Annotated in this window: 36 protein-coding genes, 1 tRNA gene and 4 pseudogenes; 23 read left to right on the plus strand and 18 right to left on the minus strand. The window is 41.7% G+C overall.

The genetic code is table 11. From position 1 onward, the window contains the following. Window positions 1-407 (plus strand): RNA-binding S4 domain-containing protein (locus ACT8YW_RS09000; RefSeq protein WP_444104678.1); only part of this gene is annotated, 407 nt, incomplete at its 5' end. Between the two features lie 134 nt (window positions 408-541). Here ACT8YW_RS09000 and ACT8YW_RS09005 read toward each other — a convergent pair. From ACT8YW_RS09005 to ACT8YW_RS09030, 6 genes are all read right to left on the minus strand, one after another. Then, on the minus strand, window positions 542-967 hold the full coding sequence (locus ACT8YW_RS09005; RefSeq protein WP_004302057.1) for an HIT family protein: 426 nt from the start codon (window positions 965-967) through the stop codon (window positions 542-544). Window positions 968-1,016: 49 nt separating this feature from the next. Beyond that, window positions 1,017-3,290, minus strand: coding sequence for a cation:proton antiporter domain-containing protein (locus ACT8YW_RS09010; RefSeq protein WP_444104679.1), 2,274 nt, complete (start codon window positions 3,288-3,290; stop codon window positions 1,017-1,019). A 151-nt stretch (window positions 3,291-3,441) separates the two neighbouring features. Next, window positions 3,442-4,527: a glycine cleavage system aminomethyltransferase GcvT gene (gene gcvT, locus ACT8YW_RS09015; protein ID WP_004302054.1), complete on the minus strand. Its 1,086-nt coding sequence runs from the start codon at window positions 4,525-4,527 to the stop codon at window positions 3,442-3,444. Window positions 4,528-4,588: 61 nt separating this feature from the next. Further along, a complete protein-coding gene (pepT, locus tag ACT8YW_RS09020) occupies window positions 4,589-5,812 on the minus strand; it encodes a peptidase T (protein WP_444104680.1) in 1,224 nt (407 codons plus the stop codon). A gap of 152 nt (window positions 5,813-5,964) precedes the next feature. Continuing rightward, window positions 5,965-7,374 carry an amidophosphoribosyltransferase gene (locus tag ACT8YW_RS09025; protein WP_444104681.1) on the minus strand — a complete coding sequence of 470 codons (1,410 nt, stop codon included), beginning with the start codon at window positions 7,372-7,374 and terminating at the stop codon, window positions 5,965-5,967. Window positions 7,375-7,538: 164 nt separating this feature from the next. Beyond that, window positions 7,539-9,698, minus strand: coding sequence for a glycoside hydrolase family 97 protein (locus tag ACT8YW_RS09030; protein WP_444104682.1), 2,160 nt, complete (start codon window positions 9,696-9,698; stop codon window positions 7,539-7,541). A gap of 268 nt (window positions 9,699-9,966) precedes the next feature. On the opposite strand from ACT8YW_RS09030, the gene ACT8YW_RS09035 reads away from it, so the two are divergent. From ACT8YW_RS09035 to ACT8YW_RS09060, 6 genes and pseudogenes are all read left to right on the plus strand, one after another. Next, window positions 9,967-10,800 (plus strand): M23 family metallopeptidase, encoded by an 834-nt coding sequence (locus ACT8YW_RS09035; RefSeq protein WP_074635639.1) that lies wholly within the window; start codon window positions 9,967-9,969, stop codon window positions 10,798-10,800. 10 nt (window positions 10,801-10,810) lie between these two features. Next, window positions 10,811-11,587 (plus strand): hypothetical protein, encoded by a 777-nt coding sequence (locus ACT8YW_RS09040; protein ID WP_444104683.1) that lies wholly within the window; start codon window positions 10,811-10,813, stop codon window positions 11,585-11,587. 18 nt (window positions 11,588-11,605) lie between these two features. Then, complete coding sequence (gene crcB / locus ACT8YW_RS09045; protein ID WP_004302048.1) at window positions 11,606-11,983, plus strand: fluoride efflux transporter CrcB; 378 nt, start codon at window positions 11,606-11,608, stop codon at window positions 11,981-11,983. Window positions 11,984-12,013: 30 nt separating this feature from the next. After that, window positions 12,014-12,676 carry a pentapeptide repeat-containing protein gene (locus ACT8YW_RS09050; protein ID WP_444104684.1) on the plus strand — a complete coding sequence of 221 codons (663 nt, stop codon included), beginning with the start codon at window positions 12,014-12,016 and terminating at the stop codon, window positions 12,674-12,676. A 179-nt stretch (window positions 12,677-12,855) separates the two neighbouring features. After that, window positions 12,856-14,136, plus strand: coding sequence for a phosphopyruvate hydratase (gene eno, locus ACT8YW_RS09055; RefSeq protein ID WP_444104685.1), 1,281 nt, complete (start codon window positions 12,856-12,858; stop codon window positions 14,134-14,136). 168 nt (window positions 14,137-14,304) lie between these two features. Continuing rightward, a pseudogene (locus ACT8YW_RS09060) lies at window positions 14,305-14,523 on the plus strand (hypothetical protein); the annotation flags it as partial. A gap of 101 nt (window positions 14,524-14,624) precedes the next feature. Here the strand turns inward: ACT8YW_RS09060 and ACT8YW_RS09065 are convergent. Next, window positions 14,625-14,698, minus strand: a tRNA-Thr gene (locus ACT8YW_RS09065). 308 nt (window positions 14,699-15,006) lie between these two features. Here ACT8YW_RS09065 and ACT8YW_RS09070 point away from each other — a divergent pair. The 6 genes from ACT8YW_RS09070 to ACT8YW_RS09095 are packed head-to-tail and all read left to right on the plus strand — an operon-like array spanning window position 15,007 to window position 19,518. Beyond that, window positions 15,007-15,564, plus strand: coding sequence for a DUF4199 domain-containing protein (locus ACT8YW_RS09070; RefSeq protein WP_032853840.1), 558 nt, complete (start codon window positions 15,007-15,009; stop codon window positions 15,562-15,564). Window positions 15,565-15,596: 32 nt separating this feature from the next. Continuing rightward, complete coding sequence (locus ACT8YW_RS09075; RefSeq protein ID WP_444104686.1) at window positions 15,597-16,547, plus strand: glycosyltransferase family 2 protein; 951 nt, start codon at window positions 15,597-15,599, stop codon at window positions 16,545-16,547. Window positions 16,548-16,568: 21 nt separating this feature from the next. Then, window positions 16,569-17,153 (plus strand): DUF6452 family protein, encoded by a 585-nt coding sequence (locus tag ACT8YW_RS09080; protein WP_444104687.1) that lies wholly within the window; start codon window positions 16,569-16,571, stop codon window positions 17,151-17,153. Then, on the plus strand, window positions 17,137-17,886 hold the full coding sequence (locus tag ACT8YW_RS09085) for a DUF6048 family protein (RefSeq protein ID WP_004302039.1): 750 nt from the start codon (window positions 17,137-17,139) through the stop codon (window positions 17,884-17,886). Before ACT8YW_RS09080 ends, ACT8YW_RS09085 begins: the two co-directional genes overlap by 17 nt. A gap of 6 nt (window positions 17,887-17,892) precedes the next feature. Next, window positions 17,893-18,474 (plus strand): manganese efflux pump MntP, encoded by a 582-nt coding sequence (locus tag ACT8YW_RS09090; protein WP_444104688.1) that lies wholly within the window; start codon window positions 17,893-17,895, stop codon window positions 18,472-18,474. 30 nt (window positions 18,475-18,504) lie between these two features. Then, window positions 18,505-19,518 carry an FAD:protein FMN transferase gene (locus ACT8YW_RS09095; RefSeq protein WP_444104689.1) on the plus strand — a complete coding sequence of 338 codons (1,014 nt, stop codon included), beginning with the start codon at window positions 18,505-18,507 and terminating at the stop codon, window positions 19,516-19,518. Between the two features lie 68 nt (window positions 19,519-19,586). On the opposite strand, the gene ACT8YW_RS09100 is transcribed toward ACT8YW_RS09095, so the two are convergent. Both ACT8YW_RS09100 and ACT8YW_RS09105 read right to left on the minus strand, forming a co-directional pair. After that, complete coding sequence (locus ACT8YW_RS09100; RefSeq protein WP_117513466.1) at window positions 19,587-19,958, minus strand: DMT family protein; 372 nt, start codon at window positions 19,956-19,958, stop codon at window positions 19,587-19,589. A 15-nt stretch (window positions 19,959-19,973) separates the two neighbouring features. After that, the gene (locus ACT8YW_RS09105; RefSeq protein ID WP_444104690.1) at window positions 19,974-20,720 is read right to left on the minus strand and encodes an ATP-binding protein; all 747 of its coding nucleotides are present in this window, start codon (window positions 20,718-20,720) and stop codon (window positions 19,974-19,976) included. Between the two features lie 183 nt (window positions 20,721-20,903). On the opposite strand from ACT8YW_RS09105, the gene ACT8YW_RS09110 reads away from it, so the two are divergent. From ACT8YW_RS09110 to ACT8YW_RS09125, 4 genes are all read left to right on the plus strand, one after another. After that, window positions 20,904-22,325: a tetratricopeptide repeat protein gene (locus tag ACT8YW_RS09110; protein ID WP_444104691.1), complete on the plus strand. Its 1,422-nt coding sequence runs from the start codon at window positions 20,904-20,906 to the stop codon at window positions 22,323-22,325. A 16-nt stretch (window positions 22,326-22,341) separates the two neighbouring features. Then, complete coding sequence (locus ACT8YW_RS09115) at window positions 22,342-22,812, plus strand: NfeD family protein (RefSeq protein ID WP_009000678.1); 471 nt, start codon at window positions 22,342-22,344, stop codon at window positions 22,810-22,812. 22 nt (window positions 22,813-22,834) lie between these two features. Next, window positions 22,835-23,836: a flotillin-like protein FloA gene (gene floA / locus ACT8YW_RS09120; protein WP_004304885.1), complete on the plus strand. Its 1,002-nt coding sequence runs from the start codon at window positions 22,835-22,837 to the stop codon at window positions 23,834-23,836. A 156-nt stretch (window positions 23,837-23,992) separates the two neighbouring features. Next, complete coding sequence (locus ACT8YW_RS09125; RefSeq protein ID WP_444104692.1) at window positions 23,993-24,871, plus strand: nucleoside phosphorylase; 879 nt, start codon at window positions 23,993-23,995, stop codon at window positions 24,869-24,871. A 117-nt stretch (window positions 24,872-24,988) separates the two neighbouring features. Here ACT8YW_RS09125 and ACT8YW_RS09130 read toward each other — a convergent pair whose 3' ends face one another. Beyond that, window positions 24,989-25,648 (minus strand): NAD(P)-dependent oxidoreductase, encoded by a 660-nt coding sequence (locus ACT8YW_RS09130; protein WP_128858385.1) that lies wholly within the window; start codon window positions 25,646-25,648, stop codon window positions 24,989-24,991. An 82-nt stretch (window positions 25,649-25,730) separates the two neighbouring features. Further along, window positions 25,731-27,638 (minus strand): ATP-binding protein, encoded by a 1,908-nt coding sequence (locus tag ACT8YW_RS09135; RefSeq protein WP_444104693.1) that lies wholly within the window; start codon window positions 27,636-27,638, stop codon window positions 25,731-25,733. Window positions 27,639-27,772: 134 nt separating this feature from the next. Between ACT8YW_RS09135 and mnmE the strand changes: the two genes are divergently transcribed. From mnmE to ACT8YW_RS09160, 5 genes are all read left to right on the plus strand, one after another. After that, a complete protein-coding gene (mnmE, locus tag ACT8YW_RS09140; protein WP_032846428.1) occupies window positions 27,773-29,170 on the plus strand; it encodes a tRNA uridine-5-carboxymethylaminomethyl(34) synthesis GTPase MnmE in 1,398 nt (465 codons plus the stop codon). A gap of 887 nt (window positions 29,171-30,057) precedes the next feature. Beyond that, window positions 30,058-30,642: a metallophosphoesterase gene (locus tag ACT8YW_RS09145; RefSeq protein WP_121962671.1), complete on the plus strand. Its 585-nt coding sequence runs from the start codon at window positions 30,058-30,060 to the stop codon at window positions 30,640-30,642. 1 nt (window position 30,643) lies between these two features. Next, window positions 30,644-31,420, plus strand: coding sequence for a metallophosphoesterase (locus ACT8YW_RS09150; RefSeq protein WP_444104694.1), 777 nt, complete (start codon window positions 30,644-30,646; stop codon window positions 31,418-31,420). 3 nt (window positions 31,421-31,423) lie between these two features. Continuing rightward, window positions 31,424-32,764 (plus strand): hypothetical protein, encoded by a 1,341-nt coding sequence (locus ACT8YW_RS09155; RefSeq protein ID WP_444104695.1) that lies wholly within the window; start codon window positions 31,424-31,426, stop codon window positions 32,762-32,764. Window positions 32,765-32,877: 113 nt separating this feature from the next. Next, window positions 32,878-33,708: a hypothetical protein gene (locus tag ACT8YW_RS09160; protein WP_122379860.1), complete on the plus strand. Its 831-nt coding sequence runs from the start codon at window positions 32,878-32,880 to the stop codon at window positions 33,706-33,708. 463 nt (window positions 33,709-34,171) lie between these two features. On the opposite strand, the gene ACT8YW_RS09165 is transcribed toward ACT8YW_RS09160, so the two are convergent. The 5 genes and pseudogenes from ACT8YW_RS09165 to ACT8YW_RS09185 all read right to left on the minus strand — a co-directional run bounded on the left by ACT8YW_RS09165 (window position 34,172) and on the right by ACT8YW_RS09185 (window position 40,991). Further along, on the minus strand, window positions 34,172-35,326 hold the full coding sequence (locus ACT8YW_RS09165) for a Wadjet anti-phage system protein JetD domain-containing protein (RefSeq protein WP_007855926.1): 1,155 nt from the start codon (window positions 35,324-35,326) through the stop codon (window positions 34,172-34,174). Beyond that, entirely contained in the window at window positions 35,323-38,718 is a 3,396-nt protein-coding gene (locus tag ACT8YW_RS09170; protein ID WP_444104696.1) for an ATP-binding protein, read from the minus strand. The genes ACT8YW_RS09165 and ACT8YW_RS09170 overlap by 4 nt, the downstream gene beginning before the upstream one ends. Next, complete coding sequence (locus ACT8YW_RS09175) at window positions 38,693-39,277, minus strand: DUF4194 domain-containing protein (protein ID WP_007855929.1); 585 nt, start codon at window positions 39,275-39,277, stop codon at window positions 38,693-38,695. The genes ACT8YW_RS09170 and ACT8YW_RS09175 overlap by 26 nt, the downstream gene beginning before the upstream one ends. Next, window positions 39,274-40,722, minus strand: a complete 1,449-nt coding sequence (locus ACT8YW_RS09180) for a DUF3375 domain-containing protein (protein ID WP_444104697.1) — start codon at window positions 40,720-40,722, stop codon at window positions 39,274-39,276. The genes ACT8YW_RS09175 and ACT8YW_RS09180 overlap by 4 nt, the downstream gene beginning before the upstream one ends. Before the next feature lie 59 nt (window positions 40,723-40,781). Beyond that, a pseudogene (locus tag ACT8YW_RS09185) lies at window positions 40,782-40,991 on the minus strand (helix-turn-helix domain-containing protein). Window positions 40,992-41,497: 506 nt separating this feature from the next. On the opposite strand from ACT8YW_RS09185, the pseudogene ACT8YW_RS09190 reads away from it, so the two are divergent. Continuing rightward, window positions 41,498-41,635: pseudogene (locus ACT8YW_RS09190) on the plus strand (IS4 family transposase); the annotation flags it as partial. A gap of 59 nt (window positions 41,636-41,694) precedes the next feature. Here the strand turns inward: ACT8YW_RS09190 and ACT8YW_RS09195 are convergent. Together ACT8YW_RS09195 and ACT8YW_RS09200 are read right to left on the minus strand one after the other, a co-directional pair. Then, a complete protein-coding gene (locus tag ACT8YW_RS09195) occupies window positions 41,695-42,555 on the minus strand; it encodes a hypothetical protein (protein WP_181996465.1) in 861 nt (286 codons plus the stop codon). A 10-nt stretch (window positions 42,556-42,565) separates the two neighbouring features. Further along, a pseudogene (locus tag ACT8YW_RS09200) lies at window positions 42,566-42,802 on the minus strand (RloB family protein); the annotation flags it as partial.

Raw genomic sequence — 42,802 nt, forward strand, 5'->3', positions numbered from 1 at the left:
CAAGAATAGATAAATGGATGTGGGCTGTCCGCATCTTCAAGACACGTACGATTGCGGCAGAAGCCTGCAAGAAAGGACGTATTACCATTAACGGTTCGCTGGTCAAAGCTGCCCGTATGATAAAACCGGGTGATGTTATTCAAGTGAAGAAACCACCTATCACATACTCATTCAAGGTATTACAACCGATTGAGAAACGTGTAGGAGCTAAACTGGTATCGGAAATGATGGAAAATGTAACGACTCCCGATCAATATGAATTACTTGAAATGAGCAAAATCAGCGGATTCATAGACCGGGCACGTGGAACCGGACGTCCGACCAAGAAAGATCGCCGGGAACTGGAAGAATTTACAACTCCAGAGTTTATGGATGATTTTGACTTTGATTTCGATTTTGAAGAATAGGATAAATAGAAAAACGATGAATCGTAAACAATGAACGGTGAACAGACTGCGTTATATCCACAGGATTGTTCACCGTTCATTGTTTACGATTTGTATAGCTTACCACTTATAGAGTTGCAGTTCACCCTTTCTTTTTACAGATTTGCTTTAACAGCATCAATCAGTTCCTGATATTCTGCGTCAGTTAGATAAACCTTTCCCGGGTTCATCTGGAATATACCTCCATAATCAGGTCCATCCACATATTTAGGTGCTAAATGAAAATGCAAATGAGACAATTTATCCGAGTAAGCACCATAATTAATCTTTTCCGGCTGGAAAGCTTTTTGCATGGCACGAGTGACACGCGCTACATCTGCCATAAAAGCATTACGGTCTTCATCACTCAATTCATTCAAATCGTTCACATGGTCTTTATAAGAAACAAGACAACGTCCACGGTAAGTTTGTTCCTTAAACAAAAACACACGTGACACACTCAATTGCGCAATCTCAATCATCAGATTATGCAGCGTTTCATTGTTCTGGCAATACAGACATTCTTTCGGATCACTCTTCATGATATTATTATTTTAAGTTTTTATCGTTGCAAAAATAAGTATTCCATCCTTATCCGGCTTGTACTTTTTCGTTTTTTTGATCGACTAATTGGTACACATCCTCTTTTTCGCCTACCACCCAAACAACATCGCCTTCTTCGAGCGGAACATTTACATCAGGAACCATCAGTGTACCGTCTTCACTTTCAACACCGGCTATCATACAATGATATTTGTCGCGGATACCCGATTCACGAATCGTTTTACCCAGAAAAACAGAATCACTGTCAATGATAAACTGCTTCAAAGCCATCTCGCTCTTTTCATAAACTTCCCAGTCTATCTTCGCTCCGTTTTGCATCGCCTCATTAAACACACTTAATTGTTCATCCGTCCCTATCACCTGTATCTTATCCATTGGAAACAGACGAACAGAACCACCGGGGATATTAATCCTCCTCTTTCCACGAAGAATAGAAGCAACATGAACTCCAAACTTCTTCCCCAAGTTCAGCTCCATCAATGTCTTTCCCGCCCAACTGGATTCACCCGGAATTTCCATATCGGCAAGATGCAAATCATGCGACAACAAACGACCGGCATACTCCGGCTTTTTCTCTCCCAGATACTCTGCACGTACATCTCTGGAACGGAGATTCTGGAAAAAACGACGTTCAATCAATATCGATTGCTTTTTCAAACGGCGAGACCATACCATCAACAATACAATAAGTACAGCCACTCCAATAATCAATCCGATAGACGCCTTAAATAATCCGGAAATAACAAAGATGACAAAAAGTGCCGCTATCATAATACGAATCACGATTGTCGATACCAGCGGCGCGCGGTTGGCACGGCTATCATGCCATAAGGTCATAAACTCAACCGAATGATTTTTCTTCACCATAATGGCACGCAAGAAAGGAGCAATACACAGAATCATAAATACCGCTCCCAACAACGATGCCCAGAAATGAGGCAGATTCTCTTTAAAGAATGGCACAACAAAACGAAAAGAAAGTGCAATAATCGACATACTGACAATTGAATAAACAACTGTTATACGTACCATTGACAAGATTAGCTTCTTCCACAAATTCTCGTGATTCAGAGCTGTTTGCGAACCGGAAGAATAACGCATCATTATTTTTTTCCATGATTCCGGAAGATGAGCATCCACAAAAGTAGAAGCCGGCTCGGCAAAACGAATCATATAAGGAGTCAGGAAAGTAGTAATCACAGAAACCGCTACCACTATCGGATACAGAAAATTACTCGTTACATGCAAAGAGACTCCCAAAGAAGCAATAATAAACGCAAATTCGCCGATCTGCGTTAAACTAAAGCCGCATTGCATAGCCGTCTTTAAAGGCTTTCCGGAGAGAATAACACCGAATGTACCAAAAACGGCCTGTCCCAAGATAACAGCCAAAGTAATAACTATAATAGGTACGGCATATTCTACAATCATTGCAGGATCCACCATCATACCGACCGATACGAAAAAGATAGCTCCAAAAAGATCCTTTACCGGTTTCACCAGCCGGTCTATGGATTCCGCTTCGATTGTTTCCGCCAGAATAGATCCCATTATAAATGCACCAAATGCAGCAGAAAATCCTGTATGAGCCGCCATCACTACCATACCGAAACAAAGTGCCAACGACACAATAAGCAGAGTCTCCTCTCCCATCAATTTCCGGCAGCGTTTCAAGAATTCAGGAATCAGATAGATACCGACAACAAACCACAGAATAAGGAAAAACAATAATTTCCCGATACTCTCCAACATCTCGGTACCTTCAAAATGTTGGCTTACCGCCATAGTGGAAAGCATCACCATTAATACAATAGCCAAAATATCTTCCAAAATCAAGATACTCAACACAAGTCCGGTGAACTGCTTCTTCCTTAATCCTAAATCATCAAAAGCTTTATAAATAATAGTAGTAGACGACATCGCAATCATACCGCCCAAGAACAGACTGTCCATCCTGTGCCAGCCGAAACCCATGCCGACTCCTATTCCCAACAAAATCATACAAAAGATGATGGTACAGGCAGCAATGATGGCAGAACCACCCACCTTGACAATCTTCTTAAAACTAAATTCCAAACCAAGAGCAAACAGCAAGAAAATAACACCAATATCCGCCCAAGTCTTAATATTGGCAGTATCCATCACTGAAGGAGTATACGGCATATGCGGACTTGCCAGAAATCCGGCAACTACATATCCCAAGACCAGAGGTTGTTTCAACTTCTTAAACAACAAAGTCATAACACCGGCACAAATCAATATAAGTGCGAGGTCAGCTATAAGAGTAGGTAATTGAGACATTATTTTATCGTATTTGATGACAAAATTATATTATTTCTATGGGATAAACAACATATTTACGGATATGTTTTGCAATAACCATCATAAAATAAGTTAGCCCCGGATAGAGTCGTAACTTATCCGGGGCTATACACAATAACAAGCTTATTTTTTACTTTCTAAAAGGCGGTTTCACTACCACAGCTTTCAATTTCCGACCACGCATATCGATACAGATTTCCGTACCCACCTTACTATATTCCGGTTTCACATATCCCATACCGATACCAATCTTACGGGTAGGCGACATCGTACCGGAGGTCACCACTCCCACTTTCTCGCCTTCATCATTCACCAGTTCATAGCCATGACGGGGAATTCCGCGATCAACCATTTCAAAGCCAACCAGTTTACGGGTAACACCTTCCGCTTTCTGTTTTTCCAGCATCGGACGGTTGACAAAATCCTTGCCCTCCACAAACTTAGTGATCCATCCCAATCCGGCTTCTATCGGAGAAGTCGTATCATCCAGATCATTGCCATACAGACAGAAGCCCATTTCCAACCGGAGCGTATCACGGGCACCCAAACCGATAGGTTTAATGCCATACTCTTCACCAGCTTCAAAAATAGCCTTCCATATAGAATCAGCCGCAGACGGATAGAAATAAAGCTCAAAACCTCCCGCACCGGTATAACCCGTATTGGAGATAATCACATTCTCTTCACTTGCAAACGTTCCAACCTTAAATGTATAATAAGGAATAGTAGCAAGATCAATATCCGTCAACTTTTGCAGAACCGAAATAGCCTTCGGACCCTGTATAGCAAGTTGAGCTATGTTATCCGACGAATTTTCCAACTCGGCTCCCTCCGTATTGTGAGAAACACACCAGTTCCAGTCTTTTTCCATATTGGAAGCATTCACCACCAACATGTATTTTTCCGGTTCATACTGATAAACCAGCAAATCATCTACAATCCCCCCATCCTCATTCGGAAAACAAGTATATTGTATTTTACCCGGAGCCAGTGCCGCCACATTGTTAGATGTTATTTTCTGCAGAAAGGCCAACGCTTGCGGTCCTTTCACCCAAAATTCTCCCATGTGCGATACATCAAATACACCGACACCTTGACAAACAGTTATGTGTTCATCAATGATACCGGAGTATTCAATAGGCATATTATAACCTGCAAACTCGTGCATTTTAGCACCAAGTGCTATATGTTTCTCTGTAAACGGAGTGGTTTTCATTATTTTAAAGTATTAAGTTTTAAGTATCAGGTATTAAGTATTACCGGAGCTTACCGTCTTTTTATTTGGAAGCCACCAGTTCTGCTATTTTTACGATCACTTTCATTGCTTTCTCCATATTCTGGATAGGCACAAATTCGTAACGACCGTGGAAATTCAGACCACCGGCAAAGATATTCGGACAAGGCAATCCCTTAAAAGAAAGCTGCGCACCATCCGTACCTCCACGAATCGGTTTTACATTCGGTTTCACACCCACGGCTTCCATAGCTGCAAAAGCAGTATCGATGATGTGCATTACCGGTTCTATTTTCTCACGCATATTATAATACTGGTCGCGCAGTTCGAGTGTCGCAGTACCAGCTCCATATTCAGCGTTCATTTGAGCTACCAGACGTTCTATCTCTTTTTTACGGTTCTCAAATTTTGCACGGTCATGATCGCGGATGATATAAGACACAGTGCTTTGCTCCACATCCCCCTGAATACCGATCAAATGATAGAATCCTTCATAGCCGGTCGTATGTTCCGGTCTTTCCTGTGAGGGAAGCATCGTAATAAACTGATTGGCAAGATAGATAGAGTTAATCATCTTATCCTTGGCATATCCCGGATGCACATTACGTCCTTTAAAGATTATTTTTGCGGCAGCAGCATTAAAGTTCTCAAACTCCAACTCCCCTACTTCACCTCCATCCATCGTATATCCCCATTCGCAACCGAATTTCTCTACATCGAATTTATGAGCACCTTCACCGATTTCTTCGTCAGGATTGAAACCGATACGGATTTTACCGTGCTTGATTTCAGGATGTTCCTTCAGATAAACCACCGCAGATATAATTTCCGCAATACCCGCTTTGTCGTCGGCACCGAGCAACGTTTTTCCGTTGGTTACAATCAAGTCTTCCCCCTTATGATCCAGCAATTCCGGGAATTGCGACGGAGAAAGAATCACATTCTCTTCAGCACAAAGTACAATATCCGAGCCATCATATTTTTCCACAATCCGCGGAGTGACATCTTTACCTGTCATATCAGGACTTGTATCCATGTGGGCAATAAATCCGATAGTGGGTACTTCTTTATCTATATTGGCAGGAAGTGTAGCAAAAAGATAGCCATGCTCATCCAAAGTAATATCTTCCAATCCCAAAGATTCCAACTCTTTTTTCAAGTATTCAGCAAAAATCATCTGCTTCGGAGTACTTGGAGTAAGCCCTGTCGATTCATCAGATTGTGTATCGAAGCTTACATACTTTAAAAATCTGTCTACTAAAGTCATATTGTTTTAATTACAAGTTACTAATTACAATTTACAAATTGATAGTTTATAGTGCCGTAAAGGTAAAAAAAGAGCCGTGAATTACAAAGCAATTCACGGCTCTTTTTATTGTATACTTTTATCCGGATACTTAAATATCCTATTTGACTACTTTAAAAATGGCTGCTACCATCAAAGCAATGTGTACAAACCTTGCATTTAGGTAATCCGATAGCCTCAATCAGCGTTTCCAGTGTATTAAACTTCAATGAACTGAGACCGAAACGCTCTGCAATAATACTAACCATCTTATCGTATTCCGGAGAACCAGTAGTAGCATATTTCTCCAGGTTCTTATTCTCATCCCCTTCCAGTTCCTTGATAATACGACGGGTAATCAACTCCAATGCATTTTTAGAAGCCGAAAAACCAACAAACGGACAAGCATAAATCAATGGCGGACAAGCGATACGCATGTGCACCTCCTTTGCTCCGTAATCATACAGAATCTTCACATTGTCACGTAATTGAGTTCCCCGCACGATTGAATCGTCACAGAACAACAAACGTTTATTTTGCAGCATGGCACGGTTGGGAATCAACTTCATCTTAGCAACAAGCGAACGCATCTCCTGATTGCTCGGAGTGAAGCTACGAGGCCATGTCGGTGTATATTTTGAAATAGCACGATGGTAAGGAACCCCCTTTCCTTCGGCATATCCTAAAGCCATACCCACTCCCGAATCAGGAATACCGCAAGCACAATCCACTTCCGATTCATCTGTCTGTCCCATTTTCAATCCGCTGGTGAAACGCACTTCCTCTACATTCTTTCCTTCATAACAAGAAGTCGGGAAACCGTAGTACACCCACAAAAACGAGCAAATCTGCATATCCTCATTGGGCTTGCGAAGCTGGTCAACATGATCGTCATACATACGGACAATCTCACCGGGACCTAAATATCTCTCAATCTCATAATCCAGATTCGGAAAACTGGACGATTCGCTCGTTGCAGCATAAGCACCGTCTTTCCTTCCAATCACCACCGGAGTACGTCCCCATCGGTCACGGGCAGCGATGATACTACCATCTTCCGTCAGAAGCAACATCGAACAAGAACCCTTAATGTGCTTAAACACATGTTCGATACCTTCCACAAAAGTTCTGCCTTGTATAATAAGTAATGCGATAAGTTCCGTCTGGTTGGTGTTGCTCGAACTAAGTTCGGCGAAGTGCATGTTTTGACTGAGAAGTTCTTCTTCCAATTCCTGGATATTGACTATTTTAGCGACTGTGACAATGGCGAAGCGCCCGAGGTGAGAATTGATGATGATAGGTTGTGCGTCTGTGTCGCTAATGATGCCGATGCCGGCGTTTCCTTTGAATTTGTCCAGTTCTCCTTCAAACTTGGTTCGGAAATAAGTACTTTCCAAATTGTGAATGGAGCGTATAAAACCTTTTTCCTCACTATATGTTGCGAGTCCTCCTCGCTTGGTACCCAGATGTGAGTTATAATCTGTGCCGTAGAATAAATCAGTCACGCAGCTAGTTTTCGAGACTGTTCCGAAAAAACCTCCCATGTTGTTCTCTTTATTGATGATGTTTTAAAAAAGATGGCGCAAAAGTACAAAAAAGAATTCGTCCTATAAAAAAAGCGCTCCGCAAAGTTTTAGTTTTCTTTGCGAAGCACAACTAATATTTATTAAAAAGCGGGGAATCCGGAAACAATCTTTTTACCGGAATCTTATTTCCATTTCTTGATCGTTTTCAAGTCAGCGGGAGTTGCTTCAATCAAACTTACTGCAAATCCTCCGCTACGTGCCAGCTTCACAGACATCTTATTCTTGTTTGTAACAAGTCCTTTTTTTATCTGGTAAGAAGTAGGATTCTTTTCAAAATCCGCCTCCTTTCCGTCAGCATAAAGAGTAGCTACATATTGTTTTCCCGGTTCGAGAAAATCAAGTGTAAAAGCAGAAGTACGGGGATTCTCATCGGTGATACCACCTACAAACCAGTTATCAGTACCTTTTGCCTTACGTGCTACGGTAATATAATCTCCCGGTTCCGCTTCCAGATACTTGCTGTCATCCCAATCAACGGCTACATCCTTGATAAATTGAAATGCATCCATGTGACGTTCGTAACTCTCCGGAAGGTCGGCTGCCATTTGCAAAGGACTGTACATCGTTACATAAAGTGCCAACTGTTTTGCCAAAGTTGTACGTACAAAACTGTGGTCGCCTGACAGGAAAGAAAGTTTTGTATCAAAGATACCCGGTGTATAATCCATCGGTCCACCAATCTGACGGGTGAAAGGAAGCAAGGTGGTATGGAACGGCTTATTCCCTGCAAAGGCTTCATATTCCGTGCCACGAGCCGATTCATTACCGAGCAGATTCGGATATGTGCGACATAATCCTGTCGGACGGGTTGCTTCGTGAGCATTTACACAGATCTTATATTCGGCCGCTTTTTCCACCGCATATAAATAATGATTGTTCATCCACTGTCCGTAATGATGTTCTCCACGCGGAATAATATTACCTACATACCCGCTCTTCACAGCATTGTATCCGTTATCTATCATAAACTGATAGGCCTTATCAAGATGACGCTCGTAGTTACGTACAGAAGCGGAAGTCTCGTGATGCATCATCAGCTTCACTCCTTTTTCCTTTGCATACGCATTGAGCATCTTCACGTCAAAATCAGGATACGGAGTTACGAAATCAAAGACATAATCCTTCGAATTTCCGAACCAGTCTTCCCAGCCTTCATTCCAGCCTTCCACCAATATCTGGTCGAATCCATGTTCCGAAGCAAAGTCAATGTAACGCTTCACTTTGTCATTATTGGCCGCATGACGTCCGCTCGGTTTTGTTTTGGAATAATCCGTCTGTCCCAGTTTCACAGAATAAACATCATCCGTGTACGACCAGGAACTTTTTCCGGTAATCATTTCCCACCACACACCGATGTATTTCACCGGCTTAATCCAGGAAACATCTTCGTAGGCACAAGGTTCATTCAAGTTCAAAGTCAATTTGGAAGCCAGAATATCACGAGCATCATCACTGACAATCACCGTGCGCCAGGGTGAACGGCAAGGCGTTTGCATATAACCTTTATCCCCTTTTGCATCAGGAGTCAGCCATGATTCAAAAATCAGGTTCTGATCGTCAAGGTTCAGATGCATACAAGAATAATCAACCAAAGCCGCTTCATGCAGATTGATATACAACCCGTCGGCTGTCTTCATTTGCAAAGATGTCTGCACACCTGTTGGTGAAAAAGGAGTTTGAGAAGCATTTGGAGTAATTGCCCCTTGCAACAATCCGCGAATCTCTGAAAGCTTGGATTCGGTATAGTCATATTCCTGCGTATCATAATCGCCTGGAATCCAGAATGCCGTATGATCGCCGGCCATAGCAAACTGCGAATGTTCTTCTTTTATAACGAAGTAATTCAGATTCTTTTGCTGCGGGAACTCATAGCGGAACCCCAAGCCATCATTATAAAGACGAAAACAAATAATCAGATTACGATCTTGCGCCTTTTGATTCAGGGTAACAGCCATTTCATTATAATGGTTGCGGATCGATTTCACCTCTCCCCACACTGGTTCCCATGTTTCATCAAAAGCAGAAGTTTTAATATCGGCCAGAGTGAATCCATTCATCAGTCCGGGATCATTTTTCAATTCCAGTCCCAGTTTCGAAGGTTTAATCACCTCTTTTCCTTTATAAGAGAGTTCATACACCGGTTCTCCTTGCATGTTGACAGAGAAATTAAGTTTTAATTGTCCGTCTGGAGAAGTGATACTTTCGGCCTTTGCTGATGTGCCGAAGAAAAAAGAGAGCAACAGGCAGACCCATATTGCAGTTCCTATTTTCATGTTCTTCATGATATAAATGAGTTAGTTAATAATCGTATGGCAAAGATAGACAGGAAACAATAGAGGTGTTTTTCTTTATAAAGAAAATATAGAAGGATATAGAAGTTAAAACGGGATAAACATTTAAATATAAAGCAGATAACAAATCCAGAAGCTAGAAAAAATATAGTGTCTATGGTGAAGAATTTAAAAGGATTAAAGACGCATATTACATAATCTTTCTATATTTGCAACGTATTATCCCAACTATATCAATAAACACTTTACTATTTAGAATATGGCACAGCACCTTAAATTGATCGCTCTATTGATTTTCACATTGTCCGCCAGCTACACTTCCGCGCAGTCTTTACGTAAACTGCTGGAACGTCCATACGGTATCATCGAGTCAAAATGGGAAAAAGATGCTCAGGGAGCTACCGAACTCAATTACTACAATGAAGACTATTGCGACTATTATCTGTATCGTGCCAACGACCGTTCCTACAATTTAAGTAACGGAAAAAACACTATATTTAAAATAGAAAAGAACGCACAGGTAGACAATCCGTTTAAAAGTGCCTCTTCTTATACGTTCTACCGGGGCAAGTTTCCTAAAGATTTCAATATTCAGACTCCTTATGCTTTACCCGTAAAAAACAATCAAAAGACAGCCTGGAAAACCGATCCGCGTGAACCATTCAAGACCTTGAATTTTCACATCAAACAAGGTGATACAATCTACGCCACCCGCAGCGGAATAGCCTGTAAAACCACCAATCCGCAACAGCTGCTCATCTATCATCCCGATCAGACTTTTGCAGCCTATCTGGTGATGAACGAGAATTTTATCGAACCGGGCGAAGAAGTACAAGTTGGACAAGCCATAGGAAAGGCAGGCCCCACAGGTGCTGCCATCTCCTTCTTTTTTCTGGATGAAAATAAGTTCAAAGGAGGATTATCATCCGGATACCCTTACTCCCACTTTATTCCTGTATTCCGCACAACTGAAGGAGATGTGAAACCGGAAGAGAAAACCATCTATCAGGCTGTGACCGACCATGACCTTATCATGCAGGACATGAGTAAACGTGATAAAAAGAAATATATGAAGCTACACAACCTGAAATAATAGATGTATCATGCGCATATTTTTACTTTTCTTCCCGGTCTTCTTTTTCTGCGGTTTGCTTCATGCCCAAACCGTAAAAGTGGAATATGGCGGTGACCCGCTTCCCGACAAAGACCGGAAGAAGATAGAACAGTTTCTTCAACATGAGGTTGATTTCTATTCACAATTCGGACTGCCCGATACGCTGAGCCTCCAACTATATGTATTTGAAAATAGAAGAGAAGCAATCGATTACTTAGAAAGTATCAATGTGTCTCTGCCTATCAAGGCAAGTGGTGCATACTCACCTAAGCTACAAAAGGCAGTCATCTTAGGACGGGAGAATGGACGGGAGAGAAGTCTTGCCATTATCTATCACGAACTGAGTCATCATTTCGTTTCGCAGATTCTCGGCAAGCGTCCTCCAAGCTGGCTTAACGAAGGACTGTCGGAGTACTTCGAACATTGCACCATTCACAAAAAAGCAGTCCGCCACACATTTACCGAATACGAACAAGGGAGAGTTCGGACGATGTATATGCTGGGAGAAGTAAACCTTCCTACATTTTTAAATAGCAGCCAGGGCAAATTTATGAAACAGCAAATGACGGACGAGCAATACTCTTATATCCTTTCGCATGCGCTTGTCACCTTCTGGATAGAGAGCGTTCCCCGCGAGATATTCAAAAAGTTCATATCCGTTCTGCAAAACAAAAATGATCCGTCAACCGTTTCAGAACAAATCAATCTTGTTTATCCCGGAGGCTTCCAGCTATTCGAAAAAGATTTTGAAGCCGCCTACAAATAATATCAATCTTTCAATCAAATGAGTAAAGAAGTTATCTATATCTTTATCGGTGGAGGAACCGGTAGTGCACTGCGTTATTTCATCCAGTTGTTAATGCACGAACGAATCGTCCCTTATCATTTTCCATGGGCCACTTTCACGGTCAATCTTCTCGGCAGTTTTCTCATCGGCCTGTTCTATGCCCTTTCAGAGCGATTCCACCTTCCGTTCGAGTTCCGTTTGTTTCTGACAACGGGTTTATGTGGAGGTTTCACAACGTTCTCTACTTTCTCCAGTGACGGCGTAGGTCTGCTGAAAGGAGAATTTTACGGAGCATTTGTTCTATATACATTATTAAGTATAGGAATAGGATTAGCCGCAACGTTAGCCGGCGGATATGTGGGAAAACAGATTTAATAATTCGAATATAAATCCTACCTTTACGCCATGATTAAAAGAAGCCCAACCAAACCCGTCCGCGTTGTTCCTCCCATGATGGAAGAACAGGAAGTCAGTACTACTACCCTACAGGAATGGCTCGACAGAGAAGAAACCGTCTCTCATCTTTTATTCTGCAAAGGAAAAGAAGAAGGCATCGACAAATCTTATAAAAGTTTCAAAAACTGCACCTTTCAGCATCAGACATTCAGCGAATGTAAATTCCGTTCTTCCCAGCTGACCGATGTCAGGTTTGAGAACTGCGACTTATCCAACATTTCTTTCGCTGAAAGTTCGCTCTACCGGGTAGAATTCATTTCCTGCAAACTATTGGGGACCAATTTGTCGGAAACAACGATGAATCACGTCTTGCTGCATGACTGCAACGCAGGTTATATCAATCTGGCTATGAGTAAAATGAACCAGGTACGTTTTGCACACAGCCAGCTCCGCAACGGAAGTCTGAACGACTGCCGTTTTTCATCCGTCGCATTTGAGAGTTGCGATCTCGTAGAAGCCGATTTTTCACACGCTCCGCTTCGCGGAATAGATTTGCGCACTTCCCGTATCAGCGGAATCACGCTTAACATCAGCGATCTGAAAGGGGCTGTCATCACTTCCCTGCAAGCAATGGATTTGCTTCCACTGTTAGGGGTTATTATCGAAGATTAAAATCCTGCAAATTCACCCCGCCGCACTCAAACAAAAAGCATCGTCCCGTTGTTATAGTATAAGGTCGGACTAACGACATATAGGGAATAGACATAAAAAGAATACCTATTTATAGTGATTTCTCACTCCCCGTCAAGTCCGTACTTTTGCAGAAATCTTATTCAAAAACAATAGAAACGATGAAAATTGAAAAAATTGTAGCTCGAGAAATTCTCGATTCAAGAGGTAACCCCACAGTAGAAGTTGACGTAGTATTGGAATCCGGCATTATGGGACGTGCATCTGTACCGTCAGGCGCTTCCACAGGTGAACACGAAGCATTGGAGCTTCGCGATGGTGACAAACAGCGCTATGGTGGAAAAGGAGTACAAAAAGCGGTTGATAATGTAAATAAAATCATCGCTCCGAAACTGATTGGTATGTCTTCACTCAATCAGAGAGGTATCGACTACACAATGCTGGCATTGGACGGCACTAAGACTAAATCGAATTTAGGTGCTAACGCTATTCTCGGCGTATCTCTTGCCGTAGCTAAAGCTGCTGCCAACTATCTGGATCTTCCTCTATACCGCTATATCGGTGGAACAAATACGTATGTGATGCCTGTACCGATGATGAACATCATCAACGGTGGTTCACATAGCGATGCTCCGATCGCATTCCAGGAATTTATGATCCGTCCCGTAGGTGCTCCTTCTTTCAGAGAAGGTCTGCGCATGGGTGCTGAAGTATTCCACGCTTTAAAGAAAGTTTTGAAAGACCGTGGCCTTAGCACTGCTGTAGGTGATGAAGGTGGTTTCGCACCTAACCTCGAGGGTACGGAAGATGCTTTGAACTCTATTCTAGCCGCTATCAAAGCTGCTGGATACAAACCGGGCAAAGACGTTATGATCGGTATGGACTGTGCTTCTTCCGAATTCTACCACGATGGTATTTACGATTATACCAAGTTTGAAGGTGAAAAAGGTAAAAAACGTACTTCCGCAGAACAAGTTGACTACCTGGAAGAACTAATCAACAAATTCCCTATCGACTCTATCGAAGACGGTATGAACGAAAACGACTGGGAAGGCTGGAAAAAGCTGACCGAACGCATCGGCAACCGTTGCCAGCTGGTAGGTGACGACTTGTTCGTAACCAACGTAGATTTCCTTGCAATGGGGATCGAAAAAGGCTGTGCCAACTCTATCCTGATTAAAGTAAACCAAATCGGTTCGCTGACAGAAACACTGAACGCTATCGAAATGGCTCACCGTCATGGATACACTACTGTTACTTCTCACCGTTCGGGTGAAACAGAAGATGCTACTATCGCCGATATCGCAGTAGCTACTAACAGCGGACAGATCAAGACAGGTTCTTTAAGCCGCTCAGACCGTATGGCTAAATACAATCAGTTACTCCGCATCGAAGAGGAATTGGGCGATTTGGCTGTATACGGATATAAGAGAATTAAATAAATCAATATTCTCTTACTTGAATAATTCATCCCCGGACAATTAGATTATCCGGGGATTTTTACATATTAACCATTCACTAAATCTTTTTGCATCGTAAGAAAACTTGCTTCACTAAGCATCAATAAATATCTCCAATATTTTGCGAATTGAATTAATAAGGCTACATTTGTTCAGAAAGCATTAGGCATTTATCTAATGCAAAATAACATCGAAAGTAAAGAACGCAAACAAACGAACTGACCCGAAATTGCCTCTCAACTACAATTCATCGTTTTTCTCTCCGGGAATATAAATATCATCAAGCAACTTCATGGAATATTGCAACGCCATTTATCCAATGTGATGCTTTTACTCAGATCCTATCCAGAGCATAATATACAAGAATGAATAACAATGATGAATCAAAAAGAAACTGTAGATATAAAGAAAAAGCATCCAGGCAACTACCTGAATGCTTTTCTATCCGGATTGATTATATCCTTCTTTTGAGCCTCTTGTCGGATTCGAACCAACGACCCCGAGATTACAAATCACGTGCTCTGGCCAACTGAGCTAAAGAGGCGGGTGGGTAAGCTTACTATATCGCGCCGCTACAACCAACTACCTTTGCTGCGATCAAGCCCTGGAGGATTCGAAGGGAGCTGGCCGTATAGGACTTACCCGTTTTGCGGTTGCAAAGGTAGACATTTTTATGTATTCTGCAATAGCTGCAGACAACTTTTTTACTAACAAAAGACTAACAGGCTACATTTCAGGCAATTAAAATTGCAAAAAAATATTCAGACAGCAACTTCCTCTGCTTTATTAACTTTAACAACCAGATTTCCCCTACCAACCGATATTATTTGTACCTTTGTGCGCAATTTATAAATGAAGATGACAGAGAACAGAAGCTATTTACAAAAATATGCCATGCATTTTGGCACGTATATGGGAATCTACTGGATATTGAAGTTCATATTATTTCCGCTGGGATTCCACATACCTTTCCTTTCGCTTTTATTTGTAATCCTGACATTATCCGTACCTTTCATCGGATATCACTATGCGAAAATGTACCGGGATAAGATTTGCGGGGGAAGTATCCAATTTTCGCATGCCATGCTCTTTACCATATTTATGTATATGTTTGCTTCTCTGCTGGTAGCTGTGGCCCACTACGCCTATTTCCAATTCATCGATCATGGATTTATCATCAACTCTTACATCCAGTTGTGGGACGAACTGATGACCAACACCCCGGCTCTGATAGAAAACAAAGAAGTTATAAAAGAAACGATAGATACCGCCCGTTCACTTACTTCCATCAATATCACCATGCAACTATTGTCATGGGATGTATTTTGGGGAAGTATCCTGGCCATTCCCACCGCATTGATGGTAATGAAAAAGGCCAAACCGGAAAATGACGGAGTGGCTCAATCGTAATTTGTAATTCGTAAGTAATTAGTAATAAAAAAATGGATATATCAGTTGTAATCCCATTATTCAATGAAGAAGAGTCACTACCCGAACTCTATGCTTGGATAGAACGGGTAATGCAAGCCAACGGATTCTCATTCGAAGTGATTTTCGTTAACGATGGAAGTAGCGACCATTCATGGGAAGTGATCGAAAAGCTTAAAGCTCAATCGGAACATGTAAAAGGTATCAAATTCCGCCGTAACTACGGTAAATCACCTGCACTCTATTGCGGATTCGCTGAAGCGGAAGGAAACGTAGTCATAACGATGGATGCGGACCTGCAAGATAGCCCGGACGAAATCCCCGAACTTTACCGGATGATTACAAAGGATGGCTACGACCTGGTATCCGGCTGGAAGCAAAAGAGATATGATCCAATTTCAAAGACACTGCCCACCAAGTTGTTTAATGCTACTGCCCGCAAAGTATCAGGCATCAAAAACCTGCACGACTTCAACTGCGGATTGAAAGCCTATCGCAAAGAGGTCGTAAAACATATCGAAGTGTACGGTGAGATGCATCGTTATATACCTTATTTGGCAAAGAACGCCGGATTCAAGAAAATCGGTGAAAAGGTGGTTCAACACCAGGCTCGCAAATATGGTACAACCAAATTCGGACTGAACCGTTTTGTAAACGGATATCTGGATTTGATTTCCCTGTGGTTCCTTTCCAAATTCGGAGTTAAACCGATGCATTTCTTCGGACTGCTGGGATCATTGATGTTCCTGATCGGTATGATTTCTGTCATCATTGTAGGCGCCAGTAAACTATACGCCATGTCCAACGGTCTCCCTTACCGACTGGTGACCGACTCTCCCTATTTCTATTTGTCACTTACGGCAATGATTATAGGTACGCAATTATTCTTAGCCGGATTCCTTGGCGAACTCATCTCGCGCAATGCACCGGAACGGAATAACTATCAGATAGAAAAGAAAATTTGATTCACATTCAATAAACTGACTATGAAGAATTTAATTCGTATCTTTCTCATATTGACTATCATTGGCGCTGCAGTCAGCTTACACAGTGCCTGCTCGGATGAGAACGATTGCTCATTGGCAGGACGTCCGATGATGTACTGCACAATATATACCATTAATCCGGATAATCCTACTATTGTATTAAAAGACACGCTTGATTCATTAACAATCACAGCATTGGGCACTGACTCTATCATCCTGAACAATGAAAAGAATGTGCATACTCTGATGTTGCCACTACGATACACAAGTGATACTACTGTGTTCATATTCAGATACGATCCCAAACGTAGAGAAAAAGATGTTGACACATTATACATTGTGCAACAGAATACCCCTTATTTCCAGTCCATGGAATGTGGTTATATGATGAAACAAAATATAATCAGCGCTAAATTTGGAAAACCGGGAAGACCGGGTAACCCTCCTCCCTATGGCAACGGACAGCCGGACCAGATAGATTCTCTTCATATAAAAAATAAAGAAGCCAATACAAATGAAATCGAGAACTTGCAGATATTCTATAATTATCGGCCAGAACGCACACCTGATGAAACGACTAATTAGTCTGCTTCTACTCTTTTGCATTGGGCTTCCGTTGCTAGCACAACAGCAACGTCCGGCGCAAACACCCAAAAGAGATCAGAAAAAGAAAGAGGTTGCCGAGATAGATACCATTCCGCTCTACAATGGTACGTATGTCGGTGTGGATTTATATGGCATTGGAAGCAAGCTGCTAGGAGGCGACTTTATGAGTTCTGAAGTCAGCGTAGCCGTTAACCTCAAGAATAAATTCATCCCTACCATTGAGTTTGGTATGGGAGGAACAGATACCTGGAGTGAAACAGGCATACACTATAAGAGCAAAATGGCCCCATTCTTTCGAATCGGTGTGGACTACAACACCATGGCAAAGAAGAAAGAGAAGAACAGCTACTTGTATGCAGGACTTCGCTATGCATTCAGTTCATTTAAATATGACGTTTCCACAATGCCGGCAGATGATCCTATCTGGGGAGATGTAATAGGTAACCCCAGTTTGGAAGACGGTTATTGGGGAGGAAGTGTGCCATTCAGCCATCTGGGTATGAAAGGGTCGGTGCAATGGCTGGAAATCGTTTTAGGCGTCAAAGTACGTATTTACAAAAACTTCAACATGGGGTGGTCAGTACGTATGAAATACAAAACCAAAGCATCTACCGGAGAATATGGAGACCCATGGTACGTGCCCGGTTACGGAAAGTTTAAATCAAATAACATGGGAATCACTTATTCCCTTATTTATAAACTGCCTCTTTAGAATACAATGACAGGACTAGAGATTTGGCTGCTTGCAATAGGTCTGGCGATGGATTGTTTCGCTGTCTCAATTGCAAGCGGTATTATTTTGAAACGTACCCGATGGAAACCCATGCTAGCCATGGCTTTTGCTTTCGGCTTTTTTCAGGCAATCATGCCATTTATCGGATGGATGTGTGCAAAGACATTCAGTCATCTTATAGAAAGTGTAGACCATTGGATTGCTTTCGCGATCCTTGCCTTCTTAGGCGGACGAATGATTTTAGAATCTTTCAAAGAAGAAGAATGTTGTAAACTGTTCAATCCGGCAAATCCGAAAGTGGTATTAACCATGGCAATAGCCACGAGTATTGATGCATTGGCAATCGGCATTTCCTTTGCCTTTCTGGGAGTTCTGGATTATACCGAAATCCTTCCTCCTATTAGCATTATCGGATTTGTTTCATTTGTCATGTCACTCATCGGTCTGATCTTTGGTATCCAATGTGGCTGCGGCATCGCCCGGAAACTGAAAGCAGAGTTATGGGGAGGTATCATTCTAGTCATTATCGGACTAAAAATATTAATTGAACATTTATTTCTTCAATAAAACGAGTTTTCTCATCAAATAGAAGAGCGTATGAAAACAAAAAAAAGTTTCCTTTGGCTGGCTTTCCTGATTTTGGCAACTATCTGGATATTAGTCAGACATAATCAACAAGTTGGCTATTACAGTGTCAAAGGTTTGGTGTTTGGGACAGTATATAAAATTACTTATCAGCATGACGGTGACTTAAAACCAGAAATAGAAGCTGAACTGAAACGCTTCGACCAATCTCTATCTCCATTCAACGACAGTTCTGTTATCAGTCGCGTCAACCGCAATGAAGAGCTGGTGACTGATAGTTTTTTCCAGAAATGCTTCCATCGCTCAATGGAAATTTCCCGCGAGACAAAGGGGGCTTTCGACATTACAGTGGCCCCTCTTGCCAATGCTTGGGGATTCGGTTTCAAAAAAGGTGCTTTTCCTGATTCATTAATGATAGACAGTCTGTTACAAATCACCGGATATGAAAAAGTGAAAATGGATAACGGCAAAGTTATCAAACAGGATCCGCGTATCATGTTGAGTTGTAGTGCCGTGGCCAAAGGGTATTCGGTAGACGTAATTGCACAACTGCTCGACCGTAAGGGAATAAAAAACTATATGGTAGATATAGGAGGCGAGGTGGTAGTGAAAGGGAAAAATCCTTCCAAAGGCTTATGGCGCATTGGAATCAATAAGCCCATCGACGATTCACTGGCCGTAAACCAAGACTTACAGACAATTCTTGAGATAACAGATTTAGGCTTGGCTACTTCCGGAAACTATCGTAATTATTATTATAAAGATGGGAAGAAATACGCCCATACGATTGACCCTAGAACTGGCTATCCGGTACAACACAACATCTTATCCTCTACGGTAATCGCCAAAGACTGTATGACTGCCGACGCCCTTGCCACCGCCTTCATGGTGATGGGACTGGAAGAAGCGGAAGCTTTCTGCAAAGCGGATACAACGATTGACGCCTACTTTATCTATAGCGGAGAAGACGGAGAATTCAAGACTTATTATACGGAGGGAATGAAAAAATACATAACTACTCCGTAATATATATATATTATACAAACAGAGGTTCTACTTGAGTAAAACAGAACCTCTATTCAATTGGCAAATATCTATTTCATAAACACGAAATACACTGCTGCAATCAGACAGACAAATGCAGCCAGATGATTCCAATGTAAAGCCTCACCTTTAAAGAAGATTGTAGTAAACACTGTAAAAATGACAAGAGTAATCACTTCCTGAATGACCTTTAACTGCATCAATGAAAACGGGCCACCATTACCTGCAAATCCGATACGATTGGCGGGTATCTGGCAAGAATATTCAAAAAAAGCAATAGCCCAACTGAATGCAATAACACCTATCAATGGAAGAGCAGCAAACCAACTGTATTCCTGTTTCATCTTCAGATGCCCATACCAGGCAAATGTCATAAAGACATTGGATACAATCAATAACAAAATGGTATAGAATCCTTTCATAACAATCAATTCAAATTAATCTATTTTATCCGGTAATAAATCTTCCTGTATATTGGTCATACTTCCCCAAAGACTGTAACGCGCCTCCGGGTTCATCGCTTCCAACTGCCGTAAAATTCCTTTCATATCACTCCGGCTGGACTGCGATTCATAAGGACAATTCTTCACTTGCTTCTGATAATGACGCAAAGCTGCCAATTCTACCAAATCGGCTTCATGAACCAGACACATCGGACGAATAATTGTCATATCAAACTTCTTCATCACCAACCGGGGCGGCATTGTACTGAAAGCTCCCTGATAAGTGATATTCATCAATAAAGTTTCCAAAATATCATCCATATGGTGACCGAGAGCGATTTTATTGCATCCGTGTTCCTTAGCAACTGTGAACAGGGCTTTCCGACGGTTCCATGAACAGAGGAAGCAGGGAGATTTACGTGTGTCGGTAGCAGGATCAAAAGCTGTCTCATACTGCACAAAGGGAACTCCATACGTCTCACAGTGCGCTTTCAAATATTCCGTATCACTCTGATAAGGAATATTCTTCATCACTACATGGACGGCAACGACAGAAAAGCGAGGTTTATAGATACGTGCGCGTCTCCCCAACAGTTCCACAAGCGCCAACGAATCTTTTCCTCCCGATAGTCCGATAAGGATTTTGTCTCCTTCTTCTATCAATCCATATTGCACCATCCCTTTGCTAAACCGCCGTTCAATGCGGCGAATGGCTTTCTCTTCTTCCGTAAATTGTGTCATATCTTTAAAAATCGGCTGCAAAAGTAAGCGAAAAGAATGATTTAAAGAAGAATTAACATAATAGAATCACTGAAAAAGGGTTTATTTCTAATAAATTTGTACTTTTGAACAATTGATAAATGGACCGGTGCCCGAAAGCAGCGATGTTTTCAATCTACCCGTCACTCATAAACGCTCAAAACGATGAAAGGAAAATATATTCTATTTTTAATTTGCAGCCTCTTCCTTTGCGAAGTCTCTGCACAAACGTTGGAACAGGCACGCACCTTATTTACCAAAGGTGAGTACGAACAAGCCAAACCAGTTTTTAAGAAGTATGCTAAATCACAACCATCGAACGGGAATTATAATTATTGGTATGGCGTATGTTGCCTGAAAACCGGAGAGGCGGAAGAGGCGGTGAAACCTCTTGAAATAGCGGTAAAGAAACGTATCACCGGTGGACAACTCTATTTGGGACAAGCATATAATGAGACGTACCGCTTCGGGGGTGCCGTGAACTGCTTTGAAGAATACATCGCAGACTTAAGTAAACGCAAGAAACCGACGGAAGAAGCGGAGAAACTTCTGGAGAAAAGCAAATCTGACCTTCGTATGTTGAAGGGGGTTGAGGAAGTATGTATCATCGACAGTTTCGTTGTGGACAAAGCAACTTTCCTGAACGCTTACAAGATCAGCGAAGAATCGGGCAAACTGTTTACTTTCAATGAATTCTTCAAGACAGAAGGAGATCATCCGGGAACTGTTTATGAAACAGAAATCGGAAATAAAATTTATTATAGCGAAAAGGGCGAGAAAGGTAATCTTGATATCTTTTCAAAGAACAAGTTGTTAAATGAATGGAGTGACGGACGTCCGTTACCGGGTAGTATCAATGCTTCCGGGAATGCGAATTATCCGTTTGTTCTATCGGATGGAGTCACCGTTTATTACGCCAGCGATGGCGAGGGATTGGGTGGCTATGATATTTTTGTCACTCGCTACAACACGAATACCGACACTTATCTTGTTCCGGAAAATGTGGGTATGCCGTTCAACTCGCCGTACAACGATTATATGTACGTCATCGATGAATACAACAACCTCGGATGGTTTGCTTCCGACCGTTTCCAACCGGAAGGAAAGGTATGTATTTATGTATTCATCCCTAACACTTCCAAACAGACTTATAATTATGAAGCAATGGAGCAGCAAGAGATCATTCGTCTGGCACAGATTCATTCGCTGAAAGAAACCTGGAAGGATAAACAAGCGGTTACCGAAGCACTGCAACGATTGAAAGCTGCTATCAGTCATAAGCCCAAAGAACGCCGTGCCATGGACTTTGAGTTTGTCATTGACGACCATACGACTTACTATCTGATGAGCGACTTTAAATCCGCAAAAGCCAAGACACTTTTCCAACGCTATCAGCAGATGGAAAAAGACTATTATCAACAAGAAGAAAAGCTGAACGGCCTTCGCCAACAATATGCCGGTGCCAACCAACAGGGAAAAGCCAAAATGGCTCCTGCCATTCTCGACCTCGAAAAGCGGATACTGCAAATGTCCGAAGAACTCGATGCTCTCGAAGTGAATGTACGTAATGCAGAAAAAACAAAATAAATAATAACTCTGAACTATGGATATACTCATTATCGCCGTTCTCATTATTGCCGCAGTCATACTGTTTCTGGTAGAGCTGTTCGTCATCCCGGGCATTAGCCTGGCCGGAATTTCTGCATTGGTTTGCATCCTGTATGCTAACTACTATGCGTTCGACAATTTAGGTATGGCAGGAGGATTTGCCACTCTCGGCATATCAGCGGTTGCCTGCATCGGATCACTGATTTGGTTTATGCGATCGAAAATGCTGGACAAACTGGCGTTGAAAAAGGATATTGATTCAAAAGTAGACCGTAGCGCAGAAGATAGCGTCAAAGTGGGTGATACAGGAATCAGTACTACCCGCCTGGCACAAATCGGATCTGCCGAGATTAACGGAAAAATTGTAGAGGTAAAGTCAATAGATGGGTTCCTCAATGAGAAGACTCCGATAATCGTAAGCCGGATCACCGACGGTACAATCATGGTTGAGAAACACAAAGAATAATATTCACTTAATAAAAACATCAATGGAATCATCTTTCTACTTGCCTATCTTTCTGATAGCCGGAGGTATTATCTTCTTGATAATATTTTTCCATTACGTGCCGTTCTTCCTTTGGTTGTCGGCTAAAGTTTCGGGAGTTAACATCTCGCTGATACAACTATTCTTAATGCGTATACGTAACGTTCCGCCGTATATCATTGTTCCGGGAATGATCGAAGCCCACAAAGCCGGTCTGAAAAATATCACCCGCGACGAACTGGAAGCCCATTATCTGGCTGGCGGACATGTAGAAAAGGTAGTTCACGCCTTAGTATCGGCATCGAAAGCCAACATCGAATTGCCTTTCCAGATGGCTACTGCTATCGACCTGGCAGGACGTGACGTATTCGAAGCTGTACAGATGTCTGTAAACCCGAAAGTGATTGATACTCCTCCTGTAACGGCTGTTGCGAAAGACGGTATCCAGTTGATAGCTAAGGCTCGTGTTACAGTACGTGCCAATATCCGCCAGCTGGTCGGTGGTGCAGGTGAAGATACGATCCTTGCCCGTGTAGGTGAAGGTATCGTTTCGTCTATCGGTTCTTCTGAAAACCATAAATCGGTATTGGAGAATCCGGATTCTATCTCTAAACTTGTACTTCGTAAAGGTCTGGACGCAGGAACTGCTTTCGAGATTCTGTCTATTGATATTGCGGACATCGACATAGGTAAGAACATCGGTGCGGCTCTGCAAATCGATCAGGCTAATGCAGATAAGAATATTGCACAGGCAAAAGCTGAAGAGCGCCGTGCTATGGCAGTAGCTTCCGAACAGGAAATGAAAGCAAAAGCACAGGAAGCTCGTGCCAAAGTGATCGAAGCAGAAGCTGAAGTTCCTAAAGCAATGGCTGAAGCTTTCCGCAGTGGAAACTTAGGCATCATGGATTATTATCGCATGAAGAATATCGAAGCTGATACTTCCATGCGTGAGAATATCGCCAAGCCGACAACAGGCAATGCTGGCAATCAGCCATTGAGCAAATAATCGTTCACAAACGCCGGAATCCGATTTTATTTCAGTCGTAAGACGTTCTCCCCTTTCCTATGGAAAAAGAAAGAGACTTCTTCTGAACTTAAATCCGGTTCCGGCGTTTCTATTTATAGATACAATCCTATTATAAAACTAAAACCTTTCAATGACATGAAAAAGTACTTTCCATCCTCTGAATTGATAATCAATGAAGACGGTTCAGTATTCCATCTTCACGTAAAACCCGAATGGTTGGCAGATAAAGTAATCCTGGTAGGTGACCCCGGACGTGTAGCACTCGTAGCTTCTCATTTCGAAAACAAAGAATGTGAAGTGGAAAGCCGCGAATTCAAAACCATCACGGGTACTTACAAAGGTAAACGGATTACGGTAGTCTCTACAGGAATCGGTTGCGATAACATCGACATCGTAATGAATGAATTAGATGCACTCGCCAATATCAACTTTGTCACCCGTGAAGAAAAGGATCAGTTCCGCCAACTGGAATTAGTGCGTATCGGCACATGTGGCGGTCTACAACCCAATACGCCTGTCAGAACTTTTGTATGTTCGCAAAAGTCCATCGGTTTCGACGGGTTACTGAATTTCTATGCCGGACGTAATGCCGTATGCGATTTGCCTTTCGAACGTGCTTTCCTCAATCACATGGGTTGGTCGGGAAATATGTGCGCTCCTGCTCCTTACGTCATTGATGCCAGTGAAGAATTGATCGACCGGATCGCCAAAGACGACATGGTACGTGGAGTGACAATCGCTGCCGGAGGTTTCTTTGGTCCTCAAGGACGTGAACTTCGTATCCCGTTAGCAGACCCGAAACAAAATGATAAGATTGAAGCGTTCGAATATAAAGGTTACAAAATTACCAACTTCGAAATGGAAAGTTCAGCTTTGGCAGGCCTTAGCCGATTGATGGGACACAAGGCTATGACCGTCTGCATGGTGATAGCCAACCGACTTATCAAAGAGGCCAACACCGGATATAAGAATACAATCGATACGCTAATTAAGACAGTACTTGACAGGATATAAATCTATATTTAGGAGAGTTAAATTGTAATCGAAAGAATAAAATTGCAATTAAAAGAATGTATAATGGCTTGAATCTTTCACTGATAATATGTGTAGATTCAAGCCATTGTTTTTTTATTAATAACCAATCGTAAATCTCTCCTGGTGGTGTTTCGGATATTCCAGTTCATCAATCATGGCGGCGGCATAATCTTCAACAGAGATATGGCTGTTTCCTACAATATCTACAATCATATCATCTTTTCCCAACCGATAACGTCCTGTACGTACTCCCGGACGCATATCCGCTGCCGGAGAGAAAAATACCCAGTCTATTTCCTTTTCTTTCTTTAAAAAGTTCAGATAGAACTCTCCTAGAGCTTTCACTCCCGGCAATATATTTTCGGGTACTTCACCGGAATCCATCAGACGCAAGCCCGGAGCGATAAACAAAGAACCGGCACCGCCCACCATCAAAAAACGATTAACACCCGCTTTCTTCACTCCATCAATAATGGTCAGATAAACTTTGATTGTTTCATCGTATATATCAGGATTATTCCATCCCGGATTGAATGCACTAATAACAGCATCTGCACCTTTACAAACGCCAGCCACTTCATCAAGCGCGGAGACATCGGCTTTCACCACTTTCAGATTTTCATTCTCTATCTTTATCTTTTCCGGATGACGAACTACTGCCGTAACCTCGAAACCACGATTCAATGCTTCATTCAGAAGGGCAGAGCCCACAAAGCCGCTTGCCCCGATAAGGACTATCTTTTTCACTTTCTCCATATTCTAATATATTATAATGTTACTACTATATAATAAATAACACTACAACATTCAGAATGTTAGTTCTCTTTTAGAAAATTAATTATCCGATATAAGATTCTATTGTCTCTTTCAACCTTTCCAAAGAATAGGGTTTTGAGATAACAGCGTTGCATCCTGCCTGAATAGCCTGTTGCTGTTCTGTATAGAAAGCATACGCGGTCACTGCAATAATAGGTACAGTCAGAGAAATAGTACGAATCTTTTCAGTGGCTTGAATACCGTCCATGATCGGCATACGGATATCCATCAGAATCAAATCCGGCTTTTCGCGGATGAAACTATTGATGGCTTCCTGTCCGTTGCGTACCCATGAAATAATATATTCCTTATTCAGAAGAATATTAAGTTGGGCAAAGTTCGACTCAATGTCTTCTACCACCAATATCTTTTTACGTTTATCCTCATCGACATTCTTCTTATGCGGAAGTCTTCTTTCGACAACCTCCTTCGGTATTTCCTGATAGGGTAAATAGAGTGCAAACACACTCCCCTGCCCTAATTCTGAAGTTACTTCGATACGGCCGCCCAGTCGTTCTACAATGCTTTTACAAATTGAAAGCCCTAATCCGGTGCCCTGCACAAAGTCATTCAGTTTCTCAAAACGGGTGAAAATTTGAGGGAGTTTCTCTTTGGATATACCGCAACCCGTATCGCTGACATACAGTTTCAGCCAGGGTCCTTCATGTTTCAAGCCTAAAGTTATACTTCCCTTTTCCGTATTTTTAATCGCGTTCGACAAGAAATTGAACAATACCTGCATCACACGGTTACGATCAGTAGAAGTCCAGTATTCTCCTTCGGGACGAATCACTTTCAATTCTACATTCGACTTCATCTTCAGCTGGTGCACTTTTTCCACTTCTTCCACTAGTCCTGCGATCTCAACCTGCTGGAAATGCATTTCCGATTTGCCGGATTCAATACGGGAAAGGTCTAAAATATCATTGATTAACTGTAATAACAAGTTACTGTTTTTCTGAATAATTTCCAGATACTCCATTTTCTCTTCTTCACTTTCTGTCACTGCGATAATCTCCGAAAAACCAACAATAGCATTCAACGGAGTACGAATTTCATGGCTCATATTAGCTAAAAAGACCGACTTCATTTTATCAGCATCTTCCGCACGACGTTTAGCTTCGATCAATTCCTGCGAACGCTGAATCCGGTCTCCGATGTCATGTATCAACGCAAGTACCCTGTTTCCTTCAAAGGGGGCGATACGTGCCTGAAAATAATGCAGACTTCCATCCACTTCAAGCGGATATTCTATTTCCTTCAACTTACCATCACGCAAACATTCCCTAATGTTACAAATAAACAAGTCGCTAACCTCCGATGAATAAATAGATCGTCCATCTGCTCCGCGTAGCACTTCCACAGGGTGAAGCAATATCGTTCCCGGTGCCATCAGGACATCGGTAATAAAGAAATTATCATCAAAAATAAAAATGAATTCCGGCAATGCTTCAATTATTTTGCGATTATACTCTTCCAGATATTTGATATGTTGCTCCTTTTCGCATTGTGAAGTGACGTTCACCGTATATGCCAGCAGTTTACCCGGATGACTTTCGCAACTCTCTTTGTAAGACAGAAAATGATCTTCCAGCCAAATTACTTTCCCTTGTTCACTTATACAACGAACTCTAATTTGTGAGGTCTTAGAGTCTGATGAAAGCATTTCTGCAAAGGCTTGTTTATAGAATTCAATATCTTCCGGATGAATAAACCGATAGAAATCATCTATATCTTCAAAAATGATCCCGGCATCCTTTAATCCCAGTGTAAAAAAATAATCGTTTGAAAAGGAGCATTTGCCCGTAATGATATCATATTCCCACAAAGCTATTTGATGAGCTGCAAGGACAGAAAGTATTTCTTGTGAGTTCTCCCGTATGAGTTCACTCTTTTCATTGGAAGAATATAAATTAATCGCTGGTTCCATAAGCATTATTGTTTTATTTTGTTTGGTGTACCACTGCACGGCAGCAAATATAAACAAATAAAGCACAAGTTGTGCTCAATTTTCTGTTTTTTACTTAGAAACAATTATCTTTGCTCATCCAAAAAGAAAAAACAATGATTCAAGATACTATCTGTGCCATCGCTACCGCTCAAGGCGGTGCTATCGGAAGCATCCGCGTTTCCGGTCCGGAAGCTATTTCTATTACCGGCAGCATCTTCAAGCCAGCCAAAGCTGGCAAATTATTGAGCGAACAAAAACCATATACTTTGACATTCGGGCGTATTTATGACGAAGACGAGATGATTGATGAAGTGCTCGTCAGCCTTTTCCGTGCTCCTCATTCGTATACGGGAGAAGACAGTACGGAAATCACGTGTCATGGTTCCACTTATATTCTTCAACAGGTAATGCAGTTGCTTATTAAAAACGGTTGCCGCATGGCCCAGCCGGGAGAATATACGCAACGTGCTTTCCTCAATGGAAAAATGGATTTAAGTCAGGCAGAAGCTGTGGCGGACTTGATTGCTTCTTCATCTGCTGCCACTCACCGATTGGCAATGAGCCAGATGCGGGGTGGATTCAGTAAAGAGCTGACAGATCTACGCAACAAGTTGTTGAATTTCACTTCCATGATTGAATTGGAGTTGGATTTCAGCGAAGAGGATGTGGAATTTGCCGATCGTTCGGCATTAAGGAAACTGGCAGATGAAATTGAACAGGTCATTTCGCGGTTGGCTCATTCATTTAGTGTCGGCAACGCCATTAAGAATGGTGTTCCCGTAGCTATCATCGGTGAAACAAATGCCGGAAAATCGACTTTACTGAATGTATTATTGAATGAGGATAAAGCCATTGTCAGTGATATTCACGGGACAACACGTGATGTAATCGAAGATACTGTCAATATCGGAGGAATCACTTTCCGGTTCATTGATACCGCCGGAATCCGGGAAACCAATGACACGATTGAAAGTTTGGGTATTGAACGTACTTTTCAGAAGTTGGATCAGGCGGAGATTGTTCTTTGGATGGTAGATGCTGTGAATGCCGCTTCTCAAATTGAACAGTTATCGGAGAAAATAATTCCACGTTGTGAAGGAAAACATTTGATTGTTGTATTCAATAAGACTGATTTGATTGAAGATAAACAGAAAGAGAATGTATTATCTTTATTAAAAGACTTCCCCAAAGAATCTACGGAATCTATTTTCATCTCGGCCAAACAACGGAAGAATACAAGTGAGCTACAAAAAATGCTTATTGATGCTGCACACTTGCCTACAGTGACACAGAATGATATTATTGTGACAAACGTAAGACATTACGAAGCTTTAAACAAAGCTTTGGAAGCTATTCATAGAGTACAAAACGGACTTGATTCGCAGATTTCCGGGGATTTTCTTTCGCAAGACATACGAGAGTGTATCTTCTTTATTTCGGACATAGCGGGGGAGGTTACGAATGATATGGTGCTTCAAAATATCTTTCAACATTTTTGCATCGGCAAATAGCTGCATATAACTAATTGATTATCAATATACAATAGAAAGTAAAAGAAGAAACAGTCCAACTTCGATGACATTGATAATCAACACATTAAATACAAAGGAATAATAAAATATTGTATCAATTTTTCATGATTTTGTCCCCCGTTTGTTCCCTGGACGGATACAAGGGACAAAATTCTGTCCCTCATACAATTTAACAGTGATAAATAGGCAAATTTTATCAGTACCACTAAAACTTATCCAAATTACAGATAATATTCGAATAGAACTGAATTGTTTTTTCAGCCAAAATAGATTCTGATAATCAAGCGATTGGTATATTTGAATATAACAGCAGAAATCATCACCAATGAGATTTCATATAATACATTTGATAAATATTCCCAACCATTATTGCGAAGTATTCGAATCATGGCATATTGAACATCCTCTTAAGTCTCACAGTGATTTTTATAGGGTGATTTGAAGAATTCACTGAAAAATATTTGGAGTATTGCGAAATTATTCTGTACATTTGCGCCTCTTTTGAAAATTTACAATGCAGCAAAATAGAATGAACATATTATCCCAAACGACAATTCGAGGCAACAAATGCTTCGAAGTTCAGTCGTATGTTCTTCATGTTTGGAGCATTGAAACGCCAGAGAATATCATAAATACTTTCCAACGAACAGATATAGGAGATAAGATGCGATAGATGCTCGTATCTTGATCTTAAAATAAACAACAGAATAGTTGGAGAGTCCTTACCGAACTTTCCAACTATTTTGTTTTATGCCCATTGGTGACTGTTTGCTCCGTGCAATTCCTCTCCCGTCATTTCCGTACAATGAGCACAAGAACAACCAATTTTAATTAACCGCACAGCAATGTGCACAAAAGAGAGCAAAATGAATTACAAGTTTGACGGAAGCAAGGTGTATTTTACATCGGACACGCACTTTTATCATTCGAATATCATTGGCTTTTGCAAGAGGCCATTCAAGAATGTAGAAGATATGAATGAAACGCTGATCGAAAATTGGAACCGGGTAGTTGGTCAAGATGATATCGTGTTTCATCTGGGGGATTTTTGCCTGGGAGGATCCCATGAATGGACCAAGATTCTTAACAGACTGAATGGAAAAATCTATCTCATTCTCGGTAATCATGATCTAAAAAATATCAGGCAAGGGTACGCCAGCAGGTTTGAATTGACAAGCATGCAAATGCACATAGAGGTCGACAAGCAGAAAATCTACCTGAACCACTATCCGTTCCTCTGCTATGGAGGTGCTTACAGGAATATGTGGCAACTGTTCGGGCATGTGCATACGAGCAAGAATAATACGGGAAAAGACGCTTCACGGCTGGATATGATTTTCCCGACGCAATATGATGTGGGAGTGGATAATAATGACTTTATTCCGGTCTCATTTGAGCAGGTAAAGAGGATAATCCAAAAACAGGTTGAACAAACAAATAAAAATAAGTAATATGAGAATACAATATATGAGCGATCCGCATTTTGAGTTCAGGGAGAACAGCAGGTACATAAAACAAAACAGATTTCCGGTAACGGGCGATATACTCGTATTGGCCGGAGATATTTTCTATCTGAAAGACAGAGTAGCTCCTTTGGTGAATTTCTGGGAATGGGCATCTAAAAACTATAGGCAGGTTCTTATTGTTCCCGGGAACCATGAATATTACAATTATTGCGATGTGATGGAACGGGGATTACAATGGCGATGGATGTTCAAAGAGAATGTCGGTTATTATCAAAATCAAGTATTGAGAATAGACGATACCGATTTCATAATGAGCACATTTTGGTCACATATCGAACCGGCAGACGAATATTTCGTTTGGAAAGGACTTAACGATTTCCGTCAGACCATGTATAAAGGGAAACTGCTCCAAACGGAAGCATATAATCAGATGCATGACTTCTGTTTAGGTCATATCAAAAAAAGTCTTGCCGAAAGTACGGCAGAACACATAGTGGTCGTGACTCACCACCTGCCTACTTTGCAGGTTGTTGCTCCTCAGCATAAAGGTTCCGTATTGAACAGCGCCTTTGCCAGTGAATACGGAGACCTGATCGGTAACAGCCGAATTAATGCTTGGATTTACGGACATTCGCATACCAATATCGACACAGAAATCGGGAGTACAAAAGTGATTTGCAACCAGATGGGATATGCATTTGAAAACGAGCATGTAATCAATGGATTTGATCCGGGGAAATTTTTAACGATTGAAAACGAATGAGATATGAAACAACATAAGAAGACAATCTTTACCATGCATCTTTTCATAGACTTGGCGAAAGAATGCGGATTGAATGCTGCGATATTCGAACAGCTCGGAAGCGGGCGCGATACAGAAATCGTGGTTGATAACGATACATTGAAGATGTTAGTTAAACTTCAGGAGCAATTTGCTCAACTGGAAGAGATGGGTGACGATGAATACAGAGGATTTTATATCGAATTGCCCCGCCCTACTCCGGAAGAATGGGGAGATTGCGAAGCGTCGATTGCAGACGGAGAATATGAGAGCAAGGAAGAATACCTCCGGGATTGGGAATTGTCAAATCCCAGGGAAATGGTATGGTATCATGTTAGCTCCGCCAGATATAAAGAAAATCGTACCATACAATTCTCGGACAGGAAACACTCGTATTTTACTATTGCGAATTATTCCCGATATGGAGACAGAATAGGTGATTGTTTTTATCCCGAATGCCAAAGGGATTTCTTTGTAAAGTTGGCCTTATATCTTCAGAAGCTAATCGATGCTATCATACAAGATCCGGAGGGGTTCAATGATTATGTGGCGAATCATCTTCCTTACCAGCAGCGAAACGGAAGAATTGCGAGAAAGGAGTTCAACAGAATCGAACCGAGATTTAAAATTGAAGTCAAAGACGAGGAGACTGCAATAAAAGCACTGGAGGATTCCGTCTGCAAGAATTTCTGGCGACTGTTAGATACAATGACGATATGTTCGTATTGCAAATACTATCGGATCGCTCATGAAGCCTATGACCGGTATTTTGAAAGGTTTGATACTACACGAAAGAAGCGGACCTTTCTGAATGGAGTACCATTGGAATTACAAAATGTCGCATATTACAACATGGTTAAATTCTGCGATTTGCAAGATGAATACGATCTCGACAGTGAAACGGATTTCAACAAATTCGCCTCAGACCATTATGGAGAACTGGGATTGTCGCGGCTGAATGTACTCGCATCGGATTTTGACAGCCCCGGATGGAGAATCATTGTTTCCAACAGCTACTCAGCGTATGCGGATGTCGCGATAGAAGTCGCCACTGCGCTTTACAAGGCTGGCGCTCCTTTGGAAATACACAACGCTGCCAAACTTTTACGAATACTCAAGGAGAAGGATCATGTGAAATTGATTCCGTACACATTTCACGACTACATGGGCCATCATGAAGAAGGAACCGTTTATCAACTTCCATGGGAATACGAATGTATGGATAGCGAGGAGAATGTTTTATCATTGAAACAATACCATGACATTATCTCTCTGGCAGAATGGGATGAAATAGAAAAAGTAAACATTGACAAAAACGGGATATAATCCCGTAATTATTAGCAACATATTTGGCAGACAATGATAGTCTGCCAAATATGTTATAATTAACTATATAATTAAAGACAAGAGGAATTAATTAAAAAGAAGCGTGTAAAAGGATGAAACTTGACTCAAATTTTATAGCATTCTGCAAGCAGAGCATCGCATTGGAACAACGAATGGCGAAACAGGCGGGAAAACGGTTGAATGAAGCAATGCGCAACAATATCCAAGATATTAATGTATTGGATCGGATTGCAGACCAGCTACTTGACACTATGTCAGGGCTATCAGGTGCGGGAGAACGAACTTATATGAAATATATTAAATACTTGGGAACGTTTAACCCTCAAGCTGCAAAAGAAACAAAAGATGCCTATGAAGATATCATGGGATATAAGATACATGTAGCATACGCAGCGGCACGATTGGCCAAAGAATTGCACAAAGGACAGGTAGATCAAGCAGGTAAAGATTACTTTGAAGAACATTTATCGACTGTCGGACGAAACGGTTTCGACTGGAAAGAAAAAACCGTGGGATTTCTGTTTAATGCAGCTGAAGATACAGGTCATACCGTAAAAGAGATCATTAGAAAACTGAAAGCGATACTGGATGACTGGGAGAAGAACAAGGAAAAACATGACTGGATTTATGAATTTGAAGGTATCGTAGGATCCTTTCCGAACGAAAAATACCACAAATTAACAAAGCAAGAATGGGACGAGATTGAAGAGGCTCTCGATCTAATGGACTTCCGCACAACTACCAATCGTGAAACATATATCGAGCGTTTCCGCGGACATCGTTTGGCCATCAAAGTCAAATTGAATGACCTTCAGTACAATATGGATATTACCCGCATTCTACACCCGACAGACAAAGACTTAGCGAAGATGGAAAGACATAAGAAAGAATATTATCTGTTATTAAAGATGCTGGCAGATTGAAGTTTTAAGACAATCAAAATTTAACTCGACTTAGTGGCATGAACCTACAAGAACAAAAGATGTAAGGTTTAACCGAGATGATGGAAATCATATATCTATCATGCCACATATGGTAAATCAAAAAAATGAGAAAAGATTGCTTCTAAACGACTCAGAAGACTTGTAAAAACGCAAGTTTGACATATTATGTACATCTATTTTGGAAGTAACTAAGCTTTTGAATGGTAAGCTGTAATAGTCAAGACTTGTTCAGAAAGATAGCCTTTCACTTCAACGTTTCGCTTACTGCAATCAATCTCGCCAAGGGCACTTGCAAAAGAATGAAAATCAAATATTCGATTTCTTCATGCAAGTCGGTAACACACAATGCCAATATGCTTGAACGGCGTGTTCGCCATTCAAGCAGACACGACATTAATTGACAAAATTTTCAAAGAACTACTTTTATTTACCGCAGAACTGCTTAGACTTGGCTAATTTTTAACGAACTATTGAATATATTTTCAATACATTTTTGCGGAATTTTCTCTTGCTCTAGACGTAGGTTGTGAGACTTGATATGATTATACAGTGTGGCTTCCGCAGGGGTAAGATGGAGAGGCTTTGATACATTGCTTGGAGTGCCTTTGTCGCCTTCAAAATAGGTGTCAAAGGTAGCGCGATCCATCAGAAGGCTTTGCGTCTGGGGAAAATAACTGCGGAACTGCGAGAGAATTTCGAAGCCCTGTACATCAATGTCGCCCCAATAGTATAGGGAAGCGTGCCGCATGAATGGAACAGACTTGAGGATGCCAACGGTGAATCCATGCCCCCAAATCAGCAGACTTCCTGCCAACTTGGGAAAAGTCAGGAAGTTGACTTTATTCTCCACCACAAACACCTTCTGCACAGGCAACGATAACGCACAGAACTGACTCTGAGGCATCGTCAGATCGTCTACACCAGAAAAGTATTCACTCGCAATCGATGCTTCCAACACACGAATGCGCACCCATGGCTCATCGTATCGCAATCCAAAGCGCTTTTCGAACTCCTTCTCATCCGAACAGACATGCTCTACAATGACAATATCCAGCAACTCACGAAGCACTCCCTTATTGCGCTCAATGAACTTGGTGTGCACCTCAATAGGCAATTCACGAATGTACAACTCAGGACAAGGATTCGCCACAAAATAGCGCAAAACTTTCAACAAATCAGGCCAAGAGGAAGCATTCTCGATCACCTTAAGTGGATAGCGTTCCACCCATGGACGAAGCTGCGGAAACTCATTAAACAACATCGCCACATCCTTGCGAAACTGTGACACTTCACCACCCTTCAGCAAGAAGCGCTCAACGTCCGATGCACTCCTGAACAACACACGCTCAGGCAGATCCTGTTCGCCCAATGCTTTCGTTTTCACTGTTTTCCACTCAATCGTGTAACCAAAGCCCTTCACCTCTTTCGATTGCGAACGGATGTCCGTTAGTTCGTGCTGATACTCATCCATCGATGCGCTCGCTTTCTTATCGCAAGGAATCACAATTGGTTCAAACTCAGAGCCAGCGACCACTGAACGCAAATAATCCACATACTTGCGTTCTGTCTTCTTACGTATTTCTGCTGCCGTTATCATACCTCCATACTCCTTTCACGTTCTGCCTTAAACTCACTGATAGGCATATTATAGAGTACAGAACGGTCGCCCTTGCGCTCCACATAATGCACATACGAAATATCGTTCTCCACGATGTGGATGTTGTCACTCGGAGTCACCACGAGCAACTGCAGGTGGAGTTGTTTGCAGAGCGAAATCAGATAGCGAGCCTTGTCCTCGTCCTGTGCGCGAAAAGCCTCATCTATGGCAATGAAGCGGAACGAAGAGTCGAGTCCGTTCTTAGTCAAGCCAAACTGATAAGCGATAGCTGACCCCAGGATGGTATATGTCAATTGCGCCTTCTCGCCACCTGACAGCTGTCCCATAGCCTCGTAGGTGTTACGCTTCTGATCATCGTCTTGATAAAACTCCTCCGCCTTATATGTGTACCATCCACGCACATCCATCACCAACTTTCGCCATGATTCGTCTTGTAAACGAGACATCAGTGGTTCGATATGCTGTTCAAAATGAATCCTGCTGCCATCGATTGTTGAATTCATCTCATGGATGTTCGGGATTGCACTGCTCAGAAGGTCTTGGAACTCCTTCAAATCCACGTTCAATCGTTTGGCTGCGACCAACTGGATATACGTTTTTGGAGCATCCTTGAAATCGATGCCCACAAGATACGAATTCAATTGGTCGATGGTCTTGGTGATAGACTGGCGCCAGTTCTGGAAGAACATATTGAATGCACTGACCTTGTTGATGATATTCTCCTGTAAATACTTGTTGAAGCGCGATTCAAACCCAGGCAGATCTTCGTCCAGCAATCGTTGGTAATAGGTCTGATATTCGCCCACAAACTCCACGGCTTCGGGCAAACGGTTCACGTCCGAACGCCAATCGCGATACTTCGCGGTAATTTCCTCAGTGGGATTCTTGAAGCGATAAATCAGGTTCTTCAAATCGCCACTCTTGCTACCCTTCGTCTCACGTTGTTTCCGCAAAGCGGAATTGATGTCACTCTGTAACGTGTCACGCATTTTGTCCAAACCCACCAATGCCACATTCAGTAAATCTGTGTGTTGCGACTCAAAAGCATCGGTATCAACAACGCCTATTTGAGCCAAAGCCAAAACACAATCATTGCTCTGTTTCTTGAGTATATTCTCACGATTTTCCAATAATGCTTTGTTACCGATAGCTTCATTAAACTTCTCCTCAAGTGCACCAAGTTCCTTTCTCACCCTCTCCAATTGCCCCTGCAACATCTTCACCTTATCATTGGTCTCCTCCAGTTGTCGCTTCTGTTCTTCCTTTTGCTGAATGACGAGTGCACACGACCACCAGTCGATATCATCAAACTTATCGTATTTATCAAACAGCTTCGAGTAGGTTTCTCGCTTCTCCTGAGCATTCTTTGTATCTGCCTCTATACGACGGACTTTGGTTGCCACCTCCTTTTCATTCTGCTGCAACTGGCGTACTTCCGCCTGTAGCATGGCAATCTTCTCCTTATTGTCCCAGCCCAACACATAGTGTTCCTTGCCTCGTGTCTCTGGTCGGTCGTCTTTCTCATGCTTACCACCTCTCGCCTTTATCAGTCCCTCTTTCGTTACTGCTTTCTCTTGCAGATAGTTGAAGTCCGCAAGCGAATCAACACAACTATAGTTGAACTCAGCAAATAACCTATCCTCAAGCCAATCCAAATACAAGCACTTTGGCTTGTATTCAACCTTACGGAGCAACGAATCCACCTTCAATGTCCTATCCTCAAACTCACGAAGAGGCTCTGTGCCCTCGTATCGCTGATACACGATGCGTCCTCGCAGATTATGACCATTCACATACTCATTCACCTGCTTGTAATACTTCTCTGGCACCACCAATCTCAATGCAAAATTGTGCAGAATACGCTCGATGGCATACTCCCAATCGCACTCAATATCCTTCACACGTATCAGTTCACCGATGAATGGAATCTCTTCGGCGGTTGCACCAACAGCCTCCAGTATCTCATCACGAATCTCAGCCACACGACCAGAGATATTGTTCTTATGCTGCTGCAGATAGCGTATAGTATCCACTCGCTCTGATATCGTGCAGTTGATTTCATCCTGACGGTTTTGTGCCTGACGCTTCTCTTCCATGAGTTGCCTGTCAATCTTTACCTGCAGAGCATCTTTCTCGTGTTTGGCGGTCGCACGATTAGCATCGAATACCTCTGCATCAGGACTTTGTGTCAGCTCCACCGTCTTTGCCAGCTTATCGTATTCTTCGGCTTTGGCCTTGCGGTTATCACGCATCTTCACCTTCTGATTGATTTCCTTCTCAATCTCACGTATCTGCTGACCCACCTCGTCCTTCTCAATAGCCACCGACAAGCGCGTCTGCTCTTGTTCCAGCTCACTCTTCTTCACCTTTAACGCCTTCAACTCATCTTCCAGTTTTCTCAAGTTGCTCTTGCAGCGCGCCAACTCCTCGTTGCACAAATCCACCGTTCGCGCAGCAAACCAATAGGCCACCACACTCTTCTCTTGCTCCAATTCAGCTATGCGCGTGTCTATCGCCATCAGTTCCTTTGCCAATGTATTGATAGGTTCCAGTTGGGCAATCTGCTCCTTCACCTTATCGATATTGGTTTTCGCCTCCATCAGATTTTGGAAGTTGTCCTTTAGTTCCTGGTACTTTTCCTCAGCCGGCATTTCCTCGAGCATATTCGTACGGATGAAACTGTCTAGATCGTCCAACACTTTCACGCCCACTATCTGATTGAAGAGTGTAAGCGCCTTGTCCGAACGCATTCCGAAGAGGGCTATCATCTTCTCGCCATACGCAACCGGGCCGTCAAAAAACTCTATCTTGCGTCTTGTGTCGTTCGTATTGTATTTCTTCGTCAGTCGCTTGCGCCAGTCGCCATGCAGGTCAAACTCCGAAAAGTCGCGCTTTATAGTCAGCGGTTCGCGAGCTATGCCAAACAACACCTTCAGTTCCTCGCCAGTGTAGTAGCGCACCTGAAACAGCGTCACCACACGTTTGTCCACATTGCAGAACGATGCAAGAAGTACCGAACGTGCCCCTTTGTCTCGCAATCTAAGCGTGGTAGTGCTCGCTGCACCCTCCTGCTGCTGATTGCCATAGTTGCCAAAGAAGTACGACTCCTCTGTACGGTTGCCCTTCTTCTCCACACCCGATGATTGGTTGTAGAATCGTTGGCGCTTCAGTGGCACTAGCAGCGTGAGCAGAGCATCTACCAGCGTACTCTTGCCCGATGCGTTGGCACCGGTCAGCAGCGAGTTATTGCCCTGCGTATTCATGCAGTACACCTTTTGGTCGAATGTACCCCAGTTCCACACTTCCAAATAGTCAAGCTTGAAGCCTGCCACTTCCGGACTGGTATTAAAGAGATTCATCTGCTGCATCATAGTCGTTCAGTTTGTTTTTGAATTCCAATAGATCGTCCAGTGTCACCTTCTCCTTGATGATGCGATGTATTTTATAGCGTTTCTCGCCCTCAGCATGCTTTGCTTCCACAAGGAAACCAAAGCTGACGATGCTGTCGATATAGCGGTCAAGGTCTTTCTCAAACTTGGCACGATTGAAGGTGGTGGGCAGGAACAGTTCCGCCTCTTCCTTTATTTCAGTGGCGGTTACATACTTGTACGAAGCCTGCGACTCTGTTGGATTGCTGTCGAAGTCTTCGAGTATCTGCCTCAACACGATGAGTATCACCGACACCTCAAAACCATACAACCTTCTCGACGTCATGTTCAACGTTTTGTCATCGTCCAATTTCAGTTGCTTGACAAAGGCAAAACCCTCATCCTTTTTCACGATGAGTTCCAGCCCCATCACGCTGATATAGTCCAGTATCTCGCTCTGGTAGTCGAGTACATCATTCCACACTACATCGTCTTTCTCTACGATGCCTTTCAGAAGTTTCACCACAGCCCTGCTGTATGGTTGTATATTTGTTGCGTTCATCGTGTTATTATGATTTCGGGAATTGATATCGTTTTGTTTTCTGCAAAAACAATATATTGCTGGCGCTCTTCGTTTACCACAGTCTTATATTCCTTCAGCACGCCAATGTATCCAAACACTTCCGACAGACCTTTCTCCACACCCTCGTTCCGTTCTATCACCTCTGCTAGTGTCGTCTGCTGCCTGTCGTACAGCACCTCGTTAATGCGGTCTCTCAGCACCTGACGATCGATGTGAAACGGATTGTAGAGTTTGCCTATTCGCTCCAAGTCGTCCAGACTCAGTTCAGCTATATCAGGCTTATCCTTATACACAGTCTCTTTTATAGGAGTCAGAGTCAGAGGGCGCTCGACTGGCAGATTGATATCGATAGTTTCATATTCAAGCGAAGCTTCTGGTTTCTCTTTCTGTTTGGTGGCTTCGATGAGCAGTTTCTTTATATCGTTAATCACCTGCTTTGTCACCTCTGCATTCATTTGTCCGTTCTGCCGAATGATGCGACTCAGTTTCTCGCTCATGCGATCGTTGGTTTTCGCCACCTTCTCGCCTGCGTCAAACAGATGCTTTTTCATTTCCCTAAGAAACATGTCATGCGCATCAATGCCTCTATTCTCCAGTGTTTCATAGAGTGCACCAGTCAACTCGTCCCATTCTTTCTGCAGATCGGCCGAGAGCAGGAATTCCCAGAATGCATAGAAACTCTTGCCTTGTTGCGATTGTTTCAGTTCGCCATACGCATCAAAGATGTAGTTCAGCAATACTTTCTTCTCCGCATTGTCTGTCTGGCGCTCGTATATCTCTTTGATAATCCCCTTGAAGTTGTCATCCACCTCCTTGAAATCGCTAAGCAGCTCCTTAGCCAGTTTATTCAAGCTATTGTATCGTGGTTCTATCTGGTAGTCCTCATACACCTCGACCTCTTCGCCCATCTCCAGTCGCTGAATCTGATGCTCTATCTCCATCTTTTTGGCTCGGAGCAGTTCCAGTCGCTTCTCGCGGTCCTCGTTCGAGTATTCCACCAATTCCTTCAGTTGGGCAAACAGCGTCTTGAACTTCGATTCCGTACCGATGTAATCCTCTTTTTTCAAGCTCACCACCCAATCCATCAGTTTGCTTGTGTGCGACGAAATCTCGTATATCACCTCTCCCTCTTCGTTCTGATAGTTGGTCAAGAATCCCTTGTCTGTCCAGTCTTTGATGAGTCGTTTTGCTTTCTGTTCGTTCGACTCCCCTAGTCTTGTCATTTCAAAATTATCCTCCACCAACGCATTTTCCTGCTCATCCAGTCGGTTCTCCAGTAGCATGTGCAAGCGTTCCTGCATTATAGCCGACTGTCCCTCAAACGCCTCAATGACAAAAGACAAGAAGAAATCCACACTTCTTGATTTTATGAGTCGTATGCTTGGTGACTCTCGTAATATTTGTGTTATTTCTTCTACTTGCATGAATGTTATTCGAAGTTATTTTGTTTGAAATCCATCAGTATATTTCTTATATGTTATTGTCACATCTTTGAAGGATAAACGAGCACCTCTTCTTCTCCTACTTCTAGCACCTTTGCTATCTGAAGTAGAGTCTCGAGGCTGGATTATGCTGCATTCGTGCACCATTTTAATGCTGTAGCAGGATTCTTTCCTAATTGTTCTACAAGCCACTTGTTTGTGCGCTTCTTCTCTGCCAACATTACTTTGATACGATTTATGTCCTTATCCATGACTATACATTATATATTATTTAGGGCAAAAATATTAAGTGACTATATACTATCTTACAGCAAAACCCTCTATACACGATTATACGATTTATAGAAGGTTTATATTTTCTATATCCTACTGCTTAACAAGGATCACACTTTAAGGCAATATATAGTTACCATATTTTATATATTTCTCAATTGTGTGGCAAAATTACAGAATATTAATGAAAAACGATAAGTTCAGTGATAAAAAGAAAAGATCATACGCTAAATTCTATGACTTTATTCTTCAGCCTTCTCTATTTACAAGCTTTATTTATTATGTGTTTAACAGCAAGCCTTCCTCAACTACCGGAAAATCTGTATAGACATATTTGATTAGGAGGAAACGCCAGTATTAGGAAAACTTCTTCATAAACCTTACCACTTCCGATATCGTAAAAAAGTCAAACTTACCGGTTCTTATCATATAGAATTGCAGAAATATAAATATAGCGTGCCTTATTTAGTATGTAGACTAGTAAAGTACATACAAAGTACTACAAATATTGAGCATCTCATTGACGGATAAAACTCAACAGAGAGACTCCTTTGATAAAACTAAATTTCAAAATGACAAAGAACGATTCGGACCAAATGGGCCAAGTTTATTTAAATTTTAATTTGGACCAATTTTAATGGAACACTAGTGATCCTAAAACTTAATATATATACTAAACCCTTATTTTTCTAATTTTAATTGAGCCTCTTTCTCTTTAATAAGCAATAAAGAAATATCAAATAAGACTTTTATAGTACTATTTAATTCAAGCGAAAAATCTTTAATCAAAGTGGTCATCTTATCAACATCATCATAGTATGAAATAATTTTTCTATCTAATCGTTCCAGTTCCATGTTAACATCCTTAATCTCTTGCAGAAATAACTTTCTCTTTTCTATATCTACCGCTTGTTTACCTAATTCCAATAAGATATTTTTTCGATGCATATTATTCTCTTTTATTTGAATATCATATCTGTTTTGATTAACACGTTCTATAAAAGAGAGTTCTTGATCCAATAAATCCGATAGTCCAATACGTGCTTTAATCCAGCATTCTTCATAAGTCTTTTCTAAATTTGTTTTCTGGCGTTGTACATCAACTTCAAACACATATCTATACTGCAAATCTGTTGCATAGATTCGACCTTTCATTTGACATATTTCTGATTTAGATAATGATATATTCTGATGGTCAAGACCAACTGTAATTCCCATAACATCTACTATATTAAGTAAAGCCAAATTATTTTTTAGACAGTTATTATACTCATCCAACTTTTTAATATTTTGTTGATGAATTAACAGTTTATCTTGTTGCATAATAGCTTTCTCACTATTTCTATTACTATAAATAATAGCAAGATAACCTACTACAACAGCAAAAATTCCACTACTATAACTTCCCCAAAAATTTAACCAAGAATCATTCGAAAGGTTTGTTTTAATAACATTACCATATGTCAACATCGTATTAATGATAAATGCGATAGCAATTCCACTAATTATGATTCCCAAAACAACATATAAATCTTTTTTCATCAATTCATATTTATTGCAACGATTCACTAACTTTCTTAATCGCCTTATAAATCTCGCTATAAGAATCTCTACCTTTATATTTTTCGGCCAATTCACATTCCTTTTACATTTTTGAGCCTCAAATCATTTCTTTAACCCATTTATCCTTCTCAAGGTATTTCCGAGTTTTATCAGATGTTGGCAGATATTGCTTTAATGCTCTTTCTGTTGCTGCTGAATCTTGGAAATGTCTAGAGGTATCTTGAAA

This window comes from Bacteroides sp., from assembly GCF_052357945.1.
In the GTDB taxonomy this organism is placed as follows: Bacteria; Bacteroidota; Bacteroidia; order Bacteroidales; family Bacteroidaceae; genus Bacteroides.

What these genes read in the sequence shown, in the direction of transcription:
- ACT8YW_RS09115 (WP_009000678.1), top strand. Translation starts at nt 22,342, where the DNA reads ATGGATATACTCATTATCGCCGTTCTCATTATTGCCGCAGTCATACTG.
- ACT8YW_RS09100 (WP_117513466.1), bottom strand. Translation starts at nt 19,958, where the DNA reads ATGAAAGGATTCTATACCATTTTGTTATTGATTGTATCCAATGTCTTT.
- ACT8YW_RS09110 (WP_444104691.1), top strand. Translation starts at nt 20,904, where the DNA reads ATGAAAGGAAAATATATTCTATTTTTAATTTGCAGCCTCTTCCTTTGC.
- ACT8YW_RS09030 (WP_444104682.1), bottom strand. Translation starts at nt 9,698, where the DNA reads ATGAAGAACATGAAAATAGGAACTGCAATATGGGTCTGCCTGTTGCTC.
- ACT8YW_RS09090 (WP_444104688.1), top strand. Translation starts at nt 17,893, where the DNA reads ATGACAGGACTAGAGATTTGGCTGCTTGCAATAGGTCTGGCGATGGAT.
- gcvT (WP_004302054.1), bottom strand. Translation starts at nt 4,527, where the DNA reads ATGAAAACCACTCCGTTTACAGAGAAACATATAGCACTTGGTGCTAAA.
- crcB (WP_004302048.1), top strand. Translation starts at nt 11,606, where the DNA reads ATGAGTAAAGAAGTTATCTATATCTTTATCGGTGGAGGAACCGGTAGT.
- ACT8YW_RS09125 (WP_444104692.1), top strand. Translation starts at nt 23,993, where the DNA reads ATGAAAAAGTACTTTCCATCCTCTGAATTGATAATCAATGAAGACGGT.
- ACT8YW_RS09050 (WP_444104684.1), top strand. Translation starts at nt 12,014, where the DNA reads ATGATTAAAAGAAGCCCAACCAAACCCGTCCGCGTTGTTCCTCCCATG.
- ACT8YW_RS09105 (WP_444104690.1), bottom strand. Translation starts at nt 20,720, where the DNA reads ATGACACAATTTACGGAAGAAGAGAAAGCCATTCGCCGCATTGAACGG.
- ACT8YW_RS09195 (WP_181996465.1), bottom strand. Translation starts at nt 42,555, where the DNA reads ATGAAAAAAGATTTATATGTTGTTTTGGGAATCATAATTAGTGGAATT.
- ACT8YW_RS09095 (WP_444104689.1), top strand. Translation starts at nt 18,505, where the DNA reads ATGAAAACAAAAAAAAGTTTCCTTTGGCTGGCTTTCCTGATTTTGGCA.
- eno (WP_444104685.1), top strand. Translation starts at nt 12,856, where the DNA reads ATGAAAATTGAAAAAATTGTAGCTCGAGAAATTCTCGATTCAAGAGGT.
- ACT8YW_RS09155 (WP_444104695.1), top strand. Translation starts at nt 31,424, where the DNA reads ATGAAACAACATAAGAAGACAATCTTTACCATGCATCTTTTCATAGAC.
- ACT8YW_RS09180 (WP_444104697.1), bottom strand. Translation starts at nt 40,722, where the DNA reads ATGCAAGTAGAAGAAATAACACAAATATTACGAGAGTCACCAAGCATA.
- ACT8YW_RS09130 (WP_128858385.1), bottom strand. Translation starts at nt 25,648, where the DNA reads ATGGAGAAAGTGAAAAAGATAGTCCTTATCGGGGCAAGCGGCTTTGTG.
- ACT8YW_RS09165 (WP_007855926.1), bottom strand. Translation starts at nt 35,326, where the DNA reads ATGATAACGGCAGCAGAAATACGTAAGAAGACAGAACGCAAGTATGTG.
- ACT8YW_RS09040 (WP_444104683.1), top strand. Translation starts at nt 10,811, where the DNA reads ATGCGCATATTTTTACTTTTCTTCCCGGTCTTCTTTTTCTGCGGTTTG.
- ACT8YW_RS09085 (WP_004302039.1), top strand. Translation starts at nt 17,137, where the DNA reads ATGAAACGACTAATTAGTCTGCTTCTACTCTTTTGCATTGGGCTTCCG.
- ACT8YW_RS09025 (WP_444104681.1), bottom strand. Translation starts at nt 7,374, where the DNA reads ATGGGAGGTTTTTTCGGAACAGTCTCGAAAACTAGCTGCGTGACTGAT.
- ACT8YW_RS09150 (WP_444104694.1), top strand. Translation starts at nt 30,644, where the DNA reads ATGAGAATACAATATATGAGCGATCCGCATTTTGAGTTCAGGGAGAAC.
- ACT8YW_RS09005 (WP_004302057.1), bottom strand. Translation starts at nt 967, where the DNA reads ATGAAGAGTGATCCGAAAGAATGTCTGTATTGCCAGAACAATGAAACG.
- pepT (WP_444104680.1), bottom strand. Translation starts at nt 5,812, where the DNA reads ATGACTTTAGTAGACAGATTTTTAAAGTATGTAAGCTTCGATACACAA.
- ACT8YW_RS09145 (WP_121962671.1), top strand. Translation starts at nt 30,058, where the DNA reads ATGAATTACAAGTTTGACGGAAGCAAGGTGTATTTTACATCGGACACG.
- floA (WP_004304885.1), top strand. Translation starts at nt 22,835, where the DNA reads ATGGAATCATCTTTCTACTTGCCTATCTTTCTGATAGCCGGAGGTATT.
- ACT8YW_RS09075 (WP_444104686.1), top strand. Translation starts at nt 15,597, where the DNA reads ATGGATATATCAGTTGTAATCCCATTATTCAATGAAGAAGAGTCACTA.
- ACT8YW_RS09080 (WP_444104687.1), top strand. Translation starts at nt 16,569, where the DNA reads ATGAAGAATTTAATTCGTATCTTTCTCATATTGACTATCATTGGCGCT.
- ACT8YW_RS09175 (WP_007855929.1), bottom strand. Translation starts at nt 39,277, where the DNA reads ATGAACGCAACAAATATACAACCATACAGCAGGGCTGTGGTGAAACTT.
- ACT8YW_RS09160 (WP_122379860.1), top strand. Translation starts at nt 32,878, where the DNA reads ATGAAACTTGACTCAAATTTTATAGCATTCTGCAAGCAGAGCATCGCA.
- ACT8YW_RS09010 (WP_444104679.1), bottom strand. Translation starts at nt 3,290, where the DNA reads ATGTCTCAATTACCTACTCTTATAGCTGACCTCGCACTTATATTGATT.
- ACT8YW_RS09135 (WP_444104693.1), bottom strand. Translation starts at nt 27,638, where the DNA reads ATGGAACCAGCGATTAATTTATATTCTTCCAATGAAAAGAGTGAACTC.
- mnmE (WP_032846428.1), top strand. Translation starts at nt 27,773, where the DNA reads ATGATTCAAGATACTATCTGTGCCATCGCTACCGCTCAAGGCGGTGCT.
- ACT8YW_RS09070 (WP_032853840.1), top strand. Translation starts at nt 15,007, where the DNA reads ATGAAGATGACAGAGAACAGAAGCTATTTACAAAAATATGCCATGCAT.
- ACT8YW_RS09035 (WP_074635639.1), top strand. Translation starts at nt 9,967, where the DNA reads ATGGCACAGCACCTTAAATTGATCGCTCTATTGATTTTCACATTGTCC.
- ACT8YW_RS09170 (WP_444104696.1), bottom strand. Translation starts at nt 38,718, where the DNA reads ATGATGCAGCAGATGAATCTCTTTAATACCAGTCCGGAAGTGGCAGGC.